The organism is Pseudomonas putida (assembly GCF_001941965.1).
Taxonomy (GTDB): domain Bacteria; phylum Pseudomonadota; class Gammaproteobacteria; order Pseudomonadales; family Pseudomonadaceae; genus Aquipseudomonas; species Aquipseudomonas putida_L.
Genome location: NZ_MKZO01000038.1, coordinates 1 through 52012, shown reverse-complemented (window position 1 = coordinate 52012; position 52012 = coordinate 1). Strand labels below are relative to the sequence as shown.

At 63.5% G+C, this 52012-nt stretch carries 53 protein-coding genes; 27 read left to right on the top strand and 26 right to left on the bottom strand.

The features are described from left to right. Positions 1 to 104: 104 nt before the first annotated feature. The 3 genes from PSEMO_RS21995 to PSEMO_RS21985 all read right to left on the bottom strand — a co-directional run bounded on the left by PSEMO_RS21995 (position 105) and on the right by PSEMO_RS21985 (position 2334). Complete coding sequence (locus tag PSEMO_RS21995) at positions 105 to 335, bottom strand: hypothetical protein (protein WP_075805088.1); 231 nt, start codon at positions 333 to 335, stop codon at positions 105 to 107. 479 nt (positions 336 to 814) lie between these two features. Continuing rightward, complete coding sequence (locus tag PSEMO_RS21990) at positions 815 to 1486, bottom strand: hypothetical protein (protein ID WP_075805087.1); 672 nt, start codon at positions 1484 to 1486, stop codon at positions 815 to 817. A 374-nt stretch (positions 1487 to 1860) separates the two neighbouring features. Beyond that, positions 1861 to 2334, bottom strand: a complete 474-nt coding sequence (locus tag PSEMO_RS21985; RefSeq protein ID WP_144443609.1) for a hypothetical protein — start codon at positions 2332 to 2334, stop codon at positions 1861 to 1863. Between the two features lie 83 nt (positions 2335 to 2417). Between PSEMO_RS21985 and PSEMO_RS21980 the strand changes: the two genes are divergently transcribed. Next, entirely contained in the window at positions 2418 to 2699 is a 282-nt protein-coding gene (locus PSEMO_RS21980) for a helix-turn-helix domain-containing protein (protein ID WP_075805085.1), read from the top strand. A 532-nt stretch (positions 2700 to 3231) separates the two neighbouring features. Here PSEMO_RS21980 and PSEMO_RS21975 read toward each other — a convergent pair. Both PSEMO_RS21975 and PSEMO_RS21970 read right to left on the bottom strand, forming a co-directional pair. Beyond that, positions 3232 to 4221: an asparaginase gene (locus PSEMO_RS21975; RefSeq protein WP_075805084.1), complete on the bottom strand. Its 990-nt coding sequence runs from the start codon at positions 4219 to 4221 to the stop codon at positions 3232 to 3234. 93 nt (positions 4222 to 4314) lie between these two features. Next, positions 4315 to 5757: an alanine/glycine:cation symporter family protein gene (locus tag PSEMO_RS21970; RefSeq protein ID WP_075805083.1), complete on the bottom strand. Its 1443-nt coding sequence runs from the start codon at positions 5755 to 5757 to the stop codon at positions 4315 to 4317. A gap of 178 nt (positions 5758 to 5935) precedes the next feature. On the opposite strand from PSEMO_RS21970, the gene PSEMO_RS21965 reads away from it, so the two are divergent. After that, on the top strand, positions 5936 to 6754 hold the full coding sequence (locus tag PSEMO_RS21965) for a helix-turn-helix domain-containing protein (protein WP_075805082.1): 819 nt from the start codon (positions 5936 to 5938) through the stop codon (positions 6752 to 6754). Between the two features lie 3 nt (positions 6755 to 6757). Here PSEMO_RS21965 and PSEMO_RS21960 read toward each other — a convergent pair whose 3' ends face one another. Together PSEMO_RS21960 and PSEMO_RS21955 are read right to left on the bottom strand one after the other, a co-directional pair. Further along, the gene (locus PSEMO_RS21960) at positions 6758 to 7555 is read right to left on the bottom strand and encodes a TSUP family transporter (RefSeq protein ID WP_075805081.1); all 798 of its coding nucleotides are present in this window, start codon (positions 7553 to 7555) and stop codon (positions 6758 to 6760) included. A gap of 21 nt (positions 7556 to 7576) precedes the next feature. Next, positions 7577 to 8620 carry a TauD/TfdA family dioxygenase gene (locus PSEMO_RS21955; protein WP_075805080.1) on the bottom strand — a complete coding sequence of 348 codons (1044 nt, stop codon included), beginning with the start codon at positions 8618 to 8620 and terminating at the stop codon, positions 7577 to 7579. A gap of 292 nt (positions 8621 to 8912) precedes the next feature. Between PSEMO_RS21955 and PSEMO_RS21950 the strand changes: the two genes are divergently transcribed. Together PSEMO_RS21950 and PSEMO_RS21945 are read left to right on the top strand one after the other, a co-directional pair. Next, on the top strand, positions 8913 to 9797 hold the full coding sequence (locus PSEMO_RS21950; protein ID WP_075805079.1) for a sugar nucleotide-binding protein: 885 nt from the start codon (positions 8913 to 8915) through the stop codon (positions 9795 to 9797). After that, complete coding sequence (locus PSEMO_RS21945; RefSeq protein WP_075805078.1) at positions 9790 to 10719, top strand: NAD-dependent epimerase/dehydratase family protein; 930 nt, start codon at positions 9790 to 9792, stop codon at positions 10717 to 10719. Before PSEMO_RS21950 ends, PSEMO_RS21945 begins: the two co-directional genes overlap by 8 nt. A 121-nt stretch (positions 10720 to 10840) precedes the next feature. On the opposite strand, the gene PSEMO_RS21940 is transcribed toward PSEMO_RS21945, so the two are convergent. From PSEMO_RS21940 to PSEMO_RS21920, 5 genes are all read right to left on the bottom strand, one after another. Next, entirely contained in the window at positions 10841 to 11524 is a 684-nt protein-coding gene (locus PSEMO_RS21940; RefSeq protein WP_075805077.1) for an OmpW/AlkL family protein, read from the bottom strand. 108 nt (positions 11525 to 11632) lie between these two features. After that, positions 11633 to 12154, bottom strand: coding sequence for a DUF3299 domain-containing protein (locus PSEMO_RS21935; RefSeq protein WP_075805076.1), 522 nt, complete (start codon positions 12152 to 12154; stop codon positions 11633 to 11635). An 11-nt stretch (positions 12155 to 12165) separates the two neighbouring features. Then, complete coding sequence (locus PSEMO_RS21930; RefSeq protein WP_075805075.1) at positions 12166 to 13431, bottom strand: ABC transporter permease; 1266 nt, start codon at positions 13429 to 13431, stop codon at positions 12166 to 12168. Then, the gene (locus PSEMO_RS21925; protein ID WP_075805074.1) at positions 13431 to 14150 is read right to left on the bottom strand and encodes an ABC transporter ATP-binding protein; all 720 of its coding nucleotides are present in this window, start codon (positions 14148 to 14150) and stop codon (positions 13431 to 13433) included. Before PSEMO_RS21925 ends, PSEMO_RS21930 begins: the two co-directional genes overlap by 1 nt. A gap of 45 nt (positions 14151 to 14195) precedes the next feature. Further along, positions 14196 to 14774: a DUF2796 domain-containing protein gene (locus PSEMO_RS21920; protein ID WP_075805073.1), complete on the bottom strand. Its 579-nt coding sequence runs from the start codon at positions 14772 to 14774 to the stop codon at positions 14196 to 14198. 131 nt (positions 14775 to 14905) lie between these two features. On the opposite strand from PSEMO_RS21920, the gene PSEMO_RS21915 reads away from it, so the two are divergent. Continuing rightward, positions 14906 to 15244 carry a hypothetical protein gene (locus PSEMO_RS21915; RefSeq protein ID WP_075805072.1) on the top strand — a complete coding sequence of 113 codons (339 nt, stop codon included), beginning with the start codon at positions 14906 to 14908 and terminating at the stop codon, positions 15242 to 15244. A gap of 103 nt (positions 15245 to 15347) precedes the next feature. On the opposite strand, the gene trxA is transcribed toward PSEMO_RS21915, so the two are convergent. From trxA to PSEMO_RS21900, 3 genes are read right to left on the bottom strand one after another with little or no spacing between them, the layout of a single operon-like run. Continuing rightward, positions 15348 to 16220, bottom strand: a complete 873-nt coding sequence (gene trxA, locus PSEMO_RS21910; RefSeq protein ID WP_075805071.1) for a thioredoxin — start codon at positions 16218 to 16220, stop codon at positions 15348 to 15350. Positions 16221 to 16251: 31 nt separating this feature from the next. Beyond that, entirely contained in the window at positions 16252 to 16911 is a 660-nt protein-coding gene (locus PSEMO_RS21905) for a class I SAM-dependent methyltransferase (protein ID WP_075805070.1), read from the bottom strand. Further along, positions 16912 to 17361: a YbaY family lipoprotein gene (locus PSEMO_RS21900; RefSeq protein WP_075805069.1), complete on the bottom strand. Its 450-nt coding sequence runs from the start codon at positions 17359 to 17361 to the stop codon at positions 16912 to 16914. A gap of 110 nt (positions 17362 to 17471) precedes the next feature. Here PSEMO_RS21900 and nrdR point away from each other — a divergent pair, with 110 nt between their 5' ends. The 12 genes from nrdR (at position 17472) to PSEMO_RS21840 (ending at position 26144) form a co-directional block, all read left to right on the top strand. Next, a complete protein-coding gene (nrdR, locus tag PSEMO_RS21895; protein ID WP_178392036.1) occupies positions 17472 to 17936 on the top strand; it encodes a transcriptional regulator NrdR in 465 nt (154 codons plus the stop codon). Positions 17937 to 17938: 2 nt separating this feature from the next. Further along, the gene (ribD, locus tag PSEMO_RS21890) at positions 17939 to 19069 is read left to right on the top strand and encodes a bifunctional diaminohydroxyphosphoribosylaminopyrimidine deaminase/5-amino-6-(5-phosphoribosylamino)uracil reductase RibD (protein ID WP_075805067.1); all 1131 of its coding nucleotides are present in this window, start codon (positions 17939 to 17941) and stop codon (positions 19067 to 19069) included. 47 nt (positions 19070 to 19116) lie between these two features. Continuing rightward, a complete protein-coding gene (locus PSEMO_RS21885) occupies positions 19117 to 19782 on the top strand; it encodes a riboflavin synthase (protein WP_075805066.1) in 666 nt (221 codons plus the stop codon). A gap of 19 nt (positions 19783 to 19801) precedes the next feature. Beyond that, entirely contained in the window at positions 19802 to 20893 is a 1092-nt protein-coding gene (ribBA, locus tag PSEMO_RS21880) for a bifunctional 3,4-dihydroxy-2-butanone-4-phosphate synthase/GTP cyclohydrolase II (protein WP_075805065.1), read from the top strand. A gap of 90 nt (positions 20894 to 20983) precedes the next feature. Beyond that, the gene (gene ribH / locus PSEMO_RS21875) at positions 20984 to 21460 is read left to right on the top strand and encodes a 6,7-dimethyl-8-ribityllumazine synthase (RefSeq protein ID WP_075805064.1); all 477 of its coding nucleotides are present in this window, start codon (positions 20984 to 20986) and stop codon (positions 21458 to 21460) included. Continuing rightward, entirely contained in the window at positions 21457 to 21957 is a 501-nt protein-coding gene (nusB, locus tag PSEMO_RS21870) for a transcription antitermination factor NusB (protein ID WP_075805063.1), read from the top strand. The genes ribH and nusB overlap by 4 nt, the downstream gene beginning before the upstream one ends. 18 nt (positions 21958 to 21975) lie before the next feature. Continuing rightward, a complete protein-coding gene (gene thiL, locus PSEMO_RS21865) occupies positions 21976 to 22941 on the top strand; it encodes a thiamine-phosphate kinase (protein ID WP_075805062.1) in 966 nt (321 codons plus the stop codon). Next, positions 22938 to 23441 (top strand): phosphatidylglycerophosphatase A family protein, encoded by a 504-nt coding sequence (locus tag PSEMO_RS21860; RefSeq protein WP_075805061.1) that lies wholly within the window; start codon positions 22938 to 22940, stop codon positions 23439 to 23441. The genes thiL and PSEMO_RS21860 overlap by 4 nt, the downstream gene beginning before the upstream one ends. A gap of 40 nt (positions 23442 to 23481) precedes the next feature. Then, entirely contained in the window at positions 23482 to 24189 is a 708-nt protein-coding gene (locus PSEMO_RS21855; protein ID WP_372239132.1) for a substrate-binding periplasmic protein, read from the top strand. Positions 24190 to 24304: 115 nt separating this feature from the next. Continuing rightward, positions 24305 to 24922, top strand: a complete 618-nt coding sequence (gene ribA / locus PSEMO_RS21850) for a GTP cyclohydrolase II (RefSeq protein ID WP_075805059.1) — start codon at positions 24305 to 24307, stop codon at positions 24920 to 24922. Beyond that, positions 24919 to 25338 (top strand): MFS transporter, encoded by a 420-nt coding sequence (locus PSEMO_RS21845; protein WP_075805058.1) that lies wholly within the window; start codon positions 24919 to 24921, stop codon positions 25336 to 25338. Before ribA ends, PSEMO_RS21845 begins: the two co-directional genes overlap by 4 nt. Then, positions 25338 to 26144 carry a cobalamin-binding protein gene (locus PSEMO_RS21840; RefSeq protein ID WP_178392035.1) on the top strand — a complete coding sequence of 269 codons (807 nt, stop codon included), beginning with the start codon at positions 25338 to 25340 and terminating at the stop codon, positions 26142 to 26144. The genes PSEMO_RS21845 and PSEMO_RS21840 overlap by 1 nt, the downstream gene beginning before the upstream one ends. Here PSEMO_RS21840 and PSEMO_RS21835 read toward each other — a convergent pair. The 4 genes from PSEMO_RS21835 to PSEMO_RS21820 form a co-directional block, all read right to left on the bottom strand. Then, positions 26122 to 27999, bottom strand: a complete 1878-nt coding sequence (locus PSEMO_RS21835; RefSeq protein WP_075805057.1) for a TonB-dependent receptor domain-containing protein — start codon at positions 27997 to 27999, stop codon at positions 26122 to 26124. The two genes, PSEMO_RS21840 and PSEMO_RS21835, sit on opposite strands and share 23 nt — an antisense overlap. A gap of 105 nt (positions 28000 to 28104) precedes the next feature. Next, positions 28105 to 30003, bottom strand: coding sequence for a 1-deoxy-D-xylulose-5-phosphate synthase (dxs, locus tag PSEMO_RS21830; protein ID WP_075805056.1), 1899 nt, complete (start codon positions 30001 to 30003; stop codon positions 28105 to 28107). 184 nt (positions 30004 to 30187) lie between these two features. Further along, positions 30188 to 31075, bottom strand: coding sequence for a (2E,6E)-farnesyl diphosphate synthase (ispA, locus tag PSEMO_RS21825; RefSeq protein WP_075805055.1), 888 nt, complete (start codon positions 31073 to 31075; stop codon positions 30188 to 30190). After that, positions 31072 to 31314, bottom strand: a complete 243-nt coding sequence (locus PSEMO_RS21820) for an exodeoxyribonuclease VII small subunit (RefSeq protein WP_064302083.1) — start codon at positions 31312 to 31314, stop codon at positions 31072 to 31074. The genes ispA and PSEMO_RS21820 overlap by 4 nt, the downstream gene beginning before the upstream one ends. A gap of 191 nt (positions 31315 to 31505) precedes the next feature. Here PSEMO_RS21820 and PSEMO_RS21815 point away from each other — a divergent pair, with 191 nt between their 5' ends. The 3 genes from PSEMO_RS21815 to PSEMO_RS21805 are packed head-to-tail and all read left to right on the top strand — an operon-like array spanning position 31506 to position 35131. Beyond that, the gene (locus PSEMO_RS21815; RefSeq protein WP_256721170.1) at positions 31506 to 32885 is read left to right on the top strand and encodes an MBOAT family O-acyltransferase; all 1380 of its coding nucleotides are present in this window, start codon (positions 31506 to 31508) and stop codon (positions 32883 to 32885) included. Continuing rightward, positions 32872 to 33981, top strand: coding sequence for an SGNH/GDSL hydrolase family protein (locus PSEMO_RS21810; RefSeq protein ID WP_075805053.1), 1110 nt, complete (start codon positions 32872 to 32874; stop codon positions 33979 to 33981). The genes PSEMO_RS21815 and PSEMO_RS21810 overlap by 14 nt, the downstream gene beginning before the upstream one ends. Before the next feature lies 1 nt (position 33982). Continuing rightward, complete coding sequence (locus PSEMO_RS21805) at positions 33983 to 35131, top strand: SGNH/GDSL hydrolase family protein (RefSeq protein ID WP_075805052.1); 1149 nt, start codon at positions 33983 to 33985, stop codon at positions 35129 to 35131. 112 nt (positions 35132 to 35243) lie between these two features. On the opposite strand, the gene PSEMO_RS21800 is transcribed toward PSEMO_RS21805, so the two are convergent. Genes PSEMO_RS21800 through PSEMO_RS21775 form a run of 6 tightly spaced genes read right to left on the bottom strand, consistent with a single transcriptional unit; the run spans position 35244 to position 41464 of the window. Next, on the bottom strand, positions 35244 to 36785 hold the full coding sequence (locus tag PSEMO_RS21800; protein ID WP_075805051.1) for an ABC transporter substrate-binding protein: 1542 nt from the start codon (positions 36783 to 36785) through the stop codon (positions 35244 to 35246). A gap of 32 nt (positions 36786 to 36817) precedes the next feature. After that, positions 36818 to 37792 carry an ABC transporter ATP-binding protein gene (locus tag PSEMO_RS21795; protein ID WP_075805050.1) on the bottom strand — a complete coding sequence of 325 codons (975 nt, stop codon included), beginning with the start codon at positions 37790 to 37792 and terminating at the stop codon, positions 36818 to 36820. Then, positions 37789 to 38775, bottom strand: coding sequence for an ABC transporter ATP-binding protein (locus PSEMO_RS21790; RefSeq protein WP_075805049.1), 987 nt, complete (start codon positions 38773 to 38775; stop codon positions 37789 to 37791). Before PSEMO_RS21790 ends, PSEMO_RS21795 begins: the two co-directional genes overlap by 4 nt. Continuing rightward, a complete protein-coding gene (locus PSEMO_RS21785) occupies positions 38772 to 39629 on the bottom strand; it encodes an ABC transporter permease (protein WP_075805048.1) in 858 nt (285 codons plus the stop codon). The genes PSEMO_RS21790 and PSEMO_RS21785 overlap by 4 nt, the downstream gene beginning before the upstream one ends. After that, entirely contained in the window at positions 39626 to 40573 is a 948-nt protein-coding gene (locus PSEMO_RS21780; RefSeq protein ID WP_075805047.1) for an ABC transporter permease, read from the bottom strand. The genes PSEMO_RS21785 and PSEMO_RS21780 overlap by 4 nt, the downstream gene beginning before the upstream one ends. Before the next feature lie 3 nt (positions 40574 to 40576). After that, the gene (locus PSEMO_RS21775) at positions 40577 to 41464 is read right to left on the bottom strand and encodes a proline iminopeptidase-family hydrolase (RefSeq protein ID WP_075805046.1); all 888 of its coding nucleotides are present in this window, start codon (positions 41462 to 41464) and stop codon (positions 40577 to 40579) included. A 176-nt stretch (positions 41465 to 41640) separates the two neighbouring features. Between PSEMO_RS21775 and PSEMO_RS21770 the strand changes: the two genes are divergently transcribed. Continuing rightward, positions 41641 to 42402 carry a LuxR family transcriptional regulator gene (locus PSEMO_RS21770; RefSeq protein ID WP_075805045.1) on the top strand — a complete coding sequence of 254 codons (762 nt, stop codon included), beginning with the start codon at positions 41641 to 41643 and terminating at the stop codon, positions 42400 to 42402. A 97-nt stretch (positions 42403 to 42499) separates the two neighbouring features. Further along, a complete protein-coding gene (locus PSEMO_RS21765) occupies positions 42500 to 43399 on the top strand; it encodes a proline iminopeptidase-family hydrolase (RefSeq protein ID WP_075805044.1) in 900 nt (299 codons plus the stop codon). Positions 43400 to 43479: 80 nt separating this feature from the next. On the opposite strand, the gene PSEMO_RS21760 is transcribed toward PSEMO_RS21765, so the two are convergent. Further along, a complete protein-coding gene (locus PSEMO_RS21760) occupies positions 43480 to 44352 on the bottom strand; it encodes a helix-turn-helix transcriptional regulator (RefSeq protein ID WP_075805043.1) in 873 nt (290 codons plus the stop codon). A gap of 274 nt (positions 44353 to 44626) precedes the next feature. On the opposite strand from PSEMO_RS21760, the gene PSEMO_RS21755 reads away from it, so the two are divergent. The 5 genes from PSEMO_RS21755 (at position 44627) to PSEMO_RS21735 (ending at position 51935) form a co-directional block, all read left to right on the top strand. Beyond that, complete coding sequence (locus PSEMO_RS21755) at positions 44627 to 47074, top strand: dynamin family protein (protein WP_075805042.1); 2448 nt, start codon at positions 44627 to 44629, stop codon at positions 47072 to 47074. Beyond that, positions 47071 to 47979 (top strand): diguanylate cyclase regulator RdcB family protein, encoded by a 909-nt coding sequence (locus tag PSEMO_RS21750; RefSeq protein WP_075805041.1) that lies wholly within the window; start codon positions 47071 to 47073, stop codon positions 47977 to 47979. Before PSEMO_RS21755 ends, PSEMO_RS21750 begins: the two co-directional genes overlap by 4 nt. Continuing rightward, positions 47976 to 49052, top strand: coding sequence for a patatin-like phospholipase family protein (locus PSEMO_RS21745; RefSeq protein ID WP_075805040.1), 1077 nt, complete (start codon positions 47976 to 47978; stop codon positions 49050 to 49052). The genes PSEMO_RS21750 and PSEMO_RS21745 overlap by 4 nt, the downstream gene beginning before the upstream one ends. Before the next feature lie 178 nt (positions 49053 to 49230). Then, positions 49231 to 50769, top strand: coding sequence for a type I restriction-modification system subunit M (locus PSEMO_RS21740; protein WP_075805039.1), 1539 nt, complete (start codon positions 49231 to 49233; stop codon positions 50767 to 50769). After that, complete coding sequence (locus PSEMO_RS21735) at positions 50766 to 51935, top strand: restriction endonuclease subunit S (RefSeq protein ID WP_075805038.1); 1170 nt, start codon at positions 50766 to 50768, stop codon at positions 51933 to 51935. The genes PSEMO_RS21740 and PSEMO_RS21735 overlap by 4 nt, the downstream gene beginning before the upstream one ends. Positions 51936 to 52012: the final 77 nt, after the last annotated feature.

Below are 52012 nucleotides of genomic sequence, written 5' to 3'. Positions count from 1 at the left end.
CGAAGGAGTGGGGGCAACAGCAGCTGCGCTGGTAGACTTATCCACAGTTGCTGGTAACAAAATCAGCAATCCGCCCTGGGTCAAATTTCAATCGGCAGGGTGGGTCAATTTTCCATCAGCGCCAACAACCGAGGTTTCTCAATGTCACTGGCCCACACGATCAATTGCCGTTCTAAGTTAACGGTTGATCTATCAAGCTCAAGGACATCAGCATAGGAGTTGTGGCGACGGATGAAGCCTTGGGTCTTTTTCCAAGCTTGGGCAAGGACGACAATGTCTATGAGTGTCTTACCATGAGGGCGTAAAACCAGATATTTCGTTTTGATGATGGACATCGTCTCTCTCGTTTAGAGCAGTGCGCAGCAGCTTTCTGCTGGCGTGCCTTTGGCTGGTAGCACCGAGAGAGACAAGAGGAGGCATCAAGCCTTCTAGTGAAGGAAACCTTCCTTGGTAACGCCCGCATGCAATGATTTCACGGTGATAGCATCATGCTTAATAGCGAAGTAGGCAAGGGCTGCCAGAAGTAGTAGAGAGAGTTTCTGCCCCCCTTTAGACGCGAGGGAACATCATCTGGTTACTGCCGAGTCCCCCCAGATTTCTTGGATAGCAAGCGAGCGCTTCTGCCCGCTAGCTGTCCTCCGTGAAGGGCAGCTATGGGTCGGTTCTTGCCGGTCAAGACTTACCCGTGCGCTGGTCACATCCGATGCAAATGACTGGTCACATCAGTGCAATTACCCACTCTGTCACATTCTTGTTGAACATTGCCTCTACCTGGGCCCCATAACCGGCTACGTCCGCAGCCATGTCCTGGCCTTCAACAGCAGGGATGAAGCAGATCACGAACCCAACGGTAACGCGGGGGGGCGACCTTTGGAGAGTCTCCAATCAGGCTCAACGCCATGCCAGCGCAACCAACGTTGCCGCCGATTGCGTTCAAGCCAATCGCTTCAAGGTCCTTTCCGGTAGAAACGTGCGAAGCGGTGTCGGTGGACATGTAGCGAACGGTTTCTTCCCTGGTCGATTGATTGAGCTGCCCATCGAACGAGCCGGGAGGGGCGGCCTCAAGGGAGGGCATGTCCATGACAGCAAAGACCTTGTCAGTTGCAGTGGCCGTGCTTGCGAACTTCTGCGGCGCACTATTGGCATGCTTGATCGTCATCTGACCGCCTGCCCTGAATTCGTAGTCAATCGCCGCTGACTGCGCCGTCCCGACACCCTCGACTTGAGCCTTTTTGGCATTTTCGTACATGGCACAGCCACCGAGGGATGCGATTGCCGCAGCGATCAGTGAGAATCCGATGAATTTTATCCTTGGACCTCTTCTTGGTTTTTCACATGAGATCGCTCGGTCGATCAGGCGCAAATATGTAATTTTCCGTCGTCCGAGGCCCCAAACCGACCTGGTCCACATTTGCTTGAGACACGAACGAAAGGTTTTGGGGGTGGGCAGGTTGTATTGACCGTCTGGTTCGTAGTCGATCTGCATGCGGTCGTCGGTTGGACAATTTGATGTATCCTGATCTTCGAAGCGTGCTCCGAGCGCATGACGCTTGGTGCGGGGTGGAACCTCATTCCTTCCCGCAGCTCATGGCAATTGGAGAGTAATAGGTGAAAAAAACAAAACAGGAAACGCGGGCTGCCGAAGAAACGAGATTGCGAGCCGATGCAAGAGCTGTGCTTGCAAAACGAACCTTGAAGCGCAGTCGCTTTCTGAACGCGGCTCTTTCAAACAGCGCGGATTTCGAGCCAGTTGGGCGATTGGCCGGCTGAAGTATTTTTCTCTGGTTTTTCTCCACTAGTCTCGGAAAGGCCGAGGCCACTGGTTTAGGGCTGGGGCGACCGCGTGGCTGCTACTGAAGTTCACTCGCGATCTGCCATGGCTGCGGGCTCTTGCGCGGTATCAAAGAGCATCGAGCTGCTGAAGATTGTCTCGTAGCTTGCTCCTTCCAGGGATGCGATCTCAGCGTCCCCGTAGATGTAGGTTTTATCACCTAGAACCCTGTATACGTATGCAATGCCTTCCTCAGATTTAAACCGCAAAATCGATTCCAAGGGTTCCATCATCCACCGACCAGCGTGATTAACATGGTCTGGAGTAATGAGCAGCACACTTTCCACTCGTAACCCGCTTTCCTGGTCGCTCACGAGCGATTGGAGGAGCTGGTCGTTACTCAGCATCAGCATAGGATGCTCCACAAAATCTCCATTCTGCTCATGGGTGGCGACGTAGAACCAGGGCCTATGGATGTTGTGTTCCACATAGCTCCATGCGGTGGGGGCCTCTCCAAAAAGACTAAATTGATCGATTTTTGCGTGCTGGTAGGTCAGAAACATCAGGGCATCTCTAAATATACTGTGGGCAGTATAGTGCAGAGCGCATCGAAGCGGCTTCATCGTTCCCTTTGCGAGTTGCTTCAATGCGATCGGAACTCAAGCGTGCGCTTGGTACGGTGCTCAAGTCGTATCGGCTGAAACGAAATTTTTCTCAGGAAAGCTTAGGGCCGAGCCAGGCCTACATCAGTAACCTTGAGCGGGGCAGGTGGAGCCCGTCGCTCGACAAGATCGAGCAGATGTCAGATGTGCTTGGAGTGCATCCCGCGAGTGTCATTCTTGCTGCGTACCTATCCGTAGCGGATGGTAAAAGCGCTGACGAACTGTTGGAGCGAATCCGAGGAGAGCTGGGAGAACTTGGACTCTAGATAGGCGTCCGAGCCGCGGCCTTTACAGCACCGTCGCCGATCCAGCTTCACGTTATGTGGGCGAGTAATGAGGCTTGGTAGGGGAAGAAAATGCGGTGGTGTTGTGTTGGCTGAGCATGTGATTGTAGCATGGGTTGGCACAATGCCTGGTGACTCCACCATGAAGGTAGCTGCCCTCTAGCAGCAGTCGGGTGATCTCGATGAGGTCCAACCCACAAACGTAAAGAATTTAGGTCGATAACGGCTTAAATTTTACAGAAGTATTTACGACTTCTGAGAAAAGCCATATAGATCATGGCCTTATTGCAAGCGTGAAGCTTCAAGGTGCTTATTACCATTTTGATTTGCTACTGCCGAGCCAGTAAATGGAAAGGCCCAGTCTCCTGAGGAGACTGGGCCTTCTTCATTCCAGCCTGGAAACTGCTTTGTCTTTCAGGGCCTCATCGCTGGCAAGCCAGCTCCCACAGGGTCCGTGTGCACCGCTGGACCTGTGGGAGCTGGCTTGCCAGCGATGAGGCCCTCAAGCCAGGCGCTACGCCCGCTCCCCACACATATCCAGCCCGAACCAATGCCGCGCCGTCGCCAGGTCCAGTCCGGCCCCCAGCAACCCGAACATTTTGCCCAGCGCCGCTTCTCGAGTCATCCCGCCGCCGGACACCAGCCCGGTATCCCGCAGCCGGCTTCCCGCCTCATAGATATCGAACACCACGCTACCTTCCGCACACTGGCTGATCGCCGCCACCAGCACACCACGCTGTCCTGCATCACGCAGCACGTCCAGCAGCGCATCGTCATCCGAAGGCCCGGTCCCGCTGCCATAGCACTCCAGCAGCAGCCCCTTCACCCCGGTCTCCAACAGCGCCCGTACATGAGCGGCTTGTATCCCCGGATACACCGGCAGCACCGCCAGGTTTACCGGCGTACGCGGTTGGCAGTAGCTCAACACTGCCGGCAGTTCGGCCGCGTGTTCGCCTTCACGATGACGAGGCAGGGCAGCAAACGCATCGAACGCCTCGCTACGCAGCTTGCTGGCGCGAACCCCGGACATCAGCTTGCCGGCGAAGAACAGTTGCACGCCATCCTCAACGCCTTGACTGAACACCGCCAGGGCGCCAGCCAGGTTGTCCCAGGCATCGCTGTCCGGCGCGCCGGCCGGCAACATCGAGCCGGTCAGCACCACCGGCACGTCCAGCCCGAGCAGCAGGAACGACAATGCCGCCGCGCTGTAGGCCAGGGTGTCGGTGCCATGCAGCAGCAATACGCCGTCATGCCCATCCTGCTTCACCGCCTCGACGATCGCATCGCGCATCGCCAGCCAGTTGGCCTGCTGCATATTGGCGCTGTCGAGCAACGGCGCCATCTCCTGCAGCCGCCAGTCAGGGCGCGGCGCTTCGGGGTGAGCGTCCAGCCAGGCACGCATGCGCGCGTCGAAGCCGCCCGCCGGGGCCAGGCCCTGGGACGTTTGCAGCATGCCGATGGTGCCGCCGGTATAGAGGACGAGGAGATTCTTGACTGCGCGCATTAGGGTATTTCCAAAGCAAAAACAGAAAAATCGGGCAAAAAAAAGCCGCCCGCGAAGGGGCGGCTCTCTTTCTGGAGCGAAGCGCGGGAGAACTTAGCGCTGGGTTTGCGCGGCGCCCGCTACGGTAGCGTCGGCGGCTTCAGCCTTGGCACCTTCCGGCCAGGCGGCACGGTCCAGGTCCAGGTCGGAGAACTTGGCCGAGTCGAACACTGGCTGCGAGATGCCAGCCTTGCGTTGCTCGTCGTAGTCGCGCATCACCCGCAGGCCGATCTTGAACAGCATGGCCAGGGCGATCAGGTTGACGAAGGCCAGGCAGGTCATGGTGATGTCGGCGAAGGCGAACACGGTACCCAGGTTCTGTACCGAACCCCAGACGATCAGGGCCAGCACCAGCGCGCGGTAGCCCATCAGCACCATGCGGTTGCGGGTCAGGAACTGCAGGCTGTTTTCGCCCAGGTAGTAGTTGTAGAGGATGCAGGTGAAGACGAACAGCGACAGGGCGACGCTGACGAAGATCCGGCCCCAGTCACCGACGACCGCCGCCAGGGAGTTCTGGGTCAGGACGATGCCGTCACCTTCGAAGCCCGGGGTGTAGAAGCCCGACAGCAGGATCAGCAGTGCGGTGCAGGTGCAGATGACGAAGGTGTCGAGGAACACGCTGAACGCCTGGACCACGCCCTGAGCGCCCGGGTGCTTCACGGCGGCGACGGCGGCGACGTTAGGCGCACTGCCCAGGCCGGCTTCGTTGGCGAACACGCCGCGCTTCACGCCCATCACGATGGCGCTGCCCAGCAGGCCGGCGAAGGCCGGATCCAGGCCGAAGGCGCTCTTGAAGATGGTTTCCAGCATGGCCGGCACGTGTTCGATCTGGGTGCCGATCACGTACAGGGTGACGCCGATGTAGGCCAGGGTCTTGACCGGAACCAGCAGGTCGGACACCGCGGCGATACGCTTGATGCCGCCGACGAAGACGATCGCCAGCAGGACCGCCAGGGCGATACCGGTGTGGTTCGGGGCGAAGCCGAAGGCGTTCTGCAGCGAGTGGGTCACGGTGTACGACTGCAGGCCGTTGAAGGCGAAGCCGTAGGTGACCAGCAGCAGCAGGGAGAACACCACTGCCATGCCCTTGAGCTTCAGGCCGTGCTGGATGTAGTAGGCCGGACCACCACGGTACAGGCCATCGCCATCGGCGCGCTTGTAGACCTGGGCCAGGGTACATTCGAAGAAGCTGCTGGACATGCCGACCAGCGCGGTGACCCACATCCAGAACACGGCACCCGGACCACCCAGGGTCACGGCGATACCGACACCGGCGATGTTACCCGCACCGACACGACCGGCCAGGCTCAGCATCAGCGCCTGGAAAGAGCTCAGCTGGCCAGCCTGGCCGCGCAACGATTCCTTGAATACACCGAACATGTGGCCGAAATGGCGGAACTGGACGAAACGGGAGCGGATGGTGAAATAGCTACCCAGTCCGACGATGAGCACGATGAGGAGTTTCCCCGAAAGGAAATCGTTGAGCGCTTCAAGCATGGAAGTGACCTCGGATTCTTATTCTTTGCATGAAAGACAGATAGGCTGGCGCGCAAGCACCAGGTCCATGGCGCGCATGTTTGAACATGACAACTGTGGTTACAATTTCGCCAGTTGCTCTGTTTTGGTGCGACCTGATGCTAAACTGGCGCCTGTCGCATCAACCGGATCTGTCCCCATGAGTGAAAACCTCGGCATCAACCTCAAGTTGGCCTGCAGCCACTACCGCTCTATCTCCGAGGTTTGCCGCCAGCTCTCGATCAACCGGGCGCAGTTCAACAAGTATTTGAGCGGGCAGAGCCAGCCGACGGCCTACAACCTCAAGCGCATCGGTGATTTCTTCGGGGTCGAGGATTATGAGCTGGGCCTGCCGCCGGAACAGTTCGCCCGGCTGATCGGTGCACGGGGCAATGCGGTCGCCAGCCCGGTGCAGAACGATCCGCTGCTGGAGCTGTTGCGCCCTCTGCGCGAGCACGCCGGCAACCTGTCGCGCTACTGCGGCTACTACTTCGAATATTCCAACTGCATGTCGGTACCGGGCAGCATCCTGCTGTCGCTGGTGCACCTCTACGAAGACAACGGCAACTACCTGTTCGAGCGCCAGGAGCGTCAGGAACGTTCCAGCAGCACCGACGTGCAGGCGGAGGACTGGGTGCGTTGCCGCTACCTGGGTGCGGCGTTCCAGTTGCAGGACCGGGTGTTCCTCATGGACTACGAGTCGCTGACCGTCAACGAGATGAGCCAGACCGTGCTGATCCCCAGTTTCAAAAGCCGCATCACCCGGCTCAACGGGCTCAAGACCGGGGTTTCCAGTGGCGACCGGCGTACCCCGGCGTGCACCCGGGTGGTCTGGGAATACCTCGGCCCGGAGATCAACCGCATCAATGCCTATCGCCAGGTGAAGCTGTATCGGCCGGACGATCCGCGCATCGACGACGATGTTCGCGAGCGCCTGACGGCGGGGCCAATACGCAACGGGCTGTTCGAGATCGAATAAGCCTCAGGGCCATTCGTCGGCCACCCATTCCACCAGCGGGTTGCTGGCATCCAGCAGCAGCTTGGTGGCCATCACCGTGCACACGCAGACCACCAGTGGCCGTACCAGCCGCGGCCCGAAATGCACCGCGCAGCGCGCGCCGAGTTGTGCGCCGAGTATGGCGCTCAGGGCCATGACCAAGGCCAGCGACCACAGCAGCTTGCCGCTGGCGGCGAAGACCAGCAGCGCGCCCAGGTTGCAGGCGGCATTGAGCAGCTTGCTGTTGCCGACTGCCCGGAGCATGCCGTGGCCGAGCAGCAGCATGAACGCCAGCATCAGGAACGAGCCTACGCCCGGCCCGAACACGCCGTCGTAGAAACCCAGCAATGGCGCCACGAGCAGGCAGAACAGGGCCGGGGATATGCGCGGCTGGCGCAGTGTGCTGTCGTCCATCCGCGGGCTGAAGGCGAAGTAGCCGGCCACCAGCACCAGCAGCACCGGCACCCCGGCCTGCAGCAGGTCGTGAGGCACCAGGCTGACCGACAGCGCCCCGAGCGCGCCGCCGACGAAGGCCATCACGGCCATGGGCAGGCCGCTGCTCCAGTCCAGCATGCCGCGCCGGGCAAAGGCCCAGGTTGCCGAGGCCGTGGCGCTGGCGGCCTGGAACTTGTTGGTGGCCAGTGCCGCCAGCGGATCGAGCCCGGCGATGAACAGCACCGGCAGGGTGATCAGGCCGCCGCCGCCGGCGATGGCATCGAAGAACCCGGCCAGCAGCGCAACGGCGGCAAGGACGAGCAACAGGGGTAAATCGACTTCCAGCATTGAATCATTACTCCAGGGCTATCAACCGCGCACCAGCAGCGGGTCTTCCGTGAGGATCAGCGGACGGGCGAAACGCGAATAGCCGAACAGCCGGATCAGCAGGCGACGGTTGTCACTCAGCAGTTCGCGGCCATGCAGGGCGCGGGTGTTATTGACCAGCAGCACGGTGTCCGGCTGTAGTACGAAATCCACCGGGCGGGTCTGCGCCAGGCGCTCCTGGAAGGCGTCGAAGGCGCGGGCGGCGGCGTCGCTGGCGTGGTCGTTGAGGGAAAAGCGATAGGCGTTGTAGCGCACGCTGAAGCCGCCCTGTTCATCGAAATCGATGATCGAGGTCGCCGTGCCGCCTGCGCCGCGCCCATCGACGAAGCATTCGCTGCGGGTGAAATCGAACGAGCGCGAGCTCAGGGCCAGCACATCGAGGCTGCCGAGGCCTTCGATCACGCTGCGCAGCGGGACGATGCGGGTCGGTTCGTCCGCGGGGTTCCAGCGCGCGCTGAGGACCAGGGCCGAAGGCGCCGGGGAATGGCCGTCATGGGCGACCACCGAGCAGTGGTAGGGCGCCTCGGTATGCGGGCCAAGGCGCAGGCCGGCGTGGGAGCTGAGCTCTACCGGGGCTCGGCGGTTTTCATCATGGCGTGGCTGGCGCCCGCCCCCTTTGAAGTTACCGACCAGGCGCAGGTGCTTGCCGTCGTTGTCGATATCGAACGCGAAGGCGCAATGGCGCACCAGTTCCAGCAGCACCTGGTTGCGCGAGCCCAGGTACAGGCAGGTGAAGTCCCGCTCCAGGCGCGCCAGGTCCGGCAGTCGTTCCGGTAGCGGATCATCCTTGGGTGCGCGCAGGCGAGAGAACAGCAGGGCGGCAAGCTTGCCATCGGCGAACAGGTTCACGGTGGCTTGTTGCGCCGGTCGCAGGCTGGTCTCCAGCAGGCGTGCCCACAAGCGCGCCTTGAGTGCGGCGCCAGGCAGTTGCGGGCCGCCATGGCGGGCGAGATCAAGGCTGGCCTTGTGCAGTTGATCGAGCTGGTCGTTATCGAGGGTCAGGGTGGCGACGTCGCGGTCCTTCATGGGTAACCTTCCTTAGCAAGTGGGGGGATCGGGGCCTCCTTGCCCCGCAATGGCACCTGACGGCACAACAGGTAGCCGGCATGTAGATATTGAAGGTGGTTTTTTCGGTTGCCGAAGTCAGTTGGTTCTTTTGCCGATGTAAGCTGATTCCTATTTGAGAGTGTGGGAAACACCCTCGCTTGACCTGAGTCTTTAAACATCCTGTGGATCGGGGTGGGTTGGACTTCCCCGGGCGGAAACCGCAAACTACGTGCTTGCCTTTTCAATCAACCTGAGCGGACCTGCTGAACCTATGCGAATGCGCCTGATGCTGTTGGGTGGTGGAAATGCCCTTGGGCAAGCGCTGATTCGTCTCGGTGCGGAGGAGGACATCGGTTTTCTTGCGCCGCGTCCGCCCGAGCAGGGCTGGGACGCCGCGAGCCTGACCCAGTTGCTCGACGACACCCGTCCGGATGCCTTGGTCAACCTGGCCTACTACTTCGACTGGTTCCAGGCCGAGTCGGTCAGCGAACAGCGCCTGGCCTCCCAGGAACGCTCGGTGGAGCGTCTTGCCGAGTTATGCCAGCACCACAACATCATCCTCGTCCAGCCATCCAGCTACCGCGTTTTCGACGGCTCGCGGGCCACGGCCTACAGCGAGAAGGACGAACCGGTGCCACTGGGCCTGCGTGGCCAGGCGCTGTGGCGCATCGAACAGAGCGTGCGCGCCACCTGCCCGCAGCATGTGCTGCTGCGCTTCGGCTGGGTCCTCGACGACAGCCTCGACGGTGTTCTCGGGCGTTTTCTGACCCGCGCCGAAACCGCCCAGGAACTGCTGCTGGCCGATGACCGCCGGGGCAATCCGACCCCGGTGGACGATGCCGCCCGGGTGATCCTCTCGGTGCTCAAGCAACTGGACTGCGCCGCGCCGCTCTGGGGCACCTACCACTACGCCGGCAACGAGGCGACCACGCCGCTGGCGCTGGGCCAGGCGATCCTCGGCGAGGCCTCGCAGTTGCGCCAGCTGGCGGTCGAGGCACCCACCGCCCAGGCTCACGCCGCGCGCCCGGATGCTTTCGAGGAGCCGCAGCACGCGGTGCTGGCCTGCAAAAAGATCCTTCACACCTTCGGCATCAAGCCGCGCGCCTGGCGCTCCGGCCTGCCGACCCTACTGGACCGTTTCTATCGTCATGGCTGATGCCCCCATTCTGATCACCGGTGGCGCTGGTTTCATCGGTTCCCATCTGTGTGACGCCCTGCTGGAAAAAGGCTACGCCGTGCGCGTGCTCGACGACCTGTCGACCGGCAAGCCGGCCAACCTGCAACTGGACCACCCGAAGCTGCAACTGATCCAAGGTGATGTCGCCGATGCCGCCCTCGTCGCCCGCGCCGTCGAGGGTTGCAGCGCCGTAGTGCACCTGGCCGCAGTCGCTTCGGTACAGGCTTCGGTGGACGATCCGGTGAAGACTCACCAGAGCAATTTCATCGGCACCTTGAATGTCTGCGAGGCCATGCGCCTGGCGGGGATCAAACGCGTGCTGTTCGCGTCCAGCGCGGCCGTGTATGGCAACAACGGGGAAGGTGAGTCGATCAGCGAAGACACCACCAAGGCGCCGCTGACCCCCTACGCCTCGGACAAGCTGGCCAGCGAGCAGTACCTGGATTTCTACCGCCGCCAGCATGGTCTGGAGCCGGTGGTGTTCCGCTTCTTCAACATCTTCGGCCCACGCCAGGATCCATCCTCGCCGTACTCCGGGGTGATCAGCATCTTCTGCGAGCGTGCGCTGAACGGTACGCCGATCAAGGTGTTCGGCGACGGCGAGCAGACCCGGGACTTTCTCTATGTCGCTGACCTGGTCGCGGTGATGCTGCAGGCGCTGGAAATGCCGCAGGTCGAGGAAGGCGCGGTGAATATCGGGCTGAACCAGGCGACTTCGCTGAACCAGTTGCTGGACGCGCTGCGCGGTGTGCTGGGGACTTTGCCGGAGGTGAGCTACGGGGTGGCGCGTAGTGGCGATATTCGTCATTCGCGGGCGGACAACGGACGGTTGCTGGCGCGGTTCGGGTTGCCTGAGGTTACGCCGTTGGCGGTGGGTCTGAGCCGACTGCTGGGCCGCTGAGGGCCCTATCGCTGGCAAGCCAGCTCCCACAGGGATCGCGTAACCTGTGGGAGCTGGCTTGCCAGCGATAGGGCCCTGAAGGGCACCACAAAAAAAGGGCCGCTTGCGCGGCCCTTTGTCTTTAGAACTTGTAACCGATACCCACCATGTAGACCCAAGGATCGACATCCACATCCACCTTGGTCTTGCCCACGCCCAGGGCGCTCGGGCCGTCGATGCTGGCTTCGGTGTCGATATCGGCATACCAGACCGCGGCGTTGAACAGCAGGTTGTCGGTGAGCATGTAGTCCAGCCCCACCTGGCCGGCCAGGCCGACGGAGTTCTTCAGCTTCATGTCGCTGAAGCCCTGGGCCTTGCGCTCGCTGCTCAGGTCTTCATCGAAGAACAGGGTGTAGTTGATACCGATACCGACGTAAGGCTGGAATTTCGAGCCGGCGTCCATCGGGTAGTACTGGACCGACAGGGTTGGTGGCAGGTGCTTGATATCGGCCAGCTTGCCATCGAGGCCTGCGCCCAGGCCTTTCACGGCGACCTCGTGCTGGAACGGCGTGGCCGCCAGCAGTTCGATACCGACATGGTCGGTGACCATGTAGGCGAAGGCCAGGCCCAGTTGGGTGTCGCTGTCCAGGGTCGCCTTGGTGCCGCCGACCTTGACGCCGTCGAGTTTCAGGTTGCCGCTGTCTTCGTTCGGGGAAGCGGTGGCTGCGCCGGCACGGACGATGAAATCACCGGCCTGGTGGGCGTGGACGGCAGGCGCTGCGAGCGCGAGGGCAATCAGCGAGGCGCCGAGCAAAGACTTGTTCATGGAAGCTCCCAGGGGACATTTGGATTCGATGGTTCCAATGTTAAGGAGCTGCCACGGGGCGGATTTTGATTCAGCTCAATGAAAGCGAAGGCGTCCCGGCGCGGCCATTCATTGTAGTTCGTAGGCGTAGATTTTCTCGGCTTCCATCTGGTAACCGGCGTCGGCCAGCTCGCTGGACGACGACTGGACACGCATCGGCCCCTCGATCCAGTACGGCTGGTACAGCTCCTCGACCTTGATGCCGATTTCGCTGACCACATGCACGATCTGGTTCGACGGCGGTGGCGGCACATGGATGCAGGCGCCGTAGTAGGGCACCAGGAGAAACTCCGTGGTGCGTCCGTCCTCGCCTACTTCCAGCGGCACGATATAGCCCGGCAGCTTGACCTGCTGGCCGTCCAGCTCCTTGACCACCGGTGCGTCCGGCACCTGCTGGTGCGCCGCTGGCGCCGCTTCGGCAGCCAGGGCGTCAGCCAGGTTGGAAAGCTGCGAGAGGTTGTGCAGCGGTGTCATCTGCGGCTCGATCACCGGCGCACCGGCGGGAATCAGTTGCGGCCATTCCAGGGTCCGCGGCTCGCCTGCCCAGGCGGGCAGGACCAGGAAACACAGCAACAGCAGGGCACGGCGCATTGCACGGATACTCACAGATGAATGGACAGGCCATCGGCCAGCGACTGTCGATAGGCCCGCCAGGCGGGAATGCTGCCCATCAGCAGCGCAGCGCCGAGGATGATCCCCAGCAGCGTCCATTCATGCGCGCTCGGCAAGGCCAGCGGCAGGTATAACCCATAGTTGGCCTGCACGTAACCCTGGGCTGCGGCGATGCCAACGTAAAGCAGGCCCAGCCCCGCGCCGATCCCGACCAAGGCCAGGGTGAAGGCCTCCAGCACCAGCAATCCGCCGACATGCCACGGGCGTGCCCCCACCGAACGCAGGATGGCCATCTCGCGGCGGCGTTCGTTGAGGCTGGTGAGGATCGCCGTGAGCATGCCGATCAGGCCGGTCAGCACCACGAACAGCGAGACCACGAACAGCGCCTGTTCCGCCGTGCCCATCAGGCTCCACAGTTCCTGCAGGGCGACCCCGGGCAGGATGGCGAGCAGCGGTTCGTTGCGGAATTCGTTGATCTCCCGTTGCAGGGAGAAGGTCGCGATCTTGTTGTTGAGGCCGAGCATGAAGGCGGTGATCGCCGTCGGCGTCAGGTCCATGTTGCGCGCTTCGTCGGCGCTGATGCGGCCGTTGCCCCGGGCCGGCACGCCGTTGTGCCAGTCGATGTGGATGGCTTCCATGCCGCCGAGGCTGATGTGCAGGGTGCGGTCCACCGGGGTGCCGGTGCGCTTGAGCACGCCAACCACGGTGAACGGCTTGTCGTCATGCTTGACCAGGCTGATGGCGGCGACACCGTGTGCCAGTACCAGCTTGTCGCCGAGCTTGTAGTGCAGCGCCTCGGCGACCTCGGCCCCCAGCACCACCTCGAACGGATCGGTGGCGAAGGCACGGCCCTGGCTCAGTTCCAGGTTCTGCCGGCGACCGTACTGGTAGTGCTCGAAATACGCGGCCGTGGTGCCCATCACCCGGTAGCCGCGGTGCGAGTCGCCGAGGGAAATCGGAATCGCCCATTTCACCCGGCGGTCGTTGGCGTAGTGCTCGAAGCTGTCCCAGCGGATGTTGTTGGTGGCGTTGCCGATGCGGAATACCGAATACAGCAGCAGGTTCACCGAGCCGGAGCGGGCGCCGACGATCAGGTCGGTACCGCTGATGGTGCTGGCGAAGCTGGCGCGGGCTTCGGTCCGCACCCGCTCCACGGCCAGCAGCAGGCACACCGACAGGGCGATGGCGAAGGCGGTGAGGAACGCAGTGAAACGGCGGTTGGCCAGGCTGGCCAGGGCAAGGCGGAGCAGGTACATCAGACCTCCGTTTCGCTGGCAGGACGGGCCGCGCGGTTGAGTTCGGCAAGGGACAGCTGACGATCGAACAGCGGCGCCAGGCTCTGGTCATGGCTGACGAACAGCAGGCTGGAGCCGGCGTCGCGGCATTCGGCGAACAGCAGGCGGATAAAGGCTTCGCGGGTGTCGGCGTCGAGGGCCGAGGTGGGTTCGTCGGCGATCACCAGTTCCGGCTGGCCTATCAGCGCGCGGGCGGCGGCGACCCGTTGTTGCTGGCCGATGGACAGGCTGTCGGCGCGGCGGGCGAGCAGGTCCGGGGCTTTCAGGCCGAGGTGCGCGAGCAGCACGGTCGCGGCTTCGCTGACGCTGCCATGGCGCTGGGCGGCGCGTTCGGCGCGGGCCTTGGAGAAGTGGCAGGGCAGCTCGACGTTTTCCCGTACCGAGAGAAACGGCAGCAGGTTGAACTGCTGGAAGATGTAGCCGGTGTGGTCGACGCGGAAACGGTCGCGGGCGCTCTGGCTCAGCTCGCCAAGGTCCTGGCCGAGCAGGCGGATGCTGCCGCGGTCGGCCTTCTGCACGCCGCCGAGCAGGCCCAGCAGGGTGGTCTTGCCGCTGCCGCTGGGGCCCTTGAGAAACAGCGATTCGCCGGCTTCGAGGCGCAGCGCGGGGATGTCCAGCAGGGGCGGATGTCCCGGCCAGGCGAAGCCCAGGTCGGTCAGTTCAATCAGTGCCTGGCTCATAAATCAACGCCCGGGTTGCCCCGGGCGCTTCACTGGAAAGGTGGCTTAGAAGTTGATCGTAGCGTTTGCCGGGGCGGCTTCGACACCTTTCTGGCCATTCGGGCCGATCAACTGGACCTGGATCTTCTGGGTCGAAGGGTAGGTCTTGAACAGCGGGGCCAGGTCCAGGGCCTTCAGCGCATCCGGCTTGGCGCATTCGAAGCGGTAGTGGGCGTGGATATCGCTGTGGCCATGCTCGTGCTCATCAGCATCGCCGTCGTCATCCTTGCTCGGGGCATCGCCGAACAGCGGGCTTTCCAGCTCCTGGTCGCTGTCCTTGCAGCCGGCGGCGGCGGTCAGGCCGAACAGCTTCAGCGGCTGTTCCAGCTGGGCGCGCACGGCCGCGACCTTGGCTTTGTCGGCATCGCTCTGGGCGGCGTGCTCGAAGCCCACCAGGTTCATCGCCGGGCTTTCCAGTTCCAGCTCCAGGGTATTGCCATCGAGCACGGCGTTCAGGTGGGCGACACCGTGTTCGTGAGCGCCGAGTGCACCGTGGGCGTGATCATGATCGTGGTCGTCATGCGCGTGGGCGGTGAGGGCCAGGGGCAGCAGAGCGAAAGGCAAGGCAAGCAGCAGGCGACGCATGGGCGGAACTCCGGGGAGGGCGTTGGAAAGGTTTTGAAATGTTATAACGAAATTCAGGTGGCGTGCCAGTGTCCCTTGGCGATCGCCGACCGGCGTGGGAGCATGGTCGGTCTGACAATGGAGGGTGCAAGGTGCGAATTCGAGGGCATATCGGCGAATGGCCGGTGGATTTGACCATCGAGCTGGGGCCGGAAGAGTGGGCCGGTCTGGCGCGGGTGGGTGAGGCTGCGGCGCCGGTCAGCAGTGTCGCGCCGACGGTACAGGCACGGCCGGATGACACCCTGTGGCTGGCGGCGAAGGAGTTGCTGCGCAAGGCGGGGGAGATGGAAGGGCCGGCGTTGCTGGAGTTGCTCGAAGGGCTGGCCGGGAGCACGGCGGCGGGCAAGCGCCTGCTGGTGCGGCTGCGGCACAGTGCCGAGGTGAAGGTGGAAAGCGGGGCGGATGCGCCGGTGTATCACTGGGTCGGCTAGGTGTTCTTGCGGGCCTCATCGCTGGCAAGCCAGCTCCCACAGGTTCGGCGGTGCACGCGATCCCTGTGGGAGCTGGCTTGCCAGCGATAGGGCCGGAACTGACTCAGTAGAGAGCAGCGAACAACTTGCGCCGGTAGGTCCCCACCAACGGGTGGTCGTTACCCAGCAGCTCGAACACCTGCAGCAAGGTCTTATGTGGCAACCCGCCTTCATACCCGCGATTGCGCTTGAACAGCTTCAGCAAGCCTTCCAGCGCCGCCTCGTACTGCTGGCGCGACAACTGCTGGATGGCCAACTGGTAAGCCGCTTCATCATCCTCGGCATTCTGCGCCAGACGGGTTTTCAGATCGGCCACTTCCGGCAGGTCCTTGGCCTGGCGCAGGAAGGTCAGCTGGGCTTTCGCCCCCGCCAGCGCCGCCTTGTGCTCATCACTCTTCACCGCATCCAGCACGGTCTGCGCTTCCACCAGCTCGCCACGCTCGGCCAGGCAGCGGGCGTAGAGAATCAGCGCTCCTGCGTTGGTATTGTCTTCCGACAGCAACTGCTTGAGCGTGGCTTCCGCCTCGCTGTAGCGCCCGTCATTGAACAGTGCCTGGGCCAGTTCCAGCGGATCGGCCGCGGCTGGCGCCGGCATCTGCACATGGGGTTCAAGCATGGCGCGCACCGCCGATTCCGGCTGCGCCCCGGCAAAGCCATCCACCGGCTGGCCATCCTTGAACAGCACCACGGTCGGCAGGCTGCGGATGCCGAAGCGGGCGACGATGTCCTGCTCGACATCGCAGTTGACCTTGGCCAGCAGCAGCTCGCCTTGATACTCCTCGGTGATCTTCGCCAGCATCGGCATCAGCGCCTTGCACGGCGCGCACCAGTCGGCCCAGAAGTCCACCAGCACCGGCTTGTGGTGGGAGTTGGCAATCACCACCTGATCGAAGTTGGCAACGGTGGTATCGAAAATGTACGGCGATTCCTGACTCATCTCGACTCTCGCGAACGCATGTATGGCGCCACTATAAGGCCCCGCGACTGGCGTGGTACAGGCTCACCTGGCGAAACTCGTGGGGCTCGGCCAGGTCCGGCAGGGTCAGGGCGTGCAGCGTGTCGAGCTGGCGGTAGAGCGGGTGACGGAAGTCGCGCACCCGCGAGTCGGCCACCAGGGCCTGTTGTCCCCGGCTGAGGAACTGGTCGAGCAGCGGCAGGTTGGCGCGGTCGTAGAGCACGTCGGCGACCAGGATCAGGTCGAAACGGTCGTCCTCGGCGAAGAAGTCGCTGGAGTAGTTGAGCTCCACGCCATTGAGCGCAGCATTCGCCCGGCAGGACTCGAGTGCCAGTGGATCGAGATCGCAGGCAACCACTTCCAGCGCCCCGGCTTTCGCCGCGGCAATGCCGGCGATCCCGGAGCCGGCGCCGAAATCCAGGACCCGCTTGCCCGCCACCCATTCCGGTCGCTCCGCCAGATAGCGGGCCATGGCCAGGCCGCTGGCCCAGCAGAAGCTCCAGTAGGGCGGTTCTTCAAGGATCCGCCGGGTCTCCTCGGGGCTGAAGGCGCGGTCCATGTTGTCGGCGTCGATCAGCCAGAGTTTCAGCGGGCAGTCCGGCAGATCGCTGGCGACCAGCCGCGCATCCCCCAGCAGCTCGCTCAAGGCCGCCTGCAGTTGCACTGGCGCCATCTACGGCGCCTTTTCCAGTTGCAGCGGACCGAAGGCCTGGGTTTCCGCGCGGGACACGCTGACCGGCTTGAGGTGCAGGATCAGTTGCCCGGACTGGCTGGCGCGGGCGCGCAGTTCCACACGGCCACCGGCCGGGAACACTTCCGGATTGAAGCGCAACTGGAACGGCAGGGCCTGGCCGGTGCCATCATAGGTATCGCTGGCCAGCAGGCGCTGCGGGCGGCCGCGTTCGTCGATCACCAGCAGGGCGACCTCGACCTCGGCACCGCGGGGAATATTGGTGAAGCTGCCGCTCAATTCACGCTGGTAGGCGGGCAGTGGCGCGGGTACGTGAACATGCTTGGCGACCGGCTGGGCCGGGGCCTGGGGTGGAACGGGCTTGGGGGTTTCGCTGCTGCAGGCGGCCAGCAGGGTGGCGAAACCGAGCACGGCGAGCGCTCGAAACGACATGGATGAATTCCTTTAGGGGGCGTATTTCCTCACTGGATGGTAACCCCTTTGGCTTGTCTTGCCAGTCGGATGCGCTACCATGGCCCTCCCTTTTTTTGTTGCCTGCCACCATGCACTGTCCCTTCTGCGGTGCCAACGACACCAAAGTCATCGACTCGCGACTGGTCGCCGAGGGCGAGCAAGTGCGCCGTCGCCGCGAATGCGTGGCCTGCGGCGAGCGTTTCACCACCTTCGAGACCGCCGAACTGGTCCTGCCGCGCCTGATCAAGCAGGACGGCACCCGCCAACCCTTCGACGAAGAGAAACTGCGTGCCGGCATGCAGCGCGCGCTGGAAAAGCGCCCGGTCAGCGTCGAGCGCCTGGAAGCGGCCCTGGCCCATATCAAGCACAAGCTGCGGGCTAAGGGCGAGCGCGAGGTCAAGTCGCTGGTGGTCGGCGAGCTGGTGATGAACGAGCTGCGCAAGCTCGATGAAGTCGCCTATATCCGTTTTGCCTCCGTGTACCGGCGCTTCCAGGATCTCGACGAGTTCCGTGAAGAGATCGACCGCCTGGCCCGCGAGCCTTCCGAAGAGTGAACATGTCCACAGAACGCGCCGTGCTCGACGCTCACTACATGGCCCGCGCGCTGGAGCTGGCGCGCAAGGGCGTGTATTCCACTCATCCCAACCCGCGGGTGGGCTGCGTCATCGTTCGTGACGGGCGCATCGTCGGCGAAGGCTGGCATGTGCGCGCTGGCGAGCCCCACGCCGAAGTCCACGCCCTGCGCGAGGCCGGTGAGCTGGCCCGTGGCGCTTGCGCCTACGTCACCCTCGAACCCTGTAGCCACCACGGGCGCACGCCGCCCTGCGCCGAAGCGCTGGTCAAGGCCGGGGTCGGGCGGGTGGTCGCGGCGATGCAGGATCCCAATCCGCAAGTCGCCGGCAATGGCCTCAAGCGCTTGGCTGACGCCGGGATCGAAGTCGCCAGCGGTGTCCTCGAAGGCGAGGCCCGGGCGCTCAATCCCGGTTTCCTCAAGCGTATGGAGCTCGGCCTGCCGTTTATACGGGTCAAGCTGGCGATGAGCCTGGACGGGCGCACCGCCATGGCCAGCGGCGAAAGCCAGTGGATCACCGGCCCCGCCGCCCGCTCCGCCGTGCAGCGCCTGCGTGCCCGCTCCAGCGTGGTGCTGACCAGCGCCGCCAGCGTGATCGCCGACCAGGCACGGATGACCGTGCGCGGCGAGGAACTGGGCCTGGATGCCGCAACCACCGCCCTGGCCCTGAGCCGTCCGCCGCTGCGCGTGCTGATCGACGGCCGCCTGCGCCTGCCGCTGGACGCGCCGTTCTTCCAGGCCGGCCCGGCCCTGGTGGTCAGCGCTGGCGCAGACGATCCCCGCTATGCCGCTGCTGGCCATGAACTGCTGCGCGTCCCTGGCGAAAACGGCCAGGTCGATCTGCGCCAGTTGCTGGTAGAGCTGGCCCGTCGCGGTACCAACGACGTGCTGGTGGAAGCCGGCCCCGGTCTCGCCGGCGCTTTCGCCCGGCTCGGCCTGGTCGACGAATACCAACTGTTCATTGCCGGCAAGTTCCTCGGCTCCGAGGCGCGCCCGCTGCTCGACTGGCCGCTGGCGCGGATGAGCGAAGCGCCGGCCCTGAAAATCATTGAAATGCGCGCCGTTGGCGATGACTGGCGAGTCATTGCCATCCCCGCGCCCGCCCCAGGCGTATAATTCGCGGCTTGCGCCCGACGCGGCCCCAGGTCTCCGAGGAGGACCCCATGTTCACCGGCATCATCGAATCCATCGGCAGCATCCGTAACATCACGCCCAAGGGCGGCGACGTGCGGGTCTATGTCGAAACCGCCAAGCTCGACCTGAGCGACGTGAAGCTCGGCGACAGCATCGCGGTCAACGGCGTCTGCCTGACTGCGGTGGAACTGCCAGGCGACGGCTTCTGGGCCGACGTCAGCCGGGAAACCCTGGACTGCACCGCCTTCTCCGACCTCAAGGCCGGCAGCCGGGTCAACCTGGAAAAGGCCCTGACCCCGAGCAGCCGTCTTGGCGGTCACCTGGTCAGCGGCCACGTCGACGGTGTCGGCGAGATCGTCTCCCGTGCCGATAACGCCCGCGCCATCCAGTTCCGCGTGCGCGCACCGAAGGAACTGGCCAAGTACATCGCCCACAAGGGCTCGATCACCGTCGACGGCACCAGCCTGACGGTCAATGACGTCGATGGCGCGGAATTCGAGCTGACCATCGTCCCGCACACCCTGGCCGAAACCATCATGGCCGACTACCGCCCGGGTCGTCGGATCAACCTCGAGGTCGACCTGCTGGCCCGTTACCTGGAGCGCCTGCTCCTGGGTGACAAAGCCGCCGAGCCGAGCAAAGGCAGCGGTATTACCGAAAGCTTCCTGGCCGCCAACGGCTACCTGAAATCCTGAATTGAGAAGGGGGTGCCGCGTGGCGCTCAACACCATCGAAGAACTGGTCGAAGACATCCGCCAGGGCAATATGGTCATCCTGATGGATGACGAAGACCGCGAGAACGAAGGCGACATCATCATGGCGGCCGAGTGCTGCCTGCCGGAGCACATCAACTTCATGGCCAAGCACGCCCGCGGCCTGATCTGCATGCCGATGACCCGCGAGCGCTGCGAAACCCTGAAGCTGCCGCTGATGGCGCCGCGCAACGGTTCCGGCTTCGGCACCAAGTTCACCGTGTCGATCGAAGCCGCCGAAGGCGTGACCACCGGCATCTCCGCCGCCGACCGCGCCCGTACCGTGCAGGCTGCTGCAGCGAAGGACGCCAAGGCCGAGGACATCGTCAGCCCGGGCCACATCTTCCCGCTGATGGCCCAGCCGGGTGGCACCCTGGCCCGCGCCGGCCACACCGAAGCCGCCTGCGACCTGGCGCGCATGGCCGGTTTCGAGCCAAGCGGGGTGATCTGCGAAGTGATGAACGACGACGGCACCATGTCCCGTCGCCCTGAGCTGGAAGTCTTCGCTGCCGAGCACGGCATCAAGATCGGCACTATCGCCGACCTGATCCACTACCGCATGATCCACGAGCGCACCATCCAGCGGATTTCCGAGCAGCCGATCGAGAGCGAGCTGGGCGAATTCAACCTGGTCACCTACCGTGACGCGGTGGAAGGCGACGTGCACATGGCCCTGACACTGGGCAAGATCTGCGCCGAAGAGCCGACCCTGGTCCGTGTGCACAACATGGACCCACTGCGCGACCTGCTGCTGGTCAAGCAACCGGGCCGCTGGAGCCTGCGTGCGGCCATGGCCGCCGTGGCCGAGGCCGGCAGCGGCGTGGTGCTGCTGCTCGGTCACCCGCTGGACGGCGACGTGCTGCTGGCGCATATCCGCGAAAGCGCGGGTGATGCACCGACCAAGGCGCCGACCACCTACAGCACCGTCGGTGCAGGTTCGCAGATCCTGCGTGACCTCGGTGTGCGCAAGATGCGCCTGATGAGTTCGCCGATGAAGTTCAATGCGATATCCGGATTCGATCTGGAAGTTGTAGAATACGTGCCCTCCGAATGACCCGACGGTGTTTGACCGTTGCCCGTTCGTGACCAAAACTCCCACAGGCCGCGTTGTTGCGGCCTGGCTCTTTAAGATGAGAATCCCGCAATGTCCCTGAAGACCATCGAAGGTACCTTCATTGCCCCCAAAGGTCGCTACGCTTTGGTGGTTGGCCGCTTCAACAGCTTCGTCGTCGAAAGCCTGGTGAGCGGTGCCGTTGACGCCCTGGTTCGTCATGGCGTGAGCGAAAGCGACATCACCATCATCCGTGCCCCTGGCGCCTTCGAAATCCCGCTGGTTGCACAGAAAGTCGCCCAACAGGGTGAATACGCCGCGATCATCGCCCTGGGCGCGGTGATCCGTGGTGGTACCCCACACTTCGAATACGTTGCGGGCGAGTGCACCAAGGGCCTGGCCCAGGTGTCCATGGAGTTCGGTCTGCCGGTCTCCTTCGGTGTCCTGACCGTCGATTCCATCGAACAGGCCATCGAGCGTTCCGGCACCAAGGCCGGCAACAAGGGCGCCGAAGCTGCCCTGTCCGCCCTGGAAATGGTCAGTCTGCTGGCGCAGCTGGAGGCCAAGTGATTAGCGACGAAAGCGATCGTTTCAACCCGCGCGATCCGAAACCCGCCGATGCGGGCAAGCCCTCGAAAAGCGCCAAGCGTCGCGAAGCCCGCAAGCTCGCGACCCAGGCGCTGTACCAGTGGCACATGGCTCAGCATTCGCTGAACGAGATCGAAGCGCAGTTCCGGGTCGACAACGATTTCAGCGATGTCGATGGCGCCTACTTCCGCGAGATCCTCCACGGGGTCCCGGCGAAGAAGGGCGAAATCGACAAGGCCCTCGTACCTTGCCTGGACATGGCCCTGGAAGAACTCGACCCGGTCGAGCTGTCCGTGCTGCGTCTGTCGGCCTGGGAGCTGCTGGCGCGTCAGGACGTGCCGTACCGCGTGGTGATCAACGAGGGTATCGAGCTGGCCAAGGTCTTCGGTTCCACCGATGGCCACAAGTTCGTCAACGGTGTTCTCGACAAGCTGGCACCCGTGCTTCGCGAAGCCGAAGTGAAGGCGTTCAAGCGCTGATCCCGGCGCTGCCTGTCCATGGGTGAGTTCGAGCTGATCCGCCAGTTCTTCGCCGCCGCGCCTTGTGCGCAGGGCGGCGAAGGCATTGCCCTGGGCATCGGTGACGATTGCGCACTGCTGGCGCCGGCGCCCGGCGAACAGCTGGCGATCTCCACCGATACGCTGGTGGCCGGGGTGCATTTCCCCGCCGTCAGCGATCCTTTCCTCCTCGGCCAGCGCTCGCTGGCGGTAGCGGCCAGCGACCTGGCTGCAATGGGCGCCACCCCTCTTGCCTTCACCCTCGCTCTGACCCTTGCCGAGACCGATCCGGACTGGCTGCGCGACTATGCCCGCGGCCTGAGCCAGATGGCTCGGCAATGCGGCCTGACCCTGGTCGGCGGCGACACCACCCGCGGCCCCCTGAGCCTGACCATGACCGTGTTCGGTCGCGTGCCCGCCGGACAGGCGCTGACCCGCGGCGGGGCGCAGGTTGGTGACCTGGTCTGTGTCGGTGGCGAGCTGGGCAATGCCGCTGGCGCCTTGCCGCTGGTGCTGGGCGAACGTCAGGCCGATGCAACCCTGAGCGAACCGCTGCTGTCCCACTATTGGTCGCCCTCGCCACAGATCGCCCTCGGCCAGGCCCTGCGCGGCAAGGCCACGGCGGCCCTGGATATCTCCGATGGCCTGCTGGCCGACTGCGGGCATATCGCGCTGGCGTCCGCCGTCGGCTTGCGCCTGGAGCTGGAGAGCCTGCCGCTGAGTGCCGCGCTGACCGGCTTCCTCGGTGTGGACGGCGCACGCCAGGCGGCGCTGACTGGTGGCGACGACTACGTGATCGCTTTCACCCTGCCGCCTGCCGAGCTGGACGGCCTGCTGGCCGACGGCTGGCCGGTGCATGTGGTGGGGCGGGTCGAGGCCGGCAGCGGCGTTCGCCTGCAGGATGCCGAAGGCCGCGATATCACCCCCGCCGTGCGCGGCTATCAACACTTTAGGGAGACACCGTGACCGACCACCCCAACCAGGTGCCAGCGGAAAACGTTCCGCCTTCGGTCTGGCGCAACCCCTGGCATTTCCTCGCCTTCGGCTTCGGCTCCGGCACCCTGCCCAAGGCCCCGGGTACCTGGGGTTCGCTGGTGGCGCTGCCGTTCGTGCCGCTGTGGCAGATGCTGCCCGACTGGGGCTACTGGCTGATGCTCGGCCTGACCATGCTGTTCGGCTTCTGGCTGTGCGGCAAGGTCGCCGACGACCTCAAGGTGCACGACCACGAAGGTATCGTCTGGGACGAGATGGTTGGCATGTGGATCACCCTCTGGCTGGTGCCGGAGGGCTGGATTTGGCTGCTGGCCGGGTTCCTGATGTTCCGCTTCTTCGACATCCTCAAGCCGTGGCCGATTCGCTGGGTCGACCGGCATGTGCATGGCGGCGTGGGCATCATGCTCGACGATGTGCTGGCCGGCGTGTTCGCCTGGCTGGCCATGCAAGTGCTGGTATGGAGTCTGATTTAAAGGGAGTTGGGTGATGCGCAAGTGGCTGTTGCTGGTAGCCATGTTGGCCGGGATGCTGGGTGTCGTGCGGGCTGATGGCCTGCCGGCCGAGGTCCGTCTGGCCAGCGAGGCCTGGCAGGACTACACCAATGCCGACGGCACGGGTGTCGGTTGGGATGTGCTGCGCATGGTCTTCGAGCCGGCGGGGGTCAAGGTACGGCCGCTGACGGCGCCGTACACCCGTGCCATCGGCCTGGTCAAACGGGGTGAGGCGGATGCCTGGGTCGGTTCCTATCACGAAGAGCATTCCGACAACCTCTACCCGCGCTGGAATTTCGACTCCGACCATATCTATGCCCTGGGCCTGGTCAGCAAGCCGCTGCCGACCAAGGACACTATCGGCCAGTACCGCCTGTCCTGGGTGCGCGGCTACGACTACCAGAACTACCTGCCGAATGTCGGCTACTACCGTGAAGTGCAGCGCCGCGACGGCATTTTGCCGATGCTCGAGCGCGAGCGGGTCGACTTCTATATCGATGCCGAGACCGAGGTGAACTACGTCCGGGCCCAGGCCCAGCACCCGGAGAAATTCCGCAGCACCCATGTGGCGGAACTGCCTTTGTATCTGGCATTTGGCAACACGCCGGAGGGCAAGGCGCTGCGCGACCTGTTCGACAAACGCATGGACGTACTGGTGCCCAGTGGCGCGTTGAAGCCGATTTTCGAGCGCTGGAAGCAGCCTTATCCGTTCGGTAAGCCTTTTAAATAGGCCGGTCAGCATCGAACTTTTCGATATTTTGCCCCAGTAATTCAGCATAAGCAGGTGCGGCAAGCTGCTGTTACAATCGGCCCACGTCAATTTTCATGCATATCAGGAGCACAAGGTGCCCGTCGTTTTCGTTGCCGCTTCCAAGCTGCCTACTCCTTTCGCGACTTTCACCATGCACGGTTTTCTCGACGAAGCCACCGGCCGCGAGCACGTCGTGCTCAGCCTCGGTGATGTCGCCGACGGCCAGCCGGTGCTGGGTCGCCTGCATTCCGAGTGCCTGACGGGCGATGCCCTGTTCAGCCAGCGGTGCGATTGCGGTTCGCAGCTTGAAGCAGCCCTGCAAGCCATTGCCCGGGAAGGGCGTGGCGTACTCCTCTACCTGCGCCAGGAAGGCCGTGGCATTGGCCTGCTGAACAAGATCCGCGCATACGAGCTGCAGGATGGCGGTGCCGACACGGTCGAGGCCAACGAGCGCCTGGGCTTCGCCGCCGACCAGCGTGACTACGCCATGTGCCGGCCGATGCTGGAGCATCTTGGCGTGACCGCGCTGCGCCTGATGACCAACAACCCGCGCAAGGTCAAGGCCCTGACCGACATGGGCATCGTCGTCGCCGAGCGCGTGCCGCTGCACACCGGGCACAACCCGCACAACAAGCACTACCTGGCCACCAAGGCCGGCAAGCTCGGCCACATGATGGGCAACGAGCACCAGGGCGAGGCCGGTCGCGCGTGACCCGCAGCCAGGTACGGACCCGCCTGACCCTGGCCTGGTGGCAATACCTGGCCGTGGCGCTGGCGCCGCTGATCGTGTTCGCCTGGGCCTTCGGCGGCATGGAGCCGATCATCCCGATCCTGGCCATGCCGATGTTCATCGGTGGCGTCGCCTCGATGTTCCTCACCCTGCCGCGTTTCGGTCCGTACAAGCACGCGTTGATCGCCACCGGCAAGGCCCTCGACAGCGAGGCCGAGCCGGCTGCCTGGATCGAGCTGGCGCGGGTGCGTCGCCTGGGCATGCTGTTAGCCTGCCTGCCGGCCTGGGTCGCCGCGCTGTCGGTGTTCGTCGGGCTGGAGGCGGTGCCGCAGATCCTCCTGGCGATCTCCAGCGTGGTCATCCTCTACCTCTACCGTCTTCCCCGTCAGTTGGCCTGATGCGCCGTTGGCTCCTGCTGGGGCTGCTGGCCTGCGCCGGCTCGCTGGCGGCCGCGCCACGGGTGGTCAGCCTGGCGCCTTCGCTGTCGGAAATCGTCGTTGAACTGCAGGCCAGCGACCTGCTGGTGGGCGTACTCGATGGCGGCGAGCGCCCGCTTGAACTGGCGCAACTGCCGTCCGTGGGGCGCTATGGCCAGCTCGACCTGGAGCGCCTGCTCAGCCTCAAGCCCGACCTGATCCTGCTCTGGCCCGCCAGCGTGCCCCCTGCCCAGCGTGCGCAGCTTGAGCACTTGGGGATTGCACTGGTCAGTGCCGAACCCCGTGACCTCGACAGCCTGATCACCCAGATTGCCTCTATCGGCGAGCGCCTTGGGCGTGCCGAGGCCGGAGCGCGCTATGCGGATCAACTGCGTGCGCGGCTCGCCGAGCTGCGCACGCGTTATCACCGCGAGCAGCCGTTGCGGGTGTTCTATCAGGTCTGGGACAAGCCGCTGTACACCGTCGGTGGTGGGCAGATCATCAGTGATGCGTTGAAGGTCTGTGGGGCACGCAACCTGTTCGAGGACCTGGAATTGCCGGCGCCTCAGGTAAGCATCGAAAGCGTCCTGCAGCGGGATCCGCAGGTGATCGTGGCAGGCGATCAGGCGCAGCTGGATGCCTGGAAGCCCTGGCGGCAGGTCAGTGCAGTGCGTGACGGTCGGTTGCTGCGGGTGCCGGACAAGGGCCTCGAACGCCCCAGCGGGCAGATGCTCGAGGCCACCGCGAAACTCTGCGAGGCGCTGGCTAAAGCTCCGGCGTCCAACTGATCGCCAGCAGCCAGGTACGGCCTTCCTCGCGATAGCCGTAGAAGTTGCCGGCGTAGTGGTACTGGCTGCGGGCGTAGTTCTTGTCCAGCAGGTTCTCGGCTTTCAGATCTAGGCGCACGTCCGGGGTCAGCGTCCAGCTGGCGCGGGCGCCGAGCAGGCCGTAGCCGCCGAGGGAGCGCTGGTTGGCCGCATCGGCGTAGCTGCTGCTGACTGCCTGCCACGAGGCACCCATTCCAAACCGGTCGAATTGCCGGTCCAGGTCCAGGCTCAGGGTCCGCCGGGCCCGGCGCTCAAGGGTATGGCCGTTGTCCAGGTCACGCGGGTCCATCAGCGCCACGCCCAATCGGCTCTGCCAGCCCCACCAGTCCTGGGTCAGGGTCGTTTCGAAACCGATGATCCGTGCCTTGCTGACGTTGTACGGCGCCGTGTCGCGGAAGACGATGGCGTCGCGCAGGTCGGTGCGGTACAGCGAGGTTTCCAGGCGGCTGTCGGTACTCAGTTGGCTGCGCCATTGCAGCTCGTAGCTTTTCGAATGCTCGGGCTTGAGGTCCGGGTTGGCGGCGAAGGGGTAATACAAGTCGTTGAAGGTCGGTGCGCGGAAGCCTTCGCTGTAGGACAGCAGCAGGTCGTTGTCCGCGTTCAACGGCAAGGTCAGGCTGCCGCTCCAGGTGTTCTGCCCGCCAAACTGCTGGTTGCGGTCGTGGCGCCGGCCCAGTTCGGTGGAGAAGTGCTCGCCCTGGTAACGATGCTGGACGAACACCGCGCGGTTCCAGCGGCTGTCCTCGCTGAAATCGGTTCTGGCGCGCAGGCGATCTATCCAGGCATCGCCGCCGAGCAGCAGGCTGTGCTGCTCGTCGAGATCGACGTCGTTCTGCCAGCTCAGCGAATCGCGGTAGGTGTTGTAGACATCCTCGGCGTCGCTCAGCTTGTCGCGGCTGCGGTCGCGGTTTTCGCTGTGGCCCAGTTCCAGGCGTGAGTGCCATTGCTCAGTGAGTTGTGCGGCGATGTGGGTGCTGACGCTGCTCACCGCGAAGTCGGTGTAGGGCGCCTGGGGCAGGAGCTGCCCGGTGTCTTCGATGTACAGCCCGTAGGGGTTGTCGAATTCGCGGCGGCCGCGGCTGTCCAGCAGGCTGGCGCCGATTTCCAGGTCATCGCTCAGCTGGTGCGACAGGTTCAGGCTCAGCGAGCGGTTGCGCGAGGCGTCGTGGTCCTGGTCGCTGGGGTACGACTGGCGTGTGTCGTCGATGCCGGCACTTTCATCCAGGCTGGCGCCAAGGCTGAAGCGGGTGCGGCCGTCGCCGCCGGACAGGCCGAGGCTGCGTTCGAAGGTTTTGTGGTTGCCGGCAGCCAGGCGCAGTCGGGCCTGCAGGCCTTGCTCGACACCGCGTCGGGTGAAGATCTGGATCACTCCGCCCATGGCATCGCTGCCGTAGATCGCCGAGCGCGAGCCGCGCAGCACTTCCACCCGTTCGATCTGCTCGATGTTCAGGTATTGCAGGCCGCTGTCGCCGGACGAGGTATTGGCGATGCGCTGGCCGTCCACCAGTACCAGGCTCTGGGCCGATTTGGTGCCACGGATGAAGATGCCCGGCAGGCTGCCGCGACCACCTGTGCGGGCAACTTGCACGCCGGGAACGCGGGTTAGCAGGTCGCTGACGCTGCTGGCTTGCAGGCGCTCGATATCGTCGCGGGTGAAGACCGTGGTGGCGGCGCTGGACTGGTTGCGGTCCTCGACCTGGCGGTTGGCGCTGATGACTACGTCGGGGAGCTTCAGGGCGCTGTCGCGGTCGATGGGGGCGGCCAACAAGGGGGTCGGAAGAAAGAGAAAGATAGAGGTCAGGCGGAGGAGTTTCATTGATAGGTCCATTGCAATCGCTGGCAAGCCAGCTCCCACAGGTTCTGCACAAGTCTTGAGGTATGTGCTGAACCTGTGGGAGCTGGCTTGCCGGCGATGAGGCCCTTAGAGGCCCAGGAGATCCATGCGCTTGCGCACCGAAGCCTCGATCCCCGCAGCATCCAGCCCGCACTCGGCCAGCATCTGCGCCGGCTTGGCGTGCTCGACATAAACGTCCGGCAAGCCCAGGTGCAGCAAGGGCTTGAGCACGGCTTTGCGAGCCAGGAACTCACCCACCGCCGCACCGGCGCCGCCCATGATGGCGTTCTCTTCGATAGTCACCAGCAGCTCGTGGCTGCCCGCCAGCTCCAGCACCAGCGCCTCGTCCAGCGGCTTGACGAAGCGCATGTCGACCACGGTCGCGTCCAGCGTCCCGGCCACTTTCAGCGCTTCGGCCAGTTGCACGCCGAACACCAGCAGGGCGACCTTGCTGCCCTGGCGGCGAACAACACCTTTACCGATTTCCAGCGGTTCCAGGCTGTCCTCGATGGGCGCGTTCGGGCCGCTGCCACGCGGGTAGCGCACGGCGGCCGGGCCGTCGTACAGGTGGCCGGTGCTGAGCATGCGGCGCAGTTCGTTCTCGTCGCTCGGGGTCATCACCAGCATGCCGGGGATGCAGCGCAGGTACGACAGGTCGAAGCTGCCGGCGTGGGTCGGGCCGTCTTCGCCCACCAGGCCGGCGCGGTCGATGGCGAACAGTACGTCGAGGTTCTGCACCGCGACGTCATGGATCAACTGGTCGTAGGCGCGCTGGAGGAAGGTCGAGTAGATCGCCACCACCGGCTTGGAACCTTCGCAGGCCATGCCCGCGGCCAGGGTCACCGCATGCTGTTCGGCGATCGCCACGTCGAAGTAGCGCTGTGGATAACGTTCGCTGAAGGCCACCAGGTCGGAGCCTTCCTTCATCGCCGGGGTGATGCCCACCAGGCGCTCGTCGGCGGCGGCCATGTCGCACAGCCACTGGCCGAACACCGCGGAGTACTTCGGTCCGCCGGCTTTCTTGGGGGCGGCGGCCGGTGCGTCGAGCGGTTCCAGCTTGGTGATCGCGTGGTAGCCGATCGGGTCGACTTCGGCCGGGGCGAAGCCCTTGCCCTTCTTGGTCACCACATGCAGGAACTGCGGGCCCTTGAGGTCGCGCATGTTGCGCAGGGTGGCGATCAGGGTCGGCAGGTCGTGGCCGTCGATGGGGCCGATGTAGTTCCAGCCCAGCTCTTCGAACAGGGTGCCGGGGACCAGCATGCCCTTGGCGTATTCCTCGGTGCGGCGGGCGATTTCCCAGGCACCGGGCAGGCGCGAGAGGACCTTCTTGCTGCCCTCGCGCATGCTCGCGTAGGTGCGGCTGGAGAGGATCTTGGCCAGGTAGTTGGACAGCCCGCCGACGTTGCGCGAGATCGACATGTCGTTGTCGTTGAGGATCACCAGCATGTCGGCGTTGACTTCCTGGGCGTGGTTCAACGCCTCGAAGGCCATGCCGGCGGTCAGGGCGCCGTCGCCGATTACCGCGATGGACTTGCGCGCCTCGTTGCGCAGGCGGGCGGCGATGGCCATGCCCAGGGCGGCGCTGATCGAGGTGCTGGAGTGGCCGACGCCGAAGGTGTCGTATTCGCTCTCGCTGCGCCGCGGGAAGGCGGCCAGGCCGTCTTTCTGGCGCAGGGTGTTCATGCGCTCGCGGCGACCGGTGAGGATCTTGTGCGGATAGGCCTGGTGCCCGACGTCCCACACCAGACGGTCGTCGGGGGTGTCGAAGACGTAGTGCAGGGCGATGGTCAGCTCGATGACGCCCAGGCCGGCACCGAAGTGGCCGCCGGTCTGGCCGACGCTGTAGAGCAGTTCCTGGCGCAGTTCGTCAGCCAGGTTCTCCAGGTCGGCTTCGGCCAGACGCCGCAGGCCGGCGGGCGTGGCGGCACGGTCCAGGAGCGGCGTGACCGGGCGTTCGCGGGGGATCTCTTGAAACGTCGTGGGCATCAGGCGAGTCGTTATAGGTTTGAAGACGCGGCAGTTTACCCCATTGGGGAGAGACTGCACATTTTGTGGGTGACCGTGAGGGCCTCATCGCTGGCAAGCCAGCTCCCACAGGGACCGCATGCACCGCCGGACCTGTGGGAGCTGGCTTGTCGGACCGCCGCACCGCAGCGATCGGGGCCGCCGCTTAGTTGCGGCGTTCGACGATGTAGCGAGCCAGCGCCCGCAGCGGTTCGGCGGCTGCGTCAAACGGCCGCACGGCCTCGATCGCCTGGTCGCGCAACTCCAGGGCATAGGCCTTGGCCGCTTCCAGCCCGAGCAGCGCCGGGTAGGTCGGCTTGTCGCGGGCAATATCGGCGCCCTGGCGCTTGCCCAGGGTCTCGGTATCGCTTTCCACGTCGAGGATGTCGTCCTGCACCTGGAACGCCAGGCCGATGGCCTGCGCGTACTGTTGCAGGGCCTTGAGTTCGGCTTCGCCAGCGCGTTCGCTGGCCAGGGCGCCAAGGCGCACGCTGGCTTCGATCAGCGCGCCGGTCTTGTGCCGGTGCATGAATTCAAGGGCGGTCTGGTCCAGCTTGAGGCCCACCGAACCCAGGTCGATGGCCTGGCCGCCGACCATGCCGGCGGGGCCAGCAGCCTTGGCCAGGGTCTGCACCATGGCCAGGCGCGTGGCGTCGCTCTGCCGGCTCAGGGACGGGTCGAGCAGGGCGCTGAAGGCCAGGCTCTGCAAGCCGTCGCCGGCGAGGATCGCGCAGGCTTCGTCGAAGGCCTTGTGGGTGGTCGGCTGGCCGCGACGCAGGTCGTCGTCGTCCATCGCCGGCAGGTCGTCATGCACCAGGGAATAGGCGTGGATCAGCTCCACCGCGCAGGCCGCGCCATTGGCCTGTTCGGCCGCGCCGCCGAGGGCTTCGCAGGCGGCATAGGCGAGCAGCGGACGGACGCGCTTGCCGCCGTTCATCACGCTGTAGCGCATGGCCTCGTAAAGCCGGGTGAGTTCCACCGAGGGAGCCTGGAACAGCGGCTCCAGCGCGGCGTCGACCCGGGCCTGGCAAGCGGTCTGGTAGGCGCGGATCATTCGGCCTGTTCCGCGTCGAAGGGCTCGGCGGCCAGTTCGCCGTCGCGCTCCAGGAGGATCTGCACCTTCTGCTCGGCCTGGGTCAGGGCGCCCTGGCAGTCGCGGGTCAGGCGGATACCTTGCTCGAAGGCGGTCAGCGAGTCTTCCAGCGACAGCTCGCCGTTCTCCAGGCGCTCGACCAGGGCTTGCAGGTCAGCGAGGGATTGCTCGAAATCGATGGCGGCTTTTTTTCGGGCCATGGCGTCTGTCTCGGTGGCGGTTCGGAACGGCGCGACACTAGCAGAGCAGGGCACCCGGGGCAAATCAGCGGCGGTTTCTTCGGTCGCATTCCCGTGCCCGCGTTGTGAGCAGTTATGGCGCTCTGCCATAATCTCGCCCGCTCAGCGTCCGGGGGCATTCCTTTCCTCACGTCTCATCCATGGACCCGGTTGTGAGCCTTCTTTCCATCGAATCCGGCCTGTGCTTCATCCTCTTCTTCGTCCTGTACTGGAGCCTGTGCTGGAGCACCCGGCTGCAGAACACCCTGTTGCTGGCAGGCAGCTACGGGCTGGTGGCGAGCTTCAGCCCCTTCGCCCTGTACGTGCTGTTCGGCTACACCCTGCTGGTGTACCTGCTCGGCCTGCTGGCGGCACGCTGGCCAGGGCGCTGGTTCGCCAACCTGGCCCTGCTGGCGCTGGTGCTGGGCGGTTTCTACCTGTTCAAGTACCAGGAACTGTTCGTCGCCGCTGCCCAGGCGGCGCTGGCGGGGCTCGGGCTGAAGCTATCGTTGCCGGTCCTGCAACTGCTGGTGCCGATCGGTTTTTCCTTCTACGCCTTCCACTCGGTCAGCTACGTGGTGTCGATCAACCGCCGCGAGCTGGACCCGGTACCGCCGCTGGACCTGGCCCTGTACCTGGCGTTCTTCCCCAGCCTGGTTGCCGGCCCGGTCAATCGTGCCGGGGAGATGCTGCCGCAGATCCGCACCACGCGCCTGCGCCAGGTGCTGGAACCGCAGCGGGCGCTGGGCCTGATCGGGCTTGCGCTGGTCAAGGTGTTCCTGCTCAGCGGCTGGCTGGGCGGCGCCTGGGTCGATCCGGTGTTCGAGACGCCGGGCAACTTCAGCCCGGCGCAGATCCTTCTCGCGGTATACGGCTACAGCCTGCAGATCTATTTCAACTTCAGCGGCTACACCCACCTGGTCACCGGCATCGCCCTGTTGCTGGGCTTTCGCCTGCCGCCGAACTTCGATGTGCCCTATGTCGCGCGCAACCTGCGGGAGTTCTGGAGCCGCTGGCATATCAGCCTGTCCACCTTCATCCGCGACTACGTGTATATCCCGCTGGGTGGTAACCGTCATGGCGCCTGGCTGGCGACGCTGTCCATGTTCGTGGCGATGCTGGTGTCCGGGCTGTGGCACGGGGCGAGCGTGAATTTCCTGATCTGGGGCGCGCTGCACGGGCTCGGGCTGGCGCTGTACAAGCTGTATGCGCGGCTGGGCTGGTCGGGCAGTGCGTGGCTGGGCCGGGTGCTGACCTTCCATTATGTGGCCTTCGCCTGGATCTTCTTCCGCAGCACCAGCCTGGAGGGCGCGCTGGACATGCTGGGCGGGCTGTCGGCCGCCGATCTGTTCGGCGACAGTGGTGTGCTGTTGCTGGCGTGCGTCGTTGCGCTGGGGATTTATCCGAAGAGCGTGGCGCTGTTGCGCGGGGGCTTCGCGGCGACCACCCGCTTGCCGTGGCAGTTCTACCCGCTGCCGTTCGCGCTGTTCCTGGCGGTGGTGATCTTTGCCGCGCCGTCCGGTGTGCCGGGGTTCATCTATGCCGGTTTCTGACAATCGCCAGTTGCTGCGCACGCAACTCGGAGCATTGCGGGTGCTCTACGCGCTGCTGTTCTGCGCGGTGTTGCTGGGCTGGCTCAACCAGCAATCCCTGAGCCTGTATTGCCAGCAGCGCTATCACCAGACGTGCGAACTGCCGTTGCTGGGCGAAAGTACCGGGTGGCGCCTGGGTGGACACCTCAATCAGGCCCTGGTGGATGCCCGTGAGCGCTTCTTCGACAGCCTCGACGGGCAGCCGATCGTGGCCGCTGCCGAGCCTGAGCCTGCGCCGCCCCCTGCGGTGGTGGAGCTGCCGCCGAATATCCCGGTGGTGACGGTGACACTCGATGCTGCGCCGGCCAAACCTGCACCCGCCAGGCAGCCACCGGCGCCCACGGCGGTTGCGGTGGCCAGGCCGGCGCCGGTGCTGCCGGCTATCCCGGTGTCGCCGCGGGTCACCCTGAACAGCGGCGACGAAGTCTTCCTGGTCGGCGATTCGATGATGCAGGGCGTGGCGCCGCACCTGTCCAATACCCTGCTCAAGCGCTACGGCATTCGCAGCATCAACCTCAGCCGGCAGAGCACCGGGCTGGCCTACCCGGGCTTTTTCAACTGGCCGCAGACGGTGGCGAAGACCCTGGGCGAGCGTCCGCGCATTCGCCTGATGGTGATCTTCCTCGGCCCCAACGACCCGTGGGACATGCCCCAGGGCAAGGGCAAGCCGTTCCTGCGTTTCCGCACCCCGGCCTGGGAGCTGAGCTATCGCCAGCGCATCGATGCGATTCTCGACCAGGCCCATGTCCGCGGCGTGCAAGTGATCTGGGTCGGGCCGCCGAACATGCAGCAGGCGCGGTTGTCCACCGCCATGGCCTATCTCAGCGGGCTGTACCGCGAGCAGGCGCAGCGGCATGGCCAGCATTACGTGTCGGCCAACGTAGTGCTCGGTTACAAGGGCGACGAATTTTCCACTACCGTTCACAACGGCCAGGGCGGGCAACTGCGCACCCGGGCCGACGATGGCATCCATTTCACCATTCCCGGGCAGAAGCTGATCGCCAACCAGGTGCTGGCGCTGATCGCCTTCCCCGGCCCTACCGTGACGGGGCATTGAGATGCGTCGAGTGCTTTTTTTCGTATTGCTGGGCGGTCTGCTCGCCAGCGGCCCGGCCGCAGCCCTGAGCCGCGATGGCAACCTGGGCCTGCTCGCAAGCAAGCTGCGCGTGGCGGCGCGGGCGCCGGTGAATATCGTCCAGTTCGGTGATTCGCATACTGCCGCCGACCTGTTCAGCGGTGAGTTGCGCCGTTTGTTCCAGAAGGATTACGGCGACGGTGGCATCGGTCTGGTCTCGGCCATGCCGGTGCCAGGCACGCGTTACGAGCAGGTCGTGCTCAAGGCGGCCGAGTCGCAGTGGAAACTGGTCTCGGCGCGCAACCAGCAGAGCGAGCAGTTCCCGTTGGGGGGCTACCTGGCCTTGCCGCAGGTGGACAAGGCCAGTGTGCGCATCGAAGCGCGTCAGCCGGATGAGCAGCGCTACCGGGTCTCGGCGCTGTACCAGGCGCAGCAGCACAGTGGCCTGCATGCCCGTGACGAACAGAACCCGGATCGCCGGGTGATGCTGGCGGCGACGGGCGGCGAGTGGCGTTTCAGCCCGCTGTTGAACAATGCCCGGCTGCCGTTGGAGCTGTCGGTGGAAACACCGGCCGGGCTGGCACTGGGCGGCTGGTGGGTCCAGGGGCAGAAGAATGCCGGGGTGACCTTGTCGGCGCTGGGGATCAACGGCGCGCAACTGGCGGTGATGAACAAGTGGCAGGCGGGCTGGCAGGACAGCCTGAAGGGCTTGCGTCCGGACATGGTGCTGCTGGCCTACGGCACCAATGAAGCCTTCGATCCGCGCTTCGACCCGGCGCAGTATCGCGAGCAACTGGCGCAGACCCTGGGCGAGCTGCGCCGGCAGTTGCCACGGGCGGTGATCGTGCTGGTCGGGCCGCCGGACTCGATTCGCCAGCGCGGCGCGCAGGGCTGTGCGGCGCGGGTGCCGCAGGCGTTGGCGGGGATCGTCGCCAGTCAGCGGGAGGAGGCGAAGAAGGTCGGGGCGCTGTTCTGGGATTGGCAGGGCTTCATGGGGGGCGAGTGCTCGATCGAGCGCTGGCAGGCGCAAGGGCTGGCGCGGGGGGATCTGATTCACCTGACGGCGGAGGGGTATCGCAAGAGTGCGACGGGGTTGTATGGGTTTTTGCGGGGGCAGATGGGATTGAGGTAAGTCTTCAGGACGGTGGTGGCTTCAATCGCTGGCAAGCCAGCTCCCACAGGGACCGCGTGCACCGCTGAACCTACGGGAGCTGGCTTGCCAGCGATTGGGCCTGGAGGACAACTCAGTTCTGCGCGGTCTTGACCCCATCCGCCAGCTTCACCGTTTCCTCCAGCGTGAAGCGCCCCAGCGGGTTCTGCAGGAAGTTCTGGATATTGCTGCGCGAGATGTTGATGTACGGGCTGTAATACAGGTCGATCCAGTTCACATCGTGCTTGGCCAGTTTCTGCAACTCCTGGTACATCTGCCCGCGCTTGACCGGGTCGGTCTCGATCCGCGCCGCAGCCACCAGTTGCTTGACCTCGTCGTTCTGGTAGCGGGTCATGTAGTTCTGGTTGGCGTCATGGCCGAGGACGAAGGTGGTCTTCTGGTCCGGGTCGAGCACGTCGTTGGTCCAGTACATCACCGACAGGTCGTAGTCGCCGTCCACCAGCATCTGCCAGCTCTGGGTCGGGTCGACCTTCTGCAGGTTGGCGGTGATGCCGACGTCCGCCAGCTGCTTCTGCACCAGCACGGCGGTCTGTTCGTCGGCTTCGTTGCCGGCGTTGACTACATAGTTGACCTTGAGCCCTTCGGCACCGGCCTTCTTCAGCAGCTCGCGAGCCTTGGCCGGGTCATACGGGCGTTGCAGGTTGTCGGCGTTGTGGTACAGCGCGCCCTTGGGAATGTACGAGTAGGCGACTTCGCCATGGCCGAAGGTGACGGTGCTGACCAGGGCCTTCTTGTCGATCGCCAGGTCGATGGCCTCGCGCACTTCCTGTTTGCCCAGCAGGCCCTTGGAGTGGTTGATCAGCAGATGGTCTTCGCGGGTCGACGGGTCGATATGGATGGTGACCTGCTTGTCCTTCTGCAACTCGTCCACCTGGGTGAACGGCACGAAGATCGCCGAGTCCAGCTCGCCGGCCTGGACCTTCATCATGCGCGTGCGGTCATCCGGGATGGAGATCCACTCGACGCCATCCAGGCTGACCTTGTCGGCCTGCCAGAACGCCGGGTTTTTCTCCAGGATCACGCGGTCGCCACGCAGCCATTCCTTGACCTTGAAGGCCCCGGACACCACCGGGTTCTGCGCATATTCTTCCTCGCCGAGTTTTTCCATCGCCTGCTTCGACAGGATCGAGATATTGGCGGTGCCGAGCAGGGCTAGGAACGGCACCGACTTGCTGTGCAGGGTCACGACCAGGGTGTGGGCGTCGGCCGCCTTGGCGGTGTCGATGATCTTGTAGGAGTCGGCCCACAGCGAACCGGGGTTGTCGCGGATGCGCAGCAGCGAGAAGGCGGCATCCTCGGCGGTGATCGGCGAGCCGTCGGAGAACTTGGCATTGCGCATCTTGAAGGTGTAGGTCAGGCCGTCGTCGGACACCTTCCAGCTTTCCGCCAGGCCCGGGACCAACTGGGTGCCGCTGTTGTCGACGCGGACCAGCACGTCGTAGACGTTGGCGAAGACCCAGCTGTCGCGGTTCTGGGCACTCTTGATCGGGTCGAAGGTGGTGGTTTCCTCACGGCAGCCGATGGTCAGTACCCCGGCGGCGTGGGCGATGCCGCTGGTCAGGGCGCTGGCGGCCAGCAGGGCGGCGGTGAGTAACTTCAATGCTCCGGGTTTCATGCTCAAGCTCCATTTGATGAATTGTCGTTATGTCAGAACAACGGCTCCGTATGGACGCAGGCGTATTGCCGTGCGCCCAGGGAATGAGTCGGTGGTGCGCTGTCCCGGCAAGCCGGCAGCGCATGGCGGCAACGGGGGTGAAAGGCGCAGCCGGCCGGCAGGTGCAGCGGGCTCGGTGGCTCGCCCGGCAGCGGCTGCTCGGGCAGGCGGCGGGCCGGGTCGATATCGGCGATGGACTGGATCAGTGCGGCGGTGTAGGGATGGCGCGGCGAATCGAAGACCTCCTGCACGGGGCCTTCCTCGACGATCCGCCCGAGGTACATCACCGCCACCCGGTCGCACAGGCGGCGCACCACGGTCAGGTCGTGGGTGATGAACAGCAGGGCGAGGTTCATGCGCTCGCGCAGTTCCAGCAGCAGGTTGATGATCTGGCCCTGGATCGACACGTCGAGGGCGGCGACGCATTCGTCGGCGATGATCAGCCGCGGTTCCACGGCCAGGGCGCGGGCGATGCCGACCCGCTGGCACTGGCCGCCACTCAGGGAGCGCGGCTTGCGCTCGGCCAGTTCCGGGCGCAGGCCGACCAGGGTCAGCAACTCGGCGACCCGCGCCGGCACCTGTGCCTCGGGCACCTTGCGCTGCACCCGCAGCACCTCGGCGATGATGTCGCCGATGCGCTGGCGCGGGTTCAGTGCGGTGTACGGGTCCTGGAAGATCATCGCGGTCTCGTGGCGCAGGCGGGCGATATCGGCCTGGCTGCCCTGGGCCATGTCGATGCCGTCGAAGAGGATCTGCCCGCCGGCCACCGGGTTCAGGTGCAGGATGGCCCGGGCCAGGGTGCTCTTGCCGCAGCCGGATTCGCCCACCAGGCCGAGGGTTTCCCCGGCGGCCAGTTGCAGCGAAGCGCCATTCACCGCGCTGACCTTGCGCGAACGCAGGCTGAACAGGCCGCTGCCGGCGGCGGGGAATTGCACCTGCAGGTCCTTGACCTGCAACAGCGTGGTCATGAGGTGACTCCGGCCAGCAGCGGCGTATGGCAGGCCAGGCGATGGCCGGGTGAGGTTTCCCGCAGTTCCGGCAGGTGCTCGCGGCACAGCGCCGAGGCCTGGGTGCAGCGCGGGCCGAAGCGGCAACCGGCGGGCATGTCGCCGAGCAGCGGAGGCTGTCCGCCGATGGTGTTCATCAGGCGCTGGCCACTATCGGCCGCCGGGTGGCAGGCGAGCAGGCCGGCGCTGTAGGGGTGCTGCGGGCGCGACAGGATCCCGGTCTTGCTGCCGTGTTCGCACAGGCGACCGGCGTACATTACCGCGATGCTGTCGCAGGTCTGGGCGACCACGCCGAGGTCGTGGCTGATCAGGATCATCGACAGCCCGCGACGGTCGCGCAGGTCCAGAAGCAGGCGGAGGATCTGTGCCTGCACCGTGACGTCCAGCGCGGTGGTCGGCTCATCGGCGATCAGCACTTTCGGGTTGCAGCCCAGGGCCACGGCGATCATCGCCCGCTGGCGCATGCCGCCGGAGAATTCGTGAGGGTAGTTGTCCACCCGGGACTGCGGGTCGGGAATGCCGACCTGGCGCAGCACCTCGATGGCTTCGGCCCGCGCTTCCCGGCGCGAGGCGCCCTGGTGCAGGCGGATGCCCTCGGCGATCTGCTCGCCGATGCGCATCAGCGGGTCGAGGTGGCTGCTGGGGTTCTGGAAGATCATGCCCAACTGGCGGCCACGCATGCGGCGCATGCCGGCATCGTCCAGCGTCAGCAGGTCGGTGCCGCCCAGGCGCACCGCGGTGCCTTCGAGGCGCAGTTTCGGCGAGGGCAACAGGCGCATCAGGGCGCGGCAGGCCATGGTCTTGCCCGAGCCGGATTCACCGACCAAACCGAGGATCTCGCCTTCGCCAAGGCTGAACGACAGGCGATCGACCACGGCGATATCGCGCTGCTCTATGCGGGCGATCACGCTGAGGTCCTCGACCTGCAACAGCGGCGTGTTCATGAACGGTCTCCCAGGCGTTCGGCGACACCGTCGGCAAGCAGGCTGAAGCCCATCGCCAGGGTCACCACGGCGAGGCCCGGGAAGGTGCAGATCCACCAGGCGCTGGTAATGAAGCTCTGGCCTTCTGCAACCATCGTGCCCCACTCGGCGGTGGGCGGCTGTACCCCGAGGCCCAGGTAGCTCACCGCCGCGCCGTTGAGCAGCACCAGCACGGCGTCGGACATGCAGAACACCACCGAACTGAACAGCGCATTGGGCATCAGGTGCCCGAAAAGGATGCGCCGGTGGCTGAAACCGAGGCTCTTGGCGGCCAGGGCGAAGTCGCTTTCCTTGAGGATGAGGATCTGCGAGCGGATCAGCCGCGCATAGGAGACCCAGCCGACCAGGGCCATGGCGATATAGAAACTGCCCAGTCCCGGGCCGAGGATGGCCATGATCGCCAGCATCAGGACCAGGAAGGGGAAGGCCAGGACGATATCGATCAGGCGCATGCACACCGCGTCCAGGCGCCCGCCGATATAGCCGGAGATCGCGCCGATGCAGGTGCCGAGGAGGAACGGGAAAATCACCCCGATCAGCGCCATCTGCAGGTCGATGCGTGCGCCCCAGATCACCCGGGAGAGGATGTCGCGGCCGAAGTTGTCGGTGCCGAAGGGGTGCGCCAGGCTCGGTGCGGCCAGGCGCAGGTCGCCGTTCTGCAGCAGCGGGTCATAGGGCGCGACCCATGGGGCGAGGAGGGCGAGCAGGCCCCAGCCGAGGACGATGGCCAGGCCGACATACAGGGTCAGGCGGCCATCACCCAGGTTCCAGCGCAGGCGCCAGCGGGTCGGGACAGCGACGGCGGGGCTGCTCATTGGATCTTCACTCGCGGGTCGATGGCCGTGGTGACGATATCGGCGATGAAATTCACCGCCACCGTGGCGCAGGCCAGGACCATGGCCACGCCCTGCACCACCATGTAGTCGCGGGTGAAGATCCCGCGGACCAGCAACTGGCCGATGCCGGGCAGGGAGAACAGGCTCTCGATGACCACGGTGCCGCTGATCAGCCAGCCGATGTTCACGGCCAGCAGGTTGACCGTCGGCACCATCGAGTTGGGCAGCACATGGCGGCGGAACACCGCGTTTTCCGAGAGGCCGCGGGCGCGGGCGGCGGTGACCTGGTCGGACTGCATCTCCACCAGCATGCTCGCCCGCAGGTTGCGCACCAGCACCGCCGACAGCGCCAGGGCGATGGTCAGGCAGGGCAGCACCAGATGGTGCAGCTTGTCCGGCCATTCGCGGCCGTAGCCGGACACCGGGAACAGGCCCCAGTGCACGCTGAACAGCAGGATCAGCATCAGCCCCAGCCAGAACGCCGGCAGGCCGAGGCCGGCGGTGGTGAAGAGGCGGATCAGGTTATCGGCCCAGCCGCCCTTGCGGCGTGCGGCTATCGTCGCCAGCGGCACGGCGATCAGCAGGGCCAGGAGCACGCTGCCGAACACCAGCATCAGGGTCGGTTCGATCCGCGTGGCGATCAGTTTCAGCGTATCGACCCGGTACAGCAGGGACTGGCCGAGATCGCCGTTGAGCAGGTTCTTCAGGAAATACAGGTACTGCACCCAGATCGGCTCGTCGAGGCCGAACTGGGCGCGGATCTTCTGGATCGCATCCGGCGTGCTGCGCGCGCCCAGCAGCACCCGCGCCGGGTCGCCGGGGATCGAGCGCACCAGCACGAAGGTGATGAGGCTGATGCCCAGCAATACCGGCAGCAATTGCAGCGGGCGGGTGAGGACGAAGCGGTAGCGCGCCAGGTTCATCGGTCAGCCCCGGTGACGCTGGAGAAAGTCCAGCAGCACCGCGGAGTAGGCCTCGGGCTCCTCGTAGAACGGCATATGGCTGCTGTTGGGGAAGACGTGCAACTCGGCGTCCGTCAGGGCCAGTTTCATGCGCATGGCGCAGGCCGGGGTGAGTTCGTCGTGCTGGCCGGTGGTGATCAGCACCGGCATGCGGAAGTCGCCCATTTCCTTGAGGCGGTTCCAGTCCTTGAGGTTGCCGATGTAGAGGAACTCGTTGGGCCCCTGCATGGCGGTATACGGCCCCATGTTCCAGTCGCCGAGGGAACGCTGCACCGGCGCCGGCCATTCGTCGAGGCGGCACACATGGCGGTAGTTGAGCAGGGTGATCGCGGCCTGGTATTGCGGGTGGTCGAGCTGCCCCATGGCTTCGAAGCGCTGCATCATCGCCACGGTCTCGCTGCCGAGGGCGCCGCGCAGGCGTTCCAGCTCGCTGGACAGGTGCGGGATGTCGCCGACGGTGTTTTCCAGGATCAGGCTCTTGAGCGCCTCGGGATGATGGACGGCGTATTCGATCGCCAGCCAGCCACCCCAGGAATGGCCGAGCAGGTGGACCTGGCCGAGGTCGAGGGCCTGGCGCACGCTTTCCACTTCGGCGACGTAGCGGGTGATGTTCCACAGTGTCGGGTCATCGGGGCGGGCGGACTTGCCGGTACCCAGCTGGTCGAAGGTGACCACGCGCAAACCCTTGTCCTTGAGCCACGAATGGGCTTCGCGCAGGTAGTCGCAGGGCAGCCCTGGGCCGCCGTTGAGGAGCAGCAGCACCTCGTCGCCTTCGCCGTAGCTGTACACCACGAGATCGTGGCCATCGACCGTCACGCCGAACTGCTGGTCAGGTTGCATCTCACGCCACATCGCTACTCTCCTGGTTGGCAATGGCTGGAGCTATACCCTGCGCAGGAGACGACGGCGCCCACAAGCTAGTATTTCCTATAGGTTTGTGGTGGCAGTCCCGCGCCAGGCCGTGGCATTCTACTTGCCGGACTTCAAGATGGAAATCCAACAGGGGTATACGCGCAGGAGTGCAAGGAATGCAGGCCAAACTCGCTGATCTCGATCATCGTCTGTTGTCTGGCAGGAGCCTGGACGAGCAGATGGACAGCGTCGCCGACGTCGCGGCGGACCTGGGCTTCGAAGCCCTGGTGTACGACTACAGCCCCGTCCCGCTCGACCATGTCGGCGAGCTCATCACCCCGGCGATCCTGCGGGTGCGCAACACCCCCGAAGACTGGAAAGACCTGTGGTGCGCCGAAGGCTACTACCAGATCGACCCGGTGCAGCATCTCGCGGTGACCTCCATTTCCCCGTTCGTCTGGTCCTACCAGCCCAAGGGCGACACCATCCTCCAGCGCTTCATCGACAGCCGCCATGCGCCGGTGGTTGGTTACCTGCAGGATGCCCAACTGGCGTGCGGTGTGACCGTCCCGATCCATCTGCCGCGCGGCGGTTTCGCCACCCTTACCGGCTTGCGCCCGCAGGCCAGCAGGAGCGACCTCGAGGACGCCCGCGAGCACCTCGCCGACTTCAGCCTGATCGCCCATGCCCTGCAGGAAGCCGCCTATCCGCTGCTCGACAAGGAATGTTCGCCCAAGGTCATCCGCCTCACCCGACGCGAGCGCGAATGCCTGTGCTGGGCGGCCGAGGGCCTCACCGCTGCGCAGATCGCCGAACAACTGAACCGCTCCCTGGCGACCATTTCCCTGCACCTGACCTCGGCCATGCACAAGCTGGGTGCGAAAAATCGCGTGCAAGCGGTAGCCCGTGCCGTGCATTACCGGCTTTTGGACGACTGATACCGGACATTTCGCGAAAACCTAGAGAATTCTCTAGTTATGCCTGAACGCCGGGGCGGCTATGGTGTGTCCTACGATTCGCACGGAGCCGGATGAAATGGAACTCATCAAATCGCGTGAAGGCTTTGCCCCTTTCGGTAGTCATCAAACCTGGTACCGCATCACCGGAGACCTGGAGTGCGGGCGCACCCCGCTGGTCATCCTGCATGGCGGCCCGGGTTGTACCCATGACTACGTCGATGCCTACAAGGACGTTGCGGCCGGTGGCTATCCGGTCATCCACTATGACCAGTTGGGCAATGGGCGCTCGACCCATTTGCCGGACATGCCGCCGTCGTTCTGGACGGTGAACCTGTTCCTCGAAGAGCTGGACAACCTGCTCGACCATCTGGGCATCCGCGAGCGCTACGCGCTGCTGGGCCAGTCCTGGGGTGGCATGCTCGCCAGCGAGCATGCGGTGCGGCGTCCGGCCGGGCTGCGTTGCCTGGTGATCGCCAACTCGCCGGCGGACATGCGCACCTGGGTCAAGGAAGCCAACCGCCTGCGCGAGGAACTGCCGCAGGAGGTGCAGGACACCCTGCTGCGTCATGAAGCAGCGGGCGATTTCACCGCTGCCGACTATATCGCCGCGACCCGGGTCTTCTACGACCGTCACGTCTGCCGTCTCAACCCGTGGCCGGACGAAGTGGCGCGGACCTTCGCCCAGGTCGATGCCGACCCGACCGTGTACCACGCCATGACCGGGCCGAATGAATTCCATGTGATCGGCAACACCAAGGACTGGACCATCGTCGACCGCCTGCCGCGGATCAATGTGCCAAGCCTGTTGATTTCCGGGCGTTATGACGAGGCCACGCCGCTGGTGGTCAAGCCGTACCTGGACCTGATCCCGGGGATTCGCTGGGCGCTGTTCGAGAACTCCAGCCATATGCCGCATGTTGAAGAGCGGGTGGCGTGCATGGGGACGGTAGTCACCTTCCTTGATCAGAACCTTTGATTTTTGCTTTTCGCTAATACAAGGTTTCCCTTCTGCAGGCTTGTCGTGGTGTCGAACCCGGCAGGCCCTTTTTTTGTGGTTCAGTCGTATAGCCACGGTTTCAGTTGGGCCAGGTTCTTCACCACGATCTGCTGTGCTTCCGGCTTGGGGTTGTGGTTCTTGTAGTCGACCAGATAGCGCTGCAGCACGTACTTGGCCAAGGCCGGTCGGCTGGAAATTTCCAGGCGGCCGTCGACCATGCCGTAATCGGCTTCGATGATGGCCTTTTGTGCGACATCCAGGCGCTCGTCGGGCTGCAGGATGATCGGTACCTCGGTGTTCCAGCCATCGTCCAGGTCGATGCCTTTTTCAGTCTTGTCGAGCAATTCAGGCTCTCCGCGAAAACGGCTGAGCACGAAGTCGCGGAATTCGCGGTTCTTTTCGCAATAGGCTCGCACGTGCCAGCGCATGCCGGTGTTCACCAGGGTATGCGGGGCGATCAGGCGGGTTTCTGGTTCCGGGGTACTCAGAGAGACGTACTCGGTCTCCAGGCGCAGTCCTTCGCGACAGGCCTTGAGCAAGGGCCGCAGGATCTGCGGCCGGATTGAGCGGTCCGGCACATCCAGGACGCGGGTGTGGGCATAGGCGAGCTTCAGGCCCTCCAAGTGCTCGGCCCGTTCGTTGTTCTGGAACAGCAGGTGCAGGTAGGCGCTGGCGCTGTCTTCGATGAAACGCGGGGTGAAGCCTTCGGCAGGTACATAACCTTTGACCTTCTTGTCATAGGTCAGGTTTTCAGGGGCATGGTTGGTCATGTAGCCGTTTATGTCCTTGGAAGCCTGCTGACGGCTGATGCCGAAACTTTGCATCAGGTGCCCAGTGGTCAAACGCCCTTCCCACCATGCGACGGTTTCAATCAGGCGATAGCGTTGGGCGAGGTCCCAGCGGACGCCAGAGGCGAGTAGGGAACGTTTCATGTGGCTTCCTTGTGAGCGAAAACTTTACGTGTATGTATCCACAATATGGACCTGTCATCAAAGGCTACATATTGTTTGCTGGCATTTTAATGTCGTTGCTGGCAGCGGCGAATGATCAGGCTCGCGGGGTTGGACAGCGTTTCTGGCTATGTGCCAGTATTTTATGCCTGCCGACCTGTCAGCGCTGACTCACCTATTTCAAGCCGGCTGTCACGAGCCGCCGCTACAAAACGGAATATCGGGAGGCGAGGATCGCCTCCACCAAGGAGATCCAATGCACGAACGCAATATCGAACTGCTGCGCGAAGAAGCCAGCCGCCTGCTACAAGTGGAAATCGACCTCCTGCAGCGTATGAAGGATGCGCAGGGTGTAGTGGTCGACGAGCAGGCCAACGAGCAGCAGACCTTTTCCTCGGTCAGCATCGACAAAGACCTGAAAATGCTCAACGGCGAACTGAGTAAGCTCGAGCGTCTTGAAATGGTTCTGGCAGTGGTCGGCACGATGAAGGCCGGCAAGTCCACCACTATCAACGCAATCGTCGGCACCGAAGTTCTGCCTAACCGCAATCGACCGATGACGGCACTGCCAACGCGTATTCGTCACACCCTCGGAAAACAAGAGCCGGAACTGGTCCTGGAGAACAACGGGCCGGTCAATCAGTTAGTGGGCAAGATCGCGCGTGCACTGTCCAAAGCAGAAGGCAAGCAATACATGGGGCGTGGGACCCATGACAAAGACATGAAGGCGTTGCTGGCCTTCATCCAGGGGGGGGAAACCTTCGAGCAAAGCTACAAGGGACCGGAAGAGATCTTCTGGTTCCTGAAAAGCCTCAACGATCTGGTGCGGCTGTCTCAGGACCTGGATCTCGATTTTCCGTTCGACAGCTATGCCAGCATTGATGATGTGCCCGTCATCGAGGTCGAGTTCGCCCATCTGGCGCACCTGCCGGAAAGCGTGGGCAGCCTGACGTTGCTCGATACCCCCGGGCCGAACGAGGCCGGTCAGTTCCATCTTCGGCCGATGTTGCAGGAGCAACTGCGCAACGCCTCCGCAGTGTTGGCGGTGCTCGATTTCACCCAGCTCAAGTCCGACGCCGATCATCAGGTTCGTCAAGAGCTGGAACAGATCGCCGACGTGGCCGAGGGGCGAATGTTCGCGCTGGTCAACAAGTTCGACGAGAAAGATCGCAACAGCGATGGCGAAGATGCAACCCGCAGGCTCGTCGCCGACTCGTTGCTCGGCGGCCGCCTGGATATTTCGCAGGTCTATCCGGTGTCCTCGAAGCTCGGTGACCTGGCCAACCGTGCGCAACGTGAGCTGGCGAGCAAGGGGTGTCTGCCACAGGTGACGGGGGAAGAGAATGCCTGGGTCGAAGACTTCGGCAAAGCCGCCTTGGGCACTGTGTGGAAAATGACCATCACCAATGCTGAAGTGGTGCGCCACGCCGCCGATGCGCTGTGGGAGGCCTCACTGTTCGCCAAACCGCTGAACAACGTGATCCACAAGGCGCACAGCCAGGCCGCGACCCTGGCCATTGCCTCTGCCGCCGCCAAGCTGGTGGACATCTCCAACCGTCTGAACAACTTCCTCGATGTGCGTGAGGTCGCACTGGGAAAGAGCGCAAGCGAGCTGGTGGCGCAAATCGACTCGCTGCGCAGTGATATTGCGCGGATTGGCGAGCTGGAGCGGCAGACCCAGACGGATACGAAAAAGGCTTTAGGCAGTATCAACAAGCAGATGAAAGAGGCATTTGCTGCGATCCGAAGCGAAATCAATCAGGAAATTGCCGATGGTTTCAAATCGGGTAAGGAGAAGGAAAAACAGGAGATTCTCGAAGAGTCCAAGTCGTTATCAAAAGAGACATCTCCTTTCCGGATGTTTTCCCATTTTTTCGCGGCAATGGCGTCGGCGGACGGCCCGGGGGGAAGCAGAAAAAGCGGCTCAAGCAAGCCTTACGGTCGCGAGTTCGACCCAAATGAAAAAATTATTACCCTCAGGTCGCGAGAGGCAGCGGAAAAGGTCATCAACGGAATCGAGACGGGTGTACAGGGCATCATCGATTACAAGGAAAAAGACCTGATCAAGACGTCCGATCTCATCCTCAAAGGGTTTCACGATCTCTTCGAGCGAGATATCACCCGGCAAGCCAGCACCATCATTGGCGAGCTCAACCAGCGCTTGAATGGTAATGGATTCTCCATCGATGTCCGTCTACCCAGCACTCAGGCGTTGTCGTTGGGCAAAGGAAAGGGCGACTGGCTACAAGGCGTAATTGAAAGCAAACAGCGTACGGTGACCAAGCGGCGCCGCTCCTCCAGTGTGTGGGGCAAGCTCTGTGGGCTGTTCAACACGGATGACTGGGGATGGGAGTCTTACTCCTCGACCGTTGATGATTTCGTGGTGGATATCAGCAAGGTCAAGGCGTCGATCGACAAAACCGTTACAGTCCTGTTCGACAGCCTGGCCGCAGACATGGTCACGCACATCGAGACCCCGCTTCAGGAAGGTGTGGCGCACTTCTTCGACGAACTCAAGCTGGCTGTAGAGTCCTTGCGTAGTGACCTTGCCCAGAGTATCCGTGACAAAGAGGCCAGTCAGGACCAGCAGAAAGCGCTGGCCGAGCGCCTGGCCGGATTCAAGCTGCTGGTTCCTGGTCTGCGCCAGGACAGCGAGGCCCTCAAGCGAGACGTGCAACCTGAAGCAGGCGGGGTGCCGGCATGAGTGAAGTGACGAGCACTGCGGCGGTCGCCGAGGTATGCCAGGTCCTGACCTGCCTGCCGGAGAAGTTCGTGGTGGACTTTGCCAATGGCATCGATGTCGCTCGTGAGCGTCAGCGGCATATGGCTGGTCGCAGCGGTTTCTTCGCGCGGCTTTATGACGGTTTTACCGGACAGGGAGACCAGCATCAGGCCGAAATCAATGCCAGCCTCACCGATAGTGTGGAGGGCGCGCTCACCTGGCTGAAGGACTTGAGCGAGTCCCTCGCACGCAGCAACCACGCCATCGCCCAGGTTCACGCCCAGGTCAATGGCTTGAAACTCGATCTGGCGCGCGTGGTGGATTATTCGATCGAAACCCGGCGTACTCTGAACCTGCTGTCCGAGCGGCTCGATGAGCGCTGTGATCTGCTGAGCCGGGAGGTTGCCCGCATTGATTGCCTGCAGCAGGCGCACTTGCACCTTGACGCCGTGTTCGGCAAATGGGGAGCAGGTCGTTTCAATGGCTTGAGTCTTTCCGGGCGTTGTTATGCCGCACTCGAGGAATTGCGCTGGGGTGCGTTCGGCGACTGGTGCCGGGCTGCGGGTGGAGCAGAGCGTCAGCGACAACTGGAGGGCCTGGCCAATCGCGCAATTATTCAGATGAGTCGCGATGCATCGCTTGCCCATGGTGAACGCGTCGCCACCCGTGAGCGTTGGCTGGCTCGTCCGGCGGCGAACGTCTTCTGGTCAGACGGGGAGGACGCAGTGCGTTACCTCGGGGACTGGGCAGACTCACAAACAACGCCGTTTTCCTATGCCGTTTCCCAAATGCCGGAAGAGCTGCCTTTGCACGTCCCGCGACTCGGTTCGGCCCAGCGCATGACGGAGGGAATGATCAGTGAAGTGTTTTTGGAGACGTCGGTATGAGTGACACCATGAAGGTTGGGCTCGTCCTCTCCGGTGGCGGCGCCAAGGGTGCCTACCAGGTGGGCGTGCTCAAGGCGTTGCGTGAACTGGGCACCCGGATCGACGCGGTGTCCGGGGCCAGTATCGGCGCCCTGAACGGCGGCATCCTCGCTTCGGCGCCTTCGCTGGATATTGCTATCGAACGCTTGGAAACGTTATGGGGCCGCTTGGCAAGCCGTTCGCCCCTCAAGATGAATTTGCCTGGTTATCTGGTCCTGCTCGCTGCTGCCGGGCTGCGGGTACAGGGTGCGGGGATCGCACTGGGTGCTGTGCACGCCGTACAGACCATAGCCCGGCGTTTCGAATACGACCTGCCGGAATGGTTCGATAGCCTGGACGGTGGCGCGCTGGACGATCAGCCGCTGCGTGAGTTGATGGACGAATTCCTGGTTCCCGAGCACCTCGACAGTGGGTTGCCGCTGTATGTATCGACCTACAAGAGCGGAGGTGGCCTGCAGGACATGTTATTGGCCATGGCGGCTGAGCTGGGCTTTTCAGACACGCCGGATTCCGAGTTCGTACATATCCAGTCGCGTCCTCATGCCGAGCGCAAGAATCTGCTGCTGTCGTCGGCGGCGATCCCGCTGTTGTTTGCCCCGCGCAGGATCCGCACGGAGCGCTTCACCGACGGCGGTCAGGGCGGCTGGCAGACCATGCAGGGCAATACGCCCATCACGCCGTTGCTGGAGGCGGGGTGTAATCTGGTGATCGTTACTCACCTCAGTGATGGGTCGTTGTGGAGTCGGCAACGCTTCCCTAACGCCACCCTTCTCGAAATTCGCCCTGGGCAAAGCCTGGCCCGGGCCTCGGGGCCGTTTGGTGGCGTCCAGGACCTGCTCGGGTTCGATGCCGAAAAGATCCCATCCTGGATCGAACAGGGCTATCGCGACACGATGCATTGTGTGGGGCGAGTCATGGAGGCCCAGAAAAGTCGCCACGCTTTGCGCGCCTCCGAGCGGGTATTGGCCGACGTACAAGCGGAGTCGGCGCACGCAGACAGCGTTCTGGCGGATGCAATGTCACGCCTGAAGTAACAGACGGCTCGAGGTCGGGCATACCGGCCTCGAGCGCTCGAAGACAGGTTGCGCGTCAGACCTTTCCCATCCAATTGAGGGTCTTTTCCTGCATGCAGCACTGAGCCCGTGACGGTATCATCCCCCCTTTTTCCACGCCCGCCCGTGCGGGCGTCTTACATTTCTGGAGTACAACGCGGTGATCACCGGCGAGCTAAAAAGCAAAATCGACGCGGTCTGGAACGCCTGCTGGTCGGGTGGCATTTCCAACCCGATGGAGGTCATGGAGCAACTGACCTACCTGCTGTTCCTGCGCCGTCTCGACGAACTGCACACGCTGGAAGAGAACAAGGCCAACCGGCTCAAGCGTGACATGGAGCGGCGCATCTTCCCTTACGGACTCGACCCGCGCGGTTGCAACTACGACGAGTACCGCTGGTCACGCTTCAAGAATCTTGAAGCCTCGGAAATGTTCGAGGTGGTTGGCGAGCACGTATTCCCGTTCCTCAAGACCCTTGGCGATGATGGCTCCACCTACAGCCATCACATGCGGGACGCGCGTTTCACCATTCCCACGCCAGCGCTGCTGGCCAGGGTCGTCGACCTGCTCGATGGCATCCCGATGCAGGACCGTGACACCAAGGGCGACATCTACGAGTACATGCTCGGCAAGATCGCCGCAGCCGGGCAGAACGGCCAGTTCCGCACTCCGCGGCATATCATCCAGTTGATGGTCGCCCTCACCGCGCCCAAGCCCAACGACGTGATCTGCGACCCGGCCAGCGGTACTTGCGGGTTCCTGGTGGCTGCGGGTGAGTACCTGCGGGATCACCATCCCGAGCTGCTGCTCGACCCGGCGCTGCGCGAGCACTTCCACCACGGCATGTTCCATGGTTTCGACTTCGACAACACCATGCTGCGCATCGGCAGCATGAACATGCTGCTGCACGGCGTGGAAAACCCGGATATCCGCTACCGCGATTCGCTGGCCGAAAGCGCCGCCGGCGAAGCCGAGCGCTACAGCCTGATCCTCGCTAACCCGCCGTTCGCTGGCAGCCTGGACTATGAAAGTACCGCCAAGGACCTGCAACGGATCGTCAAGACCAAAAAGACCGAGTTGCTGTTCCTCGCGTTGTTCCTGCGGCTGCTCAAGCCGGGTGGCCGGGCGGCGGTGATCGTGCCGGATGGGGTGGTGTTCGGGTCGAGCAAGGCGCACAAGGAATTGCGTCGGATGCTGGTGGAGGACCACAAGCTGGAGGGCGTGGTGAAACTGCCGAGTGGGGTGTTCAAGCCTTACGCGGGGGTGGCGACTTCGATTCTGCTGTTTACCAAGACCAACTCTGGTGGTACCGATCACGTCTGGTTCTATGACGTGCGGGCTGATGGGATGAGTTTGGATGATAAACGCAATCCATTGCTTGATGAAAGTAAGCTGGGGGTTGCGCCTAAGACTATCCTGGCAGTTGAAGACGTCGCAAAAAATAATTTACCTGACGTACTTGCTCGTTGGCAGAAGCGTAACGGTGATGAGCTTAATCTTCCCCGGACTGGCCAGAGCTTTTGCGTTCCTGTAGCGGAAATCGCTTCGAGCAACTATGACTTGAGCTTGAATAGGTATAGGGAGATTTTGCGGGATGATGCCGAACATCGTGCTCCGTTGGATATTCTTTCTTCGATTGAAGATATAGAGTCTCAGATATCCAAGGGGCTGGCTGAGATTAGAGGCATGTTGAAATGACGAGCGTGTCTTTTGAACGTCTGGGGGATGTTGCAAATTTCATTCGCGGTATTACCTTCACATCAGAAGATGTTGTGCCTTTAAATACACCGGGCTCAGTATTGTGTTTGCGTACGAAGAATATTCAGAAAAGCTTGGATCTGAACGATGTATGGGCAGTGGACGAGGCATTTGTCAAACGCCCTGACCAGCTATTGAACGAAGGCGACATACTTGTCTCAAGCGCTAATAGCTGGAATTTGGTGGGTAAATGCGTATGGATCCCTGCTCTTTCTCAGAGGTCGAGCTTTGGCGGATTCGTTACAGCACTTAGGCCGCTGCCTGGGAAAATTCTGCCGCGTTATCTGTACTGGTGGTTTTCCTCTGAAGCGGTCCAGTCCCTACTGAAAAGTTATGGGAATAAAACTACCAGTATTTCAAATCTCAATCTTGAAAGATGCTTGGAGCTGCGCGTTCCTGTTTTGCCTGAAAGTGAACAGGTAAAAGTCGCTGGGATCTTTGATAGGCTTGAATCGATTGGTATGAAGAGGGCTGCGGTCATTGAGTACCACGATGCTCTCATGCAGTCAGAATTTATAGATAGATTTGGGCGCCCAGAAGATGAACGCTGGAAAATTTGCAGGGTTGATGAGGCCGGTTTAGTACAGCTTGGTCGCCAGAGGGCGCCCAAGTATCAGACAGGAAAGTTTTCTAAGCCTTACTTGCGCGTGGCCAATGTTTTTGAGGATGAAATTGACCTCTCAGACGTCTTTTCCATGGATTTTGATGAGCGTGACTACTCAAAATATGTTTTGAAATACGGTGACATACTTCTGAACGAGGGGCAGAGTACTGAACTGGTAGGGCGTCCTGCAATGTGGCGGGATGAGCTCCCTGACACATGCTATCAAAATACACTTGTGCGTTTTCAGGCAAATCCGGAGTTGGTTTTGCCTGAGTACGCATTAGCAGTATTTCTCTATTACTACCGTACGGGCGAGTTCTCGAAAATAAGTTCTAAGACATCCAGTGTTGCACACTTGGGCGCAGCTCGCTTTTCAGAATTGCCGTTCCCGGTGCCCCCTATGGAGCTTCAAATTGAGTTCAGAAAGCGTATCGCAGCGATAAAGGCTCTAAGGAATCTCCGAACAAGCCTTCAGTTATGCGAGAATCCCCGCAACACCTGATCCGAGCCGCCCATGAGCCAGATGAGCTTTTCCGACTTTGAGTACGCCGGCAAGCGCAAGCAAACCCGCCGAGAGCG

Excerpts from the sequence above, each read along its gene's own strand:
- PSEMO_RS21995 (WP_075805088.1), bottom strand. The coding sequence starts at position 335 with ATGTCCATCATCAAAACGAAATATCTGGTTTTACGCCCTCATGGTAAG.
- PSEMO_RS21750 (WP_075805041.1), top strand. The coding sequence starts at position 47,071 with ATGAGTGAAGTGACGAGCACTGCGGCGGTCGCCGAGGTATGCCAGGTC.
- PSEMO_RS21760 (WP_075805043.1), bottom strand. The coding sequence starts at position 44,352 with ATGAAACGTTCCCTACTCGCCTCTGGCGTCCGCTGGGACCTCGCCCAA.
- PSEMO_RS21840 (WP_178392035.1), top strand. The coding sequence starts at position 25,338 with ATGCGCCGTTGGCTCCTGCTGGGGCTGCTGGCCTGCGCCGGCTCGCTG.
- PSEMO_RS21755 (WP_075805042.1), top strand. The coding sequence starts at position 44,627 with ATGCACGAACGCAATATCGAACTGCTGCGCGAAGAAGCCAGCCGCCTG.
- PSEMO_RS21800 (WP_075805051.1), bottom strand. The coding sequence starts at position 36,785 with ATGAAACCCGGAGCATTGAAGTTACTCACCGCCGCCCTGCTGGCCGCC.
- PSEMO_RS21975 (WP_075805084.1), bottom strand. The coding sequence starts at position 4,221 with ATGCGCGCAGTCAAGAATCTCCTCGTCCTCTATACCGGCGGCACCATC.
- PSEMO_RS21900 (WP_075805069.1), bottom strand. The coding sequence starts at position 17,361 with ATGTCGTTTCGAGCGCTCGCCGTGCTCGGTTTCGCCACCCTGCTGGCC.
- thiL (WP_075805062.1), top strand. The coding sequence starts at position 21,976 with ATGGGTGAGTTCGAGCTGATCCGCCAGTTCTTCGCCGCCGCGCCTTGT.
- PSEMO_RS21945 (WP_075805078.1), top strand. The coding sequence starts at position 9,790 with ATGGCTGATGCCCCCATTCTGATCACCGGTGGCGCTGGTTTCATCGGT.
- PSEMO_RS21785 (WP_075805048.1), bottom strand. The coding sequence starts at position 39,629 with ATGAGCAGCCCCGCCGTCGCTGTCCCGACCCGCTGGCGCCTGCGCTGG.
- PSEMO_RS21885 (WP_075805066.1), top strand. The coding sequence starts at position 19,117 with ATGTTCACCGGCATCATCGAATCCATCGGCAGCATCCGTAACATCACG.
- ribD (WP_075805067.1), top strand. The coding sequence starts at position 17,939 with ATGTCCACAGAACGCGCCGTGCTCGACGCTCACTACATGGCCCGCGCG.
- PSEMO_RS21745 (WP_075805040.1), top strand. The coding sequence starts at position 47,976 with ATGAGTGACACCATGAAGGTTGGGCTCGTCCTCTCCGGTGGCGGCGCC.
- PSEMO_RS21775 (WP_075805046.1), bottom strand. The coding sequence starts at position 41,464 with ATGTGGCGTGAGATGCAACCTGACCAGCAGTTCGGCGTGACGGTCGAT.
- PSEMO_RS21810 (WP_075805053.1), top strand. The coding sequence starts at position 32,872 with ATGCCGGTTTCTGACAATCGCCAGTTGCTGCGCACGCAACTCGGAGCA.
- PSEMO_RS21925 (WP_075805074.1), bottom strand. The coding sequence starts at position 14,150 with ATGAGCCAGGCACTGATTGAACTGACCGACCTGGGCTTCGCCTGGCCG.
- PSEMO_RS21780 (WP_075805047.1), bottom strand. The coding sequence starts at position 40,573 with ATGAACCTGGCGCGCTACCGCTTCGTCCTCACCCGCCCGCTGCAATTG.
- PSEMO_RS21805 (WP_075805052.1), top strand. The coding sequence starts at position 33,983 with ATGCGTCGAGTGCTTTTTTTCGTATTGCTGGGCGGTCTGCTCGCCAGC.
- PSEMO_RS21980 (WP_075805085.1), top strand. The coding sequence starts at position 2,418 with ATGCGATCGGAACTCAAGCGTGCGCTTGGTACGGTGCTCAAGTCGTAT.
- PSEMO_RS21820 (WP_064302083.1), bottom strand. The coding sequence starts at position 31,314 with ATGGCCCGAAAAAAAGCCGCCATCGATTTCGAGCAATCCCTCGCTGAC.
- nrdR (WP_178392036.1), top strand. The coding sequence starts at position 17,472 with ATGCACTGTCCCTTCTGCGGTGCCAACGACACCAAAGTCATCGACTCG.
- PSEMO_RS21905 (WP_075805070.1), bottom strand. The coding sequence starts at position 16,911 with ATGGCGCCAGTGCAACTGCAGGCGGCCTTGAGCGAGCTGCTGGGGGAT.
- PSEMO_RS21940 (WP_075805077.1), bottom strand. The coding sequence starts at position 11,524 with ATGAACAAGTCTTTGCTCGGCGCCTCGCTGATTGCCCTCGCGCTCGCA.
- PSEMO_RS21950 (WP_075805079.1), top strand. The coding sequence starts at position 8,913 with ATGCGAATGCGCCTGATGCTGTTGGGTGGTGGAAATGCCCTTGGGCAA.
- PSEMO_RS21790 (WP_075805049.1), bottom strand. The coding sequence starts at position 38,775 with ATGAACACGCCGCTGTTGCAGGTCGAGGACCTCAGCGTGATCGCCCGC.
- PSEMO_RS21965 (WP_075805082.1), top strand. The coding sequence starts at position 5,936 with ATGAGTGAAAACCTCGGCATCAACCTCAAGTTGGCCTGCAGCCACTAC.
- PSEMO_RS21835 (WP_075805057.1), bottom strand. The coding sequence starts at position 27,999 with ATGAAACTCCTCCGCCTGACCTCTATCTTTCTCTTTCTTCCGACCCCC.
- PSEMO_RS21795 (WP_075805050.1), bottom strand. The coding sequence starts at position 37,792 with ATGACCACGCTGTTGCAGGTCAAGGACCTGCAGGTGCAATTCCCCGCC.
- ispA (WP_075805055.1), bottom strand. The coding sequence starts at position 31,075 with ATGATCCGCGCCTACCAGACCGCTTGCCAGGCCCGGGTCGACGCCGCG.
- PSEMO_RS21765 (WP_075805044.1), top strand. The coding sequence starts at position 42,500 with ATGGAACTCATCAAATCGCGTGAAGGCTTTGCCCCTTTCGGTAGTCAT.
- PSEMO_RS21990 (WP_075805087.1), bottom strand. The coding sequence starts at position 1,486 with ATGCAGATCGACTACGAACCAGACGGTCAATACAACCTGCCCACCCCC.
- dxs (WP_075805056.1), bottom strand. The coding sequence starts at position 30,003 with ATGCCCACGACGTTTCAAGAGATCCCCCGCGAACGCCCGGTCACGCCG.
- PSEMO_RS21920 (WP_075805073.1), bottom strand. The coding sequence starts at position 14,774 with ATGCGTCGCCTGCTGCTTGCCTTGCCTTTCGCTCTGCTGCCCCTGGCC.
- PSEMO_RS21955 (WP_075805080.1), bottom strand. The coding sequence starts at position 8,620 with ATGAAGGACCGCGACGTCGCCACCCTGACCCTCGATAACGACCAGCTC.
- ribH (WP_075805064.1), top strand. The coding sequence starts at position 20,984 with ATGTCCCTGAAGACCATCGAAGGTACCTTCATTGCCCCCAAAGGTCGC.
- PSEMO_RS21960 (WP_075805081.1), bottom strand. The coding sequence starts at position 7,555 with ATGCTGGAAGTCGATTTACCCCTGTTGCTCGTCCTTGCCGCCGTTGCG.
- PSEMO_RS21770 (WP_075805045.1), top strand. The coding sequence starts at position 41,641 with ATGCAGGCCAAACTCGCTGATCTCGATCATCGTCTGTTGTCTGGCAGG.
- trxA (WP_075805071.1), bottom strand. The coding sequence starts at position 16,220 with ATGAGTCAGGAATCGCCGTACATTTTCGATACCACCGTTGCCAACTTC.
- PSEMO_RS21935 (WP_075805076.1), bottom strand. The coding sequence starts at position 12,154 with ATGCGCCGTGCCCTGCTGTTGCTGTGTTTCCTGGTCCTGCCCGCCTGG.
- PSEMO_RS21930 (WP_075805075.1), bottom strand. The coding sequence starts at position 13,431 with ATGTACCTGCTCCGCCTTGCCCTGGCCAGCCTGGCCAACCGCCGTTTC.
- PSEMO_RS21735 (WP_075805038.1), top strand. The coding sequence starts at position 50,766 with ATGACGAGCGTGTCTTTTGAACGTCTGGGGGATGTTGCAAATTTCATT.
- PSEMO_RS21970 (WP_075805083.1), bottom strand. The coding sequence starts at position 5,757 with ATGCTTGAAGCGCTCAACGATTTCCTTTCGGGGAAACTCCTCATCGTG.
- PSEMO_RS21985 (WP_144443609.1), bottom strand. The coding sequence starts at position 2,334 with ATGTTTCTGACCTACCAGCACGCAAAAATCGATCAATTTAGTCTTTTT.
- PSEMO_RS21855 (WP_372239132.1), top strand. The coding sequence starts at position 23,482 with ATGTTGGCCGGGATGCTGGGTGTCGTGCGGGCTGATGGCCTGCCGGCC.